The organism is Phormidium tenue FACHB-1050 (assembly GCF_014696925.1).
Taxonomy (GTDB): domain Bacteria; phylum Cyanobacteriota; class Cyanobacteriia; order Pseudanabaenales; family Pseudanabaenaceae; genus Pseudanabaena.
Genome location: NZ_JACJQY010000022.1, coordinates 1 through 57671 on the forward strand (window position 1 = coordinate 1; position 57671 = coordinate 57671).

Below are 57671 nucleotides of genomic sequence, written 5' to 3' on the forward strand. Positions count from 1 at the left end.
TCCTTGTTAGACTTGGATTCTACTTCGATTAAATCTCATCCTAGATTTCCAGACCTTTGTTCATACGGTGCTATTGCTTACTAATTTTGTCCGAAGTATTGTCCCATATTAACAAGATAAAATTTACACCTAAATTTTTTCGGATTGTTATAACTTCTCTGAAATATTGCAATGTAAGTTTTGCTTAGAACATAAAAACCATAAGTGGCGGCACTTCGCGTCGCCACTTATGGTTTTTGAAAAGCCAAGCAGAGCTTGGCTTTTTATAGCTGTCGCCATTCTTGTTAGGACATAAAACCCAAATAGTGTGGGGCGGCGCTTCGCGCCGCCTCACACTATTTGGGTTTTGATTTGTCCTGATACAGGTGGCTATAGCTATATTAATTAATTTTTTTCACGGGCGATCGCTACGCCATGAGACGTACCGATCCGAGTTGCGCCTGCATCGATTAAGGCGATCGCCTGCTCTCTGGAGCGAATTCCACCTGAAGCTTTAACGCCTACCTTGCCGCGTGAAATTTCCTTGAGAAATTTCACCATTTCCACCGTGGCAGCCCCAGCCCAGCCTGTGCCTGTTTTTAAAAAGGCAACACCTGCATCCATACACACCTCGGCTGCGAGTTCCTGCTCATCGGGGGTGAGTAAGCTAAGTTCTAAAATTGCCTTGACAGGCTTACCTGACTCCTCACAGATTTGAGCAATATCTTGGTGCAATAAATTAGTCTGTCCTGTTTTGAGCCAGCCAAAATTGATGACAACATCTAATTCCGTTGCGCCATTTTCCACAGCTTCCATTGCTTCATAAAGCTTAACGTTTGACGTAGTTGCTCCACTGGGAAATCCAATCACCGTGCAAATTTCCACCTTGGTTTTGAGCAGTCTTTCTGTCACGCGCTTGACGTTGCAAGGATAAACGCAGACGCTAGCAAAACCGAAGCGATCGGCTTCTTCACAAGCCCGATCCACCTGTTCATCACTAGCGGCGGGATCTAATAGGGCGTAATCAATATATGGGGCAGGATTGATATCGGTTTGGAGCATAAAACTATACACACTTAGGCAAGCAAGAGGTTACATTGGAGATTAGTGACGATAACTTCTTATAATTACTTATTCACGTCATTTCTCACGACTTATTCTCGACTTATTAAAATTAAGCAAATATAGGCAGATATTAAGTAAATATGCATATTTCTGAATTAGATGAATTGGAAGCTTCGGTTAGCGATTTGCTGACGATGGCAAAGGTGGAGTTAGAACAAAATCGTCTGCAACAGCAGCGCGATCGCCAAATCCAAGAAGCAGTAGCCCAAATTGAAGCAAGATTGAAACCTTTGCTGGCAAAAGTTGAGCAGATGCTGCAAGAATATAGCCGCGAAGGCACACATCAAGACAGCGAGACTAAGCAAAGGCTAGAAAAAAAGGCTGCCGATATCCGACAGGAAATTGCGGAAGCGCCTACCCTAGCGGCTCAACTTGCCGATCGCCAATTGATTTTGAGCGAAGAAAGACTACTAGATGAACGAATAACAGAACAAACGGCTCAATGGCGACTGGAATTAAAGGCTGATCTATTAGAAATGATCGAAGAACAACGTGATTTCTTTAGTGCTACTGATGCTTCGATCGCGGTGCGTGGATATGCCAATGACTTAAAAGCGATCGGCGCACTCGAAGAAGTGGTCGAAGCGCTGATCAATCAAATAAATTCCCACAGTGAAGAAGGTCCCGTTGCGCGTTTGCGTGGTAGCCATGACCAAACACTTACATTTATTTACAACAAAGCTCTTGAAAATCGTTCTCGTGTTGATCGCGCCCCTGATGTCCAACCGACCACAAGACATCGCAAGTCAGAAAAGCGACCTGCTTTGTACACCGACCTCAGTGGCAAAGTATTAGTATTTGGTGGACACGATCGCTTACAAACGGCTGTAAAAAATCGGTTGCGTGATTCGGCAATTAATTTAATGTGGTACACCGAGCAGGATGGCTTACAACTTGCAGCCCAAGGAGAGAGCCAAATCTCAGGTGGTGATTTAATTATTATCGTGACAGGTTATGCGAGCCACTCACTCACCGAAAGAGCGATCGAGGCTTGTCGTCGAGCTAATAAAACCTATGAAATTGTGAATACTACAGGTATGACCAGACTACTAGAAGTAATCGAATCGGGACTGAAAGCCAAGCAATTAGCACGTCATTGGAAGCAAAACTAAAACTATTGCCGCGCTTTGCGCGGCAATGACCGCATAAACAGATTAGTTGATTAGTTATTGATATGGATAAACTGATTTTAAAAACACTCACTACGGTTGATATAGATCGCATTGTAGAAATGGCATGGGAAGACCGCACTACTTTTGATACTATTCACGATCAATTTGGCATTTCCGAGGCAGAAGTGATTAAAATCATGCGGAAGTCAATGAAGAGATCGTCTTTTTTGATGTGGCGAGAAAGGGTAAGTGGGCGCAAAACTAAACATGCCATCAGCTCTGATGCTCAAAGATTTCGTTGTAGTCAACAAGAAAAGCCTAAATCTAAAAATAGTTAGGGCTTCGCCGTAAGATAAAGACCCAATTTTTGATGGCGCGGCGAAGCTGCGCCATCAAAAATTGGGTCTCTATTAAATCAGCAATTCTCATTATGAAACCGATTTTGGTGTTTCCAGCGCCTTCGGCGCTGGAAACACCAAAATCGGTTTTTTGAAAGCCCGCCAACGGCGGGCTTTCAAAAAACCGATTTTTATAATTAGGATTGCTGCTATTAAATGGTCAAATTATCGACTAAAGCAGATCCTGATCTATATATTTAATTTGCGATCCTCAAACAAAATTTATGAATAAATCTCAAAATCCTTGTCCCGATCCACCGTCTTACCAAGTACATTTTGCGGTAATTACTGTCAGCGATACCCGTACCCCAGAAACCGATAAAAGTGGTCACTTTATCAAACAGTCGATGACCAATGCAGGGCATCTGCTGGATTACTACACCCTAGTCAAGGATGAGCCTGACGAGATCCGCGCCCAAATGTATAAGTTAGCGGCGATCGCTGATCTTGACGCGATTATTCTCAATGGTGGAACAGGGATTGCGCCACGGGATACTACTTACGATGCGATCGCTGCGTTACTCGAAAAAACACTGCCAGGGTTTGGGGAGATGTTTCGTTATCTAAGTTGGCAAGAGGTTGGCTCAAGGGCGATCGCTTCGAGATCGGAGGCAGGCATTTATCAAGGTAAGTTGGTTTTTTCGCTTCCAGGATCGAGTAATGCCGTGAAATTGGCGATCGAGCAGCTAATTTTGCCAGAAATTATTCATCTTGTCCGCCAGTTAAAGGGATTGCATTAGATTGATAGTCAGCCAAAGGCTGACTATCAATTTCAAAGGTGGCACGTCCGCGTTACCTTTGAAATTGATAGCGTAAAAACAACTCTGATTCATGTTGGTATAGCGATCGCAATTGGAGACTAGGTAAATCATGACCACCCAAGCCATAGCCAGAGCCGCCAATAACGGTCATATTATCGACACCGCCGACTATATGGGGAGATACAGTCAAAAATAATTCATCAGCTAAGCCTTGAGAGATAAGTGAATAATTCAACGCTGGCCCCCCTTCGACTAACAGACGCTTGATCCCTAGCTTCTCAAATAGCATTGCTAATAATTGTCTTAAATCAATTTGATGATCCTTGGTTGGGAATCGAAAAATTTGGGCTTTCTGATCTAGCCATGACTCAACCGTAGTTTCTTCGCCAATCAAGGCTACTCGCAAATCTTTGCCAGCATCCCAAAACCGATGCTCACTAGGTAGCTTCCCTGAGTTGGTAATCACAATACCAAGGGGCTGAGGCTGCGAAAAGTTTTTTTTGCGCTCTGCTAACAATTCGGGAGGTACGGTGGGAATAAAGGCATCTTGCCGCAAGGTCGTACCGCCAGCCAGTACCGCATCAAATTGCGATCGCAAACGTTTCATTAACAGGCGATCGGGGCGCGATCCCAAACCCGTCAGTTTTCCCTCATAGGTTGTCGCTTTGCCATCAACACTAGAAACCATATTGAAAGCTATGTATGGTCTTCTAGCAAGACGATCGCCTAAGTCATCGTCTAATTTATTTAGCTTAAACTCTACGCCTTCAGTGGGAAAGTTTAGTTCTTCAAAGTTGTAAATGCGATCGTGAGATGAGTACAAACTTGTATACATAAGGGATTAGCCATAACTTTCAATAGCGCGGCGATGCCGCGCTATTGAAAAGTTGAGGTCTCTATTTATTGTTTAACCAATTTCACTGGCTGACCATCAGCTTGCAGTTCTTTGCCATCTGCGGACAAAGTGTAGGGCTGCTTAGGAGGAGCTTGCGCTGGTTTTTCCCCATTAACTGATTCGACTTGAGAGACAACTTTGCCATCTTCGATGGTAATTTTGCCAGCAGTCTTGATTTCTTGTACTTCATCCTTAGTAGAGACTGCTTTCAAGGTAGCTTCAAAAGTACCTTCAGGTTTAATCGTCCATTTACCTGTAACTGACTTAACACCTTCTTTTTCAGCCTCAGCTAAAACTTTAGGATCTAGAACAACTGTATATTCACCTGCGACTTTTTCAAGACTAGCGACACTGGTGCTAGTAGGGCTTTTTTCGGGAGTGGTTTCGGTAGTTGGGGCTGTAGGGCTTGGTGATGCTGTGGCTGTAGGACTTGGTGATGCTGTGGCTGTAGGACTTGGTGATGCTGTGGCTGTAGTTTCTGCTGGTGGTTGCTGACAAGCTGACATAACCACAACACAACTAACAGCGATCGTGCCGAGGATACTTTGCTTTAGGGAATAGTGGAGTGATTTTTTCACGATTAATTTTGAGAGGTAGTTGATGGTAAGTAACGGATGAAAATTAGTCTTGAGTCACTTGTCTAATTAAGATACGCTACGCATCATTTCTTAGCAAATCTTTTAAACCCAGCAATTCTCATCATATAAAGTTGTTTTTTTGAAAGCCCGTCGTTGGTGGGCTTTCAAAAAACCGATTTTGGCGTTTCCAGAGCCAAGGGCATTGGAAACGCCAAAATCGGTTTCGTAATGAGAATTTGCTTAGCCTTGTAGTTTACACATACTATGAGACTGCAAGCCGCTATATACTGTTCCTTTACACAGTAATTTTTCAATATTATTTCAACCGATGGTCACTACAAAATCTCAATCCAATGTTCTGCGATATGACATTGTCGGGTCACGGCGCTTTAGTAACTATTGCTTTGCGGTTATTGTTGCCATAGGTGCGTCGGGCTTCTTGCTAGCAGGGATATCCAGTTTCTTAAAGATTAATTTACTACCATTTGCTGATCCCCTTCAACTAGAATTTGTGCCTCAAGGTTTGGCGCTTTCCTTTTATGGAGTAGCTGGCACTTTGCTTGAGCTTTACCTAATCTATGTGATGGTGATCGATTACGGTAGTGGTTACAACGAGTTCGATCGCAATATTGGCAAAGTGAAGCTTTTTCGTCGTGGTCGCAGCAAAAGTAACAATATTGAATTAACTTACAATGTCGCTGATGTCCAAGCGGTACGAGTTGAAATCCGCAATGGTCTAAATCCCAAGAGAGCTTTATATTTGCGAGTCAAGGGCAAAGGTGATTTACCTCTATCGCAGGTGGGGCAGCCAATTGGTTTAACCGAACTCGAAGATCGGGCTGCGGAAATTGCTAAATTTTTGACAGTACCATTGGAAGGGCTATAACTAGAGATACAGCGCTTCACACGAATTACAAGAAATTTTTTGAAAGTGTTGCTTTGCAACACTTTCAAAAAATTTCTTGGTTTGGATTTGAGCGCTTTGCGCTGTATACAATTTGTCCAAGTTATCAAGAGTTAAACATGTTGCGTTGGATTATTAGTTGTTTTTTAGCAGTGAGTGTTTTACTCACTAGTTGCAGTAATGGCGGTAGTGTCTCTGCAAGTGCTTCACCCACAGCATCAGCTACTGCTAGCAGCAAACCTCCTACAGCGATCGCTTCTACCCCATCAGCATCGCCTAAGCCTAGTGCTAGTCCTGACAACTCCTTAGAGGCTGCCCTTGCTAAATTTGTGCAACTCAAAGGTAAAGCCACGGTGGAATTAAAACTAAAATCTGGCACGGTGAAGATTGATCTTGATGGTGAAAATGCTCCCGTTACCGCAGGAAATTTTGCTGATTTAGTCAAACGGGGACTGTATAACGGATTAACTTTTCATCGTGTGGTCAAGGAACCAACTCCCTTTGTGGCTCAAGGTGGCGATCCACTGGGTAATGGAACTGGTAATTTCACCGATCCCGCCACCTCACAACCCCGTTATATCCCTCTCGAAATTCTGCCCGATGGTGCAAAGCAACCTGTTTATGGCGAAATTTTACCACCAACTCAAAAGCCAAAGTTACGTCATAACAAAGGCGCGATCGCTATGGCGCGATCGCAGTTTCCTAACTCTGCATCCTGTCAGTTTTATCTTGCCCTTGACGATATCTACTTTCTGGATGGTTCCTATGCTGTATTTGGCTATGTAACAGAGGGGATGGATCTAGTCGAAAAAATTCAAATGGGCGATCGCATTGAATCGATCACGATTACCCAAGGCGAAGAAAATCTCAAACAACCTGTGTAAGACCCAAATAAAAAAGGCGGCGCTTCGCGCCGCCTTTTTTATTTGGAAGTAAAACTTTTAGCGAACACGGATATAACGTTTTTCGATGATATAGCGACTGCCATCAAGATCAACGTTATATGGGTTGTAGACTGATTGAGTACTAGTGGGATAGTTTCTAGGTATAGTTGAATAGTTCCAAGCCCTGCCATAGTTGGGGACTACCTCACGCACAATCACTCTAGATCTAGTATTTGGTCTATAGTAATCGCGATTGTAATAATTTTGATTGTAGGAATTGTGATAAACAGGCTGACGGACATTAGAACGATAAGAATCGTAAGTTCGATAGGTATTGACTGATGGACTCGAACCAAATCTAATGCTAATTGAGACATCAGCAAACGCCGATCCCCCAAATGTTGTCATCGATCCCAATGCGGCGATCGCTGTCATGATTACTTTCATTGGTTTATGCTCCTTAAAATTTTAGAATGCATTAGAACACAACATAGAGCCGTCTCGCTCTACTTTAGCTCAAGCAAAACATGACTGTTATTGCCATTGATTTTGGAACTAGTAATACCGCGATCGCAATTCTGGTCACAGAAGGAGAGGGAGATTTTGGGTTACCTAAGACTTTGCACTTTGGAGAGATCTCCCAAGGCTTTGAAACTTCGGAAGGAAAAGCTTGGCTAGTGCCAAGTTTAGTTTATGTACTTAATTCTAGTACTGATTATGGGGAATTTCTCTTTGGAGAACAGGCGCGATCGCAATATCAATTAGAAAACCAGACAAGTAATCAATCAAAACGATTATTTCAAGGGTTTAAGCGAGATATTGTTGCTAGTTTTCGATCGCCAGCCCGTGAGATTGATGGCAAGCTTTATGATGCCGAAGCGATATCGGAAATCTTCTTGACCGAACTCTGGCAGCGCTTAGCCCAGCAGGGGATACTACCTACGCAAGTAATTTTTACAGTTCCCGTTGGTGCATTTGAGGGTTATCTCAACTGGTTTAGTAACTTTGCCGAAAACCTACAAGTTACTAACTTCCAAATTATCGATGAATCTACAGCGGCAGCTTTGGGCTATGCGATTACTCGACCAAATGCGCTGGTATTGGTGATTGATTTTGGTGGTGGGACATTGGATTTGAGCTTGGTCAGGACTGCACCGATCGCCAATAACAGGACAATTCAGAACCAAGTTATTAAAGCTGAGGCGATCGCCAAATCTGACGCATATATTGGTGGCATTGACATTGATCGATGGATTGCTGAACATTTTTTGCGCCAATTAGGAACAACGCGATCGCAGATTGAGGAACATTACTGGCAAAAGATTTTAGCAATAGCAGAACAAATCAAAATCAAATTGTCACTTGTTCAGGAAGTACGGGAAGTTTGGATTGATCAGAATCAGGTTGCCCATGAACTCAAGCTGAGTCAGGGTGAACTAATGGAAATCCTAGAGCAGAACCAGATGCTTGAACAATTGCGCGAAGCAATTGATGAAGTGCTGACCATTGGGCTAAATCGGGGAATCAGTAAAGCAGCGATCGAACAAATTCTGTTAGTGGGAGGTAGTTGTCAGATTGTTGCTGTGCAGCAATTGGTTATTTCCTATTTCGGCAAATCCAAAGTCAAGTTGGGCAAACCCTTTGAAGCAGTTGCTCATGGGGCTTTAGCCCTAGGACAATCACTCAAGATTGAAGATTATCTACGACATAGCTATGCAATTCGACTTTGGGAACCCTATTTGCATCAATATTCTTTCTATACATTATTTGAGAAAGGGACAAAATATCCTTGCCAACTTGCTGAGCCATTAATTTTGCAAGCAGCGATCGCAGGGCAAACTGAAATCTGGCTGGATATTGGTGAAGTGGCAGATATCTCTCAAGCTGAAGTTACCTATGACAACTCTGGACGTATGACCAGCAGTCAATTGCTAAAACAATCAGATTTTCGATCGCTAGCTGCAAATAGTAAAAAATCAGAAGTCGATCAAGTTTGTATAGCGCGACTTGATCCTTCAGGACAGTTAGGAAGCGATCGCATTAGCGTTAATTTTGAAATCGATGATCGGCGCGTTTTAATTGCTACGGTTAGGGATTTACTCACCGATAAAGTGCTAATCGATCAACAGGCGATCGCCAAATTAGAATAAAAAGCACCGCTTTTCATGATGAAACTAATTTTGGTGATTCCAGCGCCTTGGGCGCTGGAATCACCAAAATCAGTTTTTTGAAAGCTTGCCGTAGGCAAGCTTTCAAAAAACTGATTTTTATAACGAGAACTAATGTATTTAACTTTAAGAAATAGGTTTAATCGTCTGAAATTTTGTAGAATCTAGGGAGATATATCTCTATATCCTGACTCAAACATTCCGTTGATAGCAGGTATCAGTTGTGGCTCACACCCGTTCAAAACATTCTCGACTGATGATTGCGGTCTTACCTGACGAATCTTCAGCTTTTGAAGCATATCGATTGCTTCAATGTCATGGCATCTCGCCAGAGCATCTCGCCCTAGTCGGCAAAGGTTATAGCAGTCCCGATAGTGTAGGTTTATTTAATCCTACCCACACGACATGGCGCTATGCCAAACGCGGAATGTTTTGGTTAGGCATAATTAGTACAGCAATGGGTATTATCTTGTACCTGATCTTCAGCATCAAGTTACCTAATCTTGACTGGTATCAAGCCTTGTTAACCATTGCTTCAACGTCTGGGTTAATTGGTATCGTCATTGGAGGGGTGATTGGTACTTTATATGGCTGGTTTTTTAAAAGCAGCTTGTCCATATCCTGTCGTAGTTGTCTGGATCGTGGACAATATTTGCTGATGCTAGAAGGATCTGAGACTCTCACTCGGCGGGGGAGAGAGATTCTGGATGACTATACAGTAAAGCCACATTAAGCGTATTAAGTCTTTTGCGCCAAAAATTCAGCACCAAAATCTTATATGAGTCAATTTTGATCAAGTCATGTCTACTGCTAAAACTATTTTGATTGTGGATGATTCTGAAAGCGATCGGTCATTGTTTCGTCACTATATCGAACGTGATCCTAACAATAACTATCGTATTTTAGAAGCTGAAACCATTAATCAAGGAGCAGAGCTGTGGCGATCGCAAAATCCTGATATGGCACTGGTTGATTTCAATTTGACTGATGGCAATGGACTAGTATTTCTGGAAACTATTCGAGAATATATACGGGGTAATAGTAGTGAGCAGGTACTAGATCTAAAACTGCCAGTAATCATTGTGGCGGGGAATGAGGATGCAAGGAATGCTACAAGTGCGATGCGGTTGGGAGCCTATGACTATCTGGTTAAGAATGACATTACCGAATTTTCTTTGCAACAGAGCATCTATAGTTTGCTAGAAAGGTTTGCATTAATTAAGCAATTAGAACAATCTTCCAGACGCGAAACCTTAGTCTCACAAATCGCTTTAAATATTCGGCAATTTATTGATTTAGAAGATATTTGTCAGATCGTAGTACAAGAGGTTTGCAAGTTTCTCAAGGTCGATCGCGCAGTTATTTACAAATTTCATGAAAATATGGAACGGCGAATTATTGCTGAGTCAGTAGTTCCACCTTGGCCGTCTTGTTTAAACTTTGTTACTGAAACTTGTTGCGTACAGCCTTCCAAAGAACAGGTAAAGGCGTATTTAAATGGACAAATTTCTACCAGTTCTGATATACGCAGCGCTAATTTTTCAGAATGTCATGTACAGATGTTGGAGGGTTTTCAAGTTCGAGCCAATGTGGTTGTGCCAATCCTCTTAACTCAGCCTCTAAGTAATCAAAATTCTAATAATCAAGCCAATAATCAAATTCTCTGGGGGCTGCTGATTGTACATCAATGTTCAACAAATCGTGATTGGGAAGAGGAGGAAGTTCACCTACTTCAACAAGTATCTGTACAATTAGCGATCGCCATTCAACAAACGGAGATTCATCAAAACCTCCAGAATCTTAATAACTCCCTAGAGCAACAAGTTCAACAACGAACCGCTGAACTTCAGTCTAGTAAACATAAGTTGAGTTCAATTATTAACGCGATTCCAGACATAATCAACTTGGTGACATCAGATGGTGTTTATCTAGAATCAAAATGTCCTAAAACCTTTCATGACCTGATCCCTAGTGATATTGATCCTATTGGCAAGAATATTGCAGAAATCTTATCAGCCGAATCGGAAATTGCCACAAATCAACTTCAAGCTATTCGACAAGCAATTTTTACTAGAGAGTTACAGACTATCGAACAAGTTTATGAAGTTGAGGACGAGCTACATTATGAAGAAGTGCGGGTCGTTCCACTACATGAAGATACTGCGGTCGTCGTTATCCGCGATATTAGCGATCGCCGCCGAGCGGAAGAAGCCCTACGATCAAGCGAGGAGAAACTGAAAAAAATCGCATTGTCATCGCCAGGAGTTATCCAAATTCTTGTGCAGAGACCCGATGGTTCTGCCTATTTTGAATATTTAAGTTCGGCTTTTGAGGATATCAATGAATTAAAAGTTGATCAAACCTTACAAAATCCTTATCTTTGTTTTGAGCAGGTTCATCCTGATGATATTGCAAATTTATGGGAGGCTGTTGGCTTGAGTCTAGAGACATTATCAACCTTGCGGCATGAATGGCGAATCATTACTCCGTCAAACAAAATTAAATGGCTACGATCTAATTTACGTCCAGAGCGTCGTGAAAATGGAGATACTGCTTGGTATGGAATTGTCTCAGATATCAGCGATCGCAAGCAAACTGAAGAGAACTTAAAACTGCAATATCAACGTACAGAGATACTTACAGAAGTCACGCTTAAAATCCGTCGATCATTACAAATAGAAGAAATCCTCAAAACAACCGTCACAGAAATTCAAAGAATTCTTCAAGCAAGTCGCGTATTGATCGTTCAACTTGAAGCTGATGGTTCAGGGAATGTGTTGCAGGAAGCTTTAACTGAGCCATTTCAGTCCGTTGGGTTACACATTGATACACCTTGTTTTCATGATGAATATTCTGAAAGCTATTACAGAGATAGATTTATTAAGATCGATAATACTGATGCCGCACATATTCCTGCTGATCATGCTGAATTCTTTCGTCAGTTTGATGTCAAAGCAAGCATACTTATACCAATCATTGAATCCGAACAGCTATGGGGATTGCTGGTCGTTGATCAATGCGATCGCCCGCGACAATGGACTGAGTTTGAAACCGAGCTATTGCAACAATTATCCAGTCAACTGGCGATCGCCATCACGCAAAGCCTACTGGTCGCCGCCTTACAAAAAAGTGAAGAAAAGCGCAGGTTAGCAATTGATCTCAATTATATTGGTTGTTGGGATTTTGACCTCGCAACAGGTAAAGCCAGATGGAATGACAATCACTTTAGATTGATGGGGCTAGAGCCAGATGATTCTCAAAGTAATTATTCAATATGGCGCGATCGTGTACATCCCGATGATATCGATTGGGTGAAGAATGCTTTTGACAGCGCATTAGAAAGTCAAACGAAATTAGAAATAGAATATCGCATTGTGCATCCATCAGGAAAAACTAATTGGGTTTTGACCAAAGGAAAAGGAATTTACGATAGCTCTGGTAAAGCGATACGCATGGTTGGGGTGATGTTAGATATCAGCGATCGCAAACAAGTAGAAATTGCTCTAGAGAAAGAGTTGATTCGCAATAAAATGCTTTTGGATGATTCTTTTGATGGAATTTTAATCTTAGATGATGTGGGGAATATTATTGAAGGAAACTTCAGCTTTGCAGAGATGATCGGTTGGACATTAGAAGAAATAACCAGCCTCACTATTTATGATATTGATCTGAGATGGTCACGAGAAGAATTAATGCAGGGAATACAAGAATTTAAGACGGGAAAAAGAGCGATGTTTGAAACCCGCTACCGTAAAAAAGATGGCTCATTTTGTAATGTGGAAGTTAGTGCCAACTCGGTTAAATACGATGGTAATATGATTCAATTTTGTATTTGCCGAGATATTACTCAACGCAAACTCGCTGAACAGTCATTGCGGGAGAGTATTCAGCGAGAGCAGATGCTTAACCAATTTATCCAAACAATTCGCAGTTCACTGGATTTAGACATCGTATTCAGTTCGGGAACCAGTGCGATCGTTAATTTATTAAATTTGGAGCAAGCAAGTATTTTTCAGTATATGGATGAGCAAGGATTTTGGAAATATATTGCCAGCTTTCGAGATCAAACAGAAGTTAGCGATAGTGTTGACTTGGAAATTCCTGATCAAGATAATCCTTTTGCGGAAAAACTTAAACAAAAAGAGATTGTCCAAATTAATGATACTGATACGATCGAAGATCCAATTAATCGTGAATTAGCGCAAAGAAACTCTGGGGCTTGGCTACTAGTCCCAATCATTGTCAATGAAAAAACATGGGGTAGCTTGAGCTTAAGCAGATATCAAAAAGGATCTCTGTGGCAAGATGATGAAATTGTCTTAGCACAGACGATCTCCAACCAACTAGCGATCGCCATCCAACAAGTAAGCCTCTATCAACAGCTCCAACTGGAATTAGCTGAACATCAACAAACAGAAATAGCCTTAGCCCATGCAAAGGAGCTAGCAGAAGCCGCCAGCAAAGCTAAGAGTGAATTCCTTGCCAACATGAGTCATGAAATCCGTACCCCCATGAATGGTGTCCTTGGCATGGCTCAATTACTATCTGCTACACCTTTAAAAGAGGAGCAAAAGAATTTTGTACAAATTATTATGGATAGTGGGGATGCGCTGTTAACGGTAATTAATGACATTCTAGACTTCTCAAAGATTGAATCTGGAAATCTCCAGCTAGAACAGAAAGAATTTAACTTTAAAGACACGATGAATTCTGTTTGTAAACTCTTAAGCAAACAGGCTTTTGACAAAAACATTAATCTACAATGTTATATCAATGGTAACGCTCCTACTACAGTTTTAGGTGATGGCTCAAGACTACGACAGATATTGATCAACCTTGTTGGTAATGCAATTAAATTTACAGAGCAGGGTTATGTTTCCGTCAGCTATAGTTGTAAGTTGATTACAGCAAATATCTATGAATTTAGATTCTCAATTACCGATACTGGTATTGGCATTGATAGCGATCGCATTGACAAGCTATTTCGACCCTTTACCCAAGCCGATGCTTCGATCAATCGTCAGTTTGGCGGTACTGGGTTAGGTTTAGCTATCTGTAAGCGACTTGTAGAGTTAATGGATGGCACAATCTGGGTAGAAAGTCGAGGTAATGTTGGTGGTAATCCTCCATCTGATTGGGGGACGGAATATTTTAACCACAATACCCAAGGTTCAGCATTCTACTTTACAGTCACCTTACCCATCGTTGAGCCAAGTCAGACTCAGACCCCAGTTAATAGGCTTGGTTCTTTGCTACCCAATCCGAAGAAACCTAGTTTTGAGCATTTCCCGATCAATATTTTGATAGTTGAAGATAATATCCTCAATCAAAAAATAGTTCTTCTCATGCTCAAAAAACTAGGGCTTCAAGCCAAGATGGTGAGTAATGGCAGCGAATGTTTGGAGATTGTTTGCAATCAAGAAACCAATGTAACTTTTGACTTTATATTTATGGATGTGCAGATGCCTGTCATGGACGGACTGACCGCAACTAAAATGATTCGTCAATCCTTATCTTCTGAGACACGCCCTTGGATTGTGGCTTTGACAGCCGACGCTCTACCAGAAGACTACAATACTTGTATCAACGTAGGAATGAATGACTACATCAGTAAGCCTATCAACATCGAACAGATCGAGCGATCGCTATTAAAATACGTTAAAGAAAATAACGTGCAACCCGTGATTTAGTCTTGATCAAATACCTTCCCCAGTGATGCAGGTGGTGTGGTTCTGACCGTATTTAATATGCCCTGTTTAAGCGATCGCGGCAATGCTGATATTAAAAGATCGAGCCATTTTCCTGAAGTCAGTGCCAACATTAAGATCATCATTACAAAGGGAGCCGTGTTAAATACTTGTGTCGGTACTTCAGGAATTGCGCTTTGAGCAACGCTAGCGAGAGATTGCAAAATTCCGAATAAATAGGCTCCTAAAGCAACCCGCAGAGGATTCCAACCACCAAAAATGACGATCGCTAAAGCGATCCAACCATAACCAGCCGTGTGGCGATGACTCCATCCTGCTTTAAAATCCAAAGAAAAAGCAGCTCCTGCGATGCCCATTAATGCGCCACCAAGGAGGGTATAGATGTAACGCATTTTGATTACATTAGTGCCTCTTGCAAAGGCAGCCGCAGGTTGTTCACCCACAGTTCGCAGGATTAATCCGCCTTGAGTCCGATAGAAATAGAACCATGAACCAAGAATTAAAACATAGCTGCTATAAACTAACAAATCACTCTGAAATAGCAATTTCCCTAAAATGGGAATATTCTCTAAAATAGGAATTCTGAAACTGGGAACCGTAATTCCCTCGACTCTCACAACGGGATTACCTAAAAAAGAAGATAAATCACTGCACATTAACGCTAGTACAAAACCGATTGATACTTGCGATTGCTTAAGGGTGATAGCGCCAACTGCAACGACTAACGCGATCGCTGCTCCCACCAGAGCCGCCGCCGCAAATCCTAAAAGCAAGCTATTAGAAAACTTGGCAACCGCAAAACCAGTCATCGCTGACATCAAGATTGTCCCTTCAGCAGATAGATTAATCACGCCAGCCCGTTCCGTAATCGTTTCACCAATACTGGCAAAAATCAAAGGTGTCGAAGTGGCGATCGCTGTGGCAAGAATTGTGATGATGTCCATAGTTGTATGTCCTGATTAGTTGAATAGAGTAGGTGCTTTGCACCTACTCTATTCTTTGGATAACTTAGCTAAACCTTCGCCAAGAATGGCAAACAAAAGCAATGCGCCCTGAATAATCCCAGAGAGTGAAGAATCTAAACTGAGGGATAGCGGTAATTCTAAACTGCCAACATTGAGAGAACTAAATAGAAAAGCGATCGGCAAAATCAAGAAGGGATTGTAATTAATCAGCATGACTACTAGCAGAGCCAAAAAACCTAAATTACTGGAAATATTGGGGATGAGGCGATGAAACACTGCCACCACTTGCAAAGATCCCGCAATACCTGCTAAAGCGCCACAGATCACAAAACTGCTCATCATTTGGGCGATCGCAGGAATACCCAACACATAGGCGGCTCGTAGATTATTGCCCACAGCCTTGAGCTTCAAACCAAAGTAAGTCGCCTTAATCATTACTGCGGTTACAATCAGAGCGATTATGGCGATCGCTAAGGCGATCGGGCTAAAGTCAGTATTACCAACGGAGGGCAGGGAGAAAGCATCACTAAATGGCTCTGTGCCACTCATTGAGGCAACGCCCGATCGCTTCCAAGGACCAAAAACTAGATATAGAGCTAATCCTTGAGCCGTAAAGTTCATGCCTAAACCAGCAAAAATCTCGCTGACCTTGCCATAGATATTCAACATTCCCGTCAGTAAGCCCCATATACCGCCACCGATAATCCCAGATAATATTGCTAACGTAATGGCGATCGCAGGTGGAAAACCTTCAGGAATTAGCCTTAACAAGAATGTAGAGGCGATCGCCCCCGCCGTAATTTGACCTTCGATCCCTAAGTTATACAAACCTGATGTGAAGGTAAAAATCAATCCACAGGCGGCAAGTAAAAGTGGACAAAGGGTGGAAATAACTCTCGCAAAGCGATCGCTGCTACCAAAAGCTCCATTCCACATTCCTGCTGCTACTTGTAACGGTGAGCCACTAGATAGCAAGATCACCCCAGAGATAAACAAGAGCGCAACCACAAAAGCCCCAATCCGAAAATAGGCGACCTTGGGTAATTTCTTGAGAATCTGCAAATTATTCACAATACTAATCAAACTTCCCTCCGATCGCTTGACCGAGCTTATCAACTGTTAAGGTTTTAGCATCGATTGGTTGAGAAACTTTACCGCCGCAAAATACGAGAATGCGATCGCTATATTGCAAAATCTCATCTAGATCAGAAGAGATAAACAAAATACTCATGCCTTGTTCGCAGCGTTCCATCATCTGTTTCCAAATCCAGAGAGTCGATTCGATATCTAGCCCTCTAGTCGGTTGTTCCATTAATAGTAAACTCAATTGATCTGGCAAGAGTGAGATTTGGGTGCGTTGTTGATTACCTCCCGATAATTTCTCCACTCGAGTCGATGGTTTACCGCGAATATTAAAAGTCTCAATTGCCTGATGTGTATATTTGCGAGTATCACTCCAATTAATCAAAAATCCAGCATTAGATTTTGGATTGGATTCTAGATTGAATTTCGCATTAGATTGGCGCAACATAAAATGCTCATGGATCGATAGACCCCGAATCAAACCATCTTGCAAGCGATCGGCTGGCAAATAGGCAATTCCTGCCTTGAAAAAATTACGATAGGCACGATTGGACATATCCAGATCATTGAGGCAAATCTTGCCAGATTTTGGCTTCAACAAGCCTGCACAAGCAAGCAGCAACAACTGCTGTCCATTGCCTTCTAACCCTGCTAATCCAATAATCTCACCAGACTGCACAGTTAATTTGTCAATATGCAAACTCAAGCGATCGCTATCAATTTGTAGATCCTGAATTACTAAAGCAGAGGCTGTCTGCTCTATGCTCGTTGCATGTTTAGCAGGTATGGCAAGATCATGTCCAAACATCATTTCCACTAAAGAAGCAGCTAACTCGGCAGAATCGCGTCCCTTCACTTCCGCTTCCCCAATCACCGAACCTTGACGCATTACCATCAGGCGATCGCACAGTTCTTCCACATCTTCTAATTTATGCGACACAAAAATAATTGATTTCCCCTCGGATGCCAATTGTTTGACCGCTGTAAATAGAGCCTTTTTTTGGGAAGCAGAAATACCCGTAGTTGGTTCGTCTAAAATTAATGTCTTGACACCAAGGGACAAAAGCCGCAATATCTCTAGCTGTTGGCGCTCTCCTACAGTGAGATTCGATAGGCGATCGCTAGGGTGCAAATCAAAGCCAAAAGCGGCGCATAGCTGTCGAAGTTCTTTAATCAGATCATGACGATTATTCGAGTTAACCCTCTTTCTCCCGATCTTTTTGCTTAAGGTACTTCTCCCAGCCATGAAATTATCTAAAACAGATAGCGAAGGAAAATCTAAGGGATCTTGATGTAACATCCCAATCCCAGCACAGATGGCATCAGCAGGAGTTTTAATGTCAACTTCAATTCCATCCAACAAAATCTTGCCAGAATCTTTAGTTATAAATCCACTCAGAACTTTAGACAAAGTACTTTTCCCAGCCCCATTTTCGCCCAAGATTCCATAGACACTTCCCGCCTCAACGGTCATTGAGATATCTTGATTCGCCTTGACATTGCCAAAGGATTTATAAATATGGTTGAGTTCAACTTTCATTTTTGTCCCATTATGCCAAGGTCTTGCTTAGCAAGACCTTGGCATACTTATTTATTTACTTGCGCCTTCAATACCTTGCAATAAGCTGGTAAAGTACCAAATCTGCTGAGGAGTTGCTGTCTCGCCTTCCTTAAGAAAAGGAGTGCCATCCTGATAGTTCAGAGGTCCTTTAAAAAGACTGATCTTGCCATCGCCTAAACCATTAATAAATTCTGTCAAGAACTTATCACTTTCGGGAGTCAAAGCTTTACCCTTCTCAAATCCCACTGCGGAAGTATCAGGATTATTTAAATCCTTCCAATTAGGTGGAGCCGAGATAAATTCTCCTGTAAACTTACCTTCCTTAGCCTTTTTAGTTTGCTCAAGATACGCAGGCCCCCAGTTGTAATAGGGAACGCCAATACAAATGTCAGGAGCAACATTGCAACCAGTTTTGAGTCCATAGTGCAGATATTTGACTTTCTTGCCAGCTTCAGCCGCTTTCTTGCCTTGGACTGCGACTTCAGGTGTATCGATGCCACTCATCACCACATCAAAGCCACTGTTGTAAAAGTCATCGGAGACTTTAGTAGGATCAAGGGTCTGTCCAGGAATATTGAACCAGAATCCAATCCAGACTACCTTAAACTTTAAATCTTCAGGATTCTTTTTGCGGTAGGTTTGCCAACAATACTTAGCTCCCAAATAAGTTGCTGAAACGAGTCTGCGGGTTTCATCATTGATTAGTGGTCCTACAAAACCAATTTTGCCCGTTTCCGAATTGAGAGCCGCCGCACATCCTGAAATCATGCGCCCATACTCCATTTCAGGCATGACGTTGGTAATATTTGGCTGGTTTTTGAAGTTCTTACCTTCCTTCCATGCATAGTCACCAGTGGCATGAATGATTGAGACATTAGGATGCTTCTTGGCGGTTTCTAAAGCATCATCCTTAAAGTCATCGGAATTGAAGAAGATTAATTTCGCACCCTTGGCAATGAGATCGTCAGCTACCTGTGAAGCTTTGACATTAGGGCGATCGCCTGGGTTGACTTTATCTACATAGTCAAACTGAATACCTGACTGCTTCTCCATTACATATTTTGAGGCTTCGTAATGACCTTGGTTCCAACCAGAATCATTTTTGGGCCCAACTAAAATCATTGCGGCTTTAAATTCTTTTGCATCTGGAGAAGCTGTGGTTGCAGCTGTAGTTGATGCTGGAGTGGTTGAGACTGGAGGTGTGGGAGTGCTATTACATGCTCCAGTAAGTATTGCTCCCAATGCTGCGACCCATAGATGCTTGCCAGAGACTATAGAAGAAACTCTATTAGTGATTATTCCCATGAATTAATGCAGTTATATTTAGATATTTTATGGCTTTTTACTACTGTATTTAAGGCGATCGCCTATTTGACAAAGGTATTACAAATTACAGTTTCTCGCGAACCACACAGGCTTTTTGAAAGTGTTGCAAATCAGCACTTTCAAAAAGCCTATGGTTTGGGTTGAGGCGAAAAGCTCAGTAGGATCGCTATAGCGATGCAGCGTAAATAATAAAATAGGCTAATCGTTTTTCTTCGCTAGGTTATGTATCTTCCCATTCTTTATTCTTTCAGGCGTTGTCCCTATGCAATTCGGGCAAGAATGGCTCTTGCCTATGCAGGTGTCAGATATGAACTGAGAGAAGTCTCCTTAAAGAATAAACCTAGAGAAATGCTCGATATTTCGCCTAAGGGAACAACGCCTGTAATGCAAGTCTTTACCGAAAAAGATTTTAGGGTTTTAGAAGAAAGTCTCGATATTATGCATTGGGCGTTGCAACAGAATGATCCTCTCAATTGGCAAGACTTACCCGAACATTCTGTAGCGATCGCGCAACAGCTTATCCATACCAATGACCATGAATTTAAACGCGCCCTCGATCGCTATAAATACCCAAACCGATTTCCTGAGAGATCGCAGGAAGACTATCGACAACAAGCGGAAGAGTTTCTCAAAGTTTTAGAACTTCAACTGCAAAAGCGATCGCCATCTGATACAACTCATAATTTTTTGATTAGCGATCGGCAAACCCTTGCTGATATTGCAATTTTTCCTTTTGTGAGACAGCTTGCCTATGTAGATATAGATTGGTTTCTCTCAAGTTCTTATCTGCATTTGCAGCAATGGCTGAAATGGCATGAAACTAGTGAGCTATTTGAATTGGTGATGCAGAAGTTTCCTGTGTGGACACCAGAACAAGCAGCGATCGTGATTACTTGAAAGTACCTGTGCAGAACAAATTACCAAAACCCGTAAGGTTGCGCCCCGCAGGGGCGCAACCTTACGGGTTTTGGTTTGAGCGCAAAGCGCTGTAACATGCGATAAAATGGCACAGGAAGTTTACAAGGCAAAGCTTTGCCAAACTCCCATCATGAATATGGAGCTAAATAGTATGAAACCCCTTGCCCTTTTGAGTGTTTCTGACAAAACAGGACTACTCGACCTTGCTCGCGAACTATCGACCACCTATAATTTTCAACTGATTAGTAGTGGTGGAACTGCCAAGGCACTCAAGGCGGCTGAGCTTGAAGTTACTAAGGTTTCTGACTATACAGGCGCACCTGAGATTTTAGGTGGACGAGTGAAAACCTTGCATCCACGGATTCATGGTGGCATTCTAGCCAGACTCGATCTACCAGAACATCAGCAAGACTTAGCTGATAACGAAATTCAACCAATTCGGATTGTGGTGGTTAACCTCTATCCATTTACCGAAACGATCGCTAAGCCGAATGTCACCCTTGAAGATGCGATCGAGAATATTGATATTGGGGGACCAACGCTGATTCGCGCCTCAGCAAAGAATTATAATCACGTTGCGGTATTGTCTAGCCCTAGCCAATATGCAGAGTTTCTAGCGGAGTTAAAAGCCAACAACGGCGAAACTACCCTAGAGTTTCGCAAGAAACTGGCGATCGCTGCTTTTCAACATACACAGTCCTACGACAAAGCGATCGCTGAGTATTTAGAAAATGGACAGAAAGTAGAACAAGAGCCAATCAACAAGCTCGCTTCTTCCTATACTTTGCTCTGCAATAATCCTAAGCCCCTACGTTATGGCGAAAATCCCCATCAACCTGCTACATGGTATCAAGTAGGTGCAACACCCAAAGGCTGGTCAGCCGCCCAACAACTGCAAGGCAAAGAACTCAGTTTTAATAACTTACTTGATCTCGAATCAGCCCGCAGTATCATTGCCGAATTTAGCGACGATCTGCCCTGTGCAGTGATCATTAAGCATAACAACCCCTGTGGAGTAGCGATCGCCTCCACCATTGCGGAAGCTTATCAAAAAGCCTTTGAAGCAGATGCTACTTCTGCATTTGGTGGTATCGTCGCTCTCAATCGTCCGATTGATGAAGAAACTGCCAATCTTTTGAACAAGACATTTTTAGAATGTGTAGTTGCTCCCGCCTGTGTTCCAAGTGTCGCCGCGATTCTGGGTAAAAAACAAAATTTGCGAGTTTTGGTTCTATCTGATCTGAAGCATGGTTCCCATGAAACCGTGAAGACGATCGCTGGGGGAATGTTAGTCCAGAAATCCGACGATGAAGCGGTCAATCCTGATACATGGAAAGTGGTTACCCAAAAGCAGCCAACTCCTGAGCAGTTGCAGGAACTAATTTTTGCTTGGAAAGTTAGTCGTCATGTCAAATCCAATGCGATCGCCATTACTAAAGACTGCACTACCATCGGCATTGGTGCTGGTCAAACCAACCGCATCGGCTCAGCCAAAATTGCCCTAGAGCAAGCAGGAGACAAAGCGCAGGGAGCATTCCTCGCGAGTGACGGCTTCTTCCCATTTGATGACTCTGTACGTACTGCTGCGGCAACAGGAATTGTGGCGATCGTCCAACCTGGGGGAAGTATGCGCGATGCCGATTCGATCAAGGCGGCTGATGAGCTTGGGTTAATTATGGTATTTACAGGGCTTCGTCATTTCTTACATTAGAGTTTGCGCTCTGTAGGCTGGACAAGCACCACTAATGTCAAAGAGGCGATCGCAAAGTACTAATGTGAAACAGTCGAGCATGGCTTATAGACTTGTGGATCTTTTTAAGTCATAACATCATTTCCACAAAAAACATTGCAAAATGAAATTTTCCATAACTTCTCAAACTTGTACACCTTCAAACTTTCCGATTGACCAGTTACCCGCATTAAGTACGGAAGACTGCCAAAATCTCAAAGACCATGGCATCACAACTACTCGCGTTTTGCTGCAAAAGGCAGGTCGTAACAAGGCCCAAAAGGAAGAATTAGCGATCGCTCTTGGTGTGAGATTTCAGCTATTAACAAAATGGATGGCTTTCGCAGATTTGGCACGTATCCCTGCGGTGGGTTGTCAACATTGCGGGGCGATCGTGCATAGTGGCATCGTTTCGGTAGAACAACTTGCCCAGACTCCTCTCGATAAACTCCACAAACAAATCATGCGTTTACAGGTACAAAATTTTAACCGTGCTGATTTATGTCCTGATATTGGGGAGATGTCAATTTGGATCAAGCAAGCTCAACAACTTATGGCTAAGAAAATTAGGACTGCGAACTAGATAAAGTTTTAGTCACTTGCATTAAGACCAATGCAACCCCAAAAAGCGAGTGGCGGCGCGAAGCGCCGCCACTCGCTTTTTGGGGTTTATGTTCTAATACCAAAACACAAAATGGCTACGCCATTTTGTGTTTTTAAAACCCTTACTGGGTTTGGTTTTCGATTCACAAAAGTGTTGCCACACTTTCGTGAATTGGTATAACAAGACTGACGATCTAGATATATAGACGGCGTGAACCGCCGCTTATATATCTATAGCTATAGCCACCTGTATCAGGACAAATCAAAACCCAAATAGTGGGAGGCGGCGCGAAGCGCCGCCTCCCACTATTTGGGTTTTATGTCCTAACAAGAATGGCGACAGCTATAGATCAAGTTTGTAGGTCACTTGGACTTAGCTTTTCGTATTTCTCAAAGGGTTGGTGAATCCAAGGATTGTCGTCTAAGAAGTCCACATAATAGTCAGGCGGTGCTACTGAGCAAGCCTTAAACCATAAAACCGCCGATCGCACTTCCGTGATCGCAAACTCTTCATGCTGCTGGAGCCATTCGAGAATCCGCATTAGGGTTACACCTGAATCCACCAAATCATCAACGAGCAAGATCCTTTTGCCAAGCGTCGCCGTAGTCATGGTGATATTGCTAGCAATCGTTAATTTTCCTCTTTCCTGAAAATCTTTGCCACCATAGGAAGAGGTCGAGAGAATCGCCAGAGGCTTGTTATAAATCCGCGAAAGCATGTCACCAATGCGTAATCCCCCCCTTGCAAGACAGAGAATTTGATCGAATTCCCATTGAGATTGATAGATTTGAACTGCCAATTTCTCGATATTGGCGTGATATTCTTCCCATGAAACGTAAAGGTCTGACATAGTGGGGGATTTAGGTGATAATCCAAAAATTGGGTAAAGTTGTTTAGGGTCGCACCTAATTTTTAGGTGTTAGATAAGCTCTTATAGTATCAATTAGTACATCTAATTGGACTTGTCGAAAAGTAAGCATTAGACTGGAGGTAGTTGAAAATCAGATAGAGAGACAAGATCGTGGTAGCAGCTATTGAGATTCCTTCTATTGTAAGTGTTGCTGAAAAGTCGATTGAACGCCGACTCACCATCCAAGTTGCTGAAATTGCGGCAGACACGACCACTATTCGATCGCTTGATTGGGATCGCGATCGCTTTGATATCGAGTTTGGTTTGCAAAATGGTACGACCTATAACTCCTATATCATTCGTGGCGAAAAACTAGCTCTAGTTGATACATCCCACGCCAAGTTTCGTGAGCTATATCTCAATACTCTCAAAGAGCAAGTCGATCCTGCTCAAATTGATTATTTAGTAATTAGTCATACCGAGCCAGACCATAGTGGCTTGGTTAAAGAAATATTAGAATTAGCCCCCAATGTCACGGTGGTGGCGACCAAGGTAGCTTTGCAATTTCTTGGTGAGTTAATTAATCAGCCATTTAAGCAGCAAGTAGTTAAAAATGGCGATCAAGTTGATTTAGGGAATGGTCACATTTTGCAGTTTGTGAATGCGCCGAATTTGCACTGGCCAGACACGATGATGACCTTTGATTTGGGGACATCGATTTTGTATACCTGCGATATTTTTGGAATGCACTATTGCAGTGATGCGATTTACGATGAAAATTTAAAAAGAATTGCACCCGATTATCGCTTTTATTACGAATGTTTGATGGCTCCTAATGCGCGATCGGTCATTTCGGCAATGAAGCGGATGAATGACTTGCCACAGGCGGAAATCGTGGCAAATGGACATGGTCCCTTACTGCGCTATAACGTCAAAGAACTAACGGAAAACTACCGCCAATGGAGCCAAGCGCAAACTAAAGGCGAAACTAATGTTGTGGTTTGCTATGTGTCCGACTATGGCTATTGCGATCGTCTCTCCCAAGCGATCGCACGCGGGATCGCGAAAACTGGTGTAGCTGTAGAAATGGCAGATCTTAAAGCGATCGATTTACAGGAATTACGCGAACTTGTCGCCCATGCATCAGGTTTAGTCGTCTGCACACCACCAGCATCGAATACCCATGTAGAAACAGCGATCGGTGCAATCCTTGCCGCAGCTAGCGAAAAGCAAGTAATTGGGCTATACGAACCGCACGGCGATCAAGATTCATCGATTGATTTGTTAAATAATAGGTTTAAAGATTTGGGTGTAGTCACCGCTTTCCCTGCCATCAAGGTACGCGAAAATCCTAGCGAAGCTACCTATCAAACCTGTGATGAAGCAGGTACTGACTTGGGACAATTACTAACTCGCAAGCAAAATATCAAACAACTCAAGGCGATCGATGCAGATCTTGATAAAGCTTTGGGACGTTTAGCAGGTGGTTTGTATATTATCTCGGCAGCCAAAGGCGGCGCACGCAGCGCCATGTTAGCTTCTTGGGTTGCCCAAGCTAGTTTTAAACCTTTGGGCTTTACAGTTGCCGTGGCAAAGGATCGGGCGATTGAGTCGTTTATGCAAGTAGGCGATCGCTTTGTTTTGAACGTGCTTGAAGATGGCAATTATTCCAAGTTGATGCAGCATTTCCTCAAGCGATTTGCACCAGGGGCTGATCGCTTTGAAGGTGTCAAAACTCAGTTATCAAGCTTTGGCGCACCAATTCTTACTGATGCTCTTGCCTTTATCGAGTGTGAAGTAATGAGTCGGATGGAATGTAGCGACCACTGGATTATCTATGCGATCGCTGAGGAAGGTCGAGTGTCGAAACCTGAATCTCTCACCGCCGCTCACCACCGCAAAGTTGGTAATCATTACTAAAAAAGAGGGCGCTTCGCGCCCTCTTTTTGCAAGGCGCTTTGCGCCCTTTGTTTCAATAGGAACTAAAGGCGCTTTGCGCCTTTAGTTTTTAGTTGGGGTAAAAATCTTGATTAAAAACTTGAGCGAAAGTATAAGGGCATTCTGACGGTAAATCATTTTTATCCAATGGGGTCTCTTTAACGACTAGTGCGATCGCTTGTTTATATGACTTAGCGATCGCTTCTTCTAGATATGGCTTAAGGCTAGGATTTTCGTGAATAAGTTCGAGTATTTCATCTCGTTGCAAATCAATAGTAATTCTCCAACTTTTACCCCGCAGAGATGGCTGATATTGCCACTTGAGCAAATGCCCAATTAAAACTCCAAACCGATTTCGCAATTCCTGTTTTTGCTGTTTACCCAAAGACTCTATTTCCTCCGCGAGATTTTCTAGATCTAGCCCTTCTAACTTGCCGAGTCTAAGTAATTGAGCTTGTTCCTGTGTCCATGCGTAGAAATCTTGCTCGTATTGATCTTTAGCTTGTCTAGTTAATGGATAAACATCATTTAACTTGCTTGTATTCAACATGTTTCTTCTCCCTTGGCAGGATATGTAGCGTAACGGGCTGCCTATGCTTACAATATAGCGTTTTTGATTTTTTAAACTTTACCAAAGCGCCGATCTCGTTCTTGATAATCAACCAGCGCTCGATGAAACTCATGGCGATCGAAATCTGGCCAAAGTGTATTGGTAAAATACATTTCCGTATAAGCCATTTGCCAAAGTAAGAAATTACTCAAGCGCATTTCACCACTAGTCCGAATTAACAGATCAGGATTATGGTTTCCTGCGGTATAGAGATGTTGCTCAAATACATTTTCATCAATATTTTCAGGCTGAATTTCCCCCGCTAAAGTTGCTTCAGCAATTTGACGGCAGACTCTGACGATTTCGCGACGACTACCATAGTTGATCGCGACGGTAAAATGAATAGCTTGATTATTAGCCGTTGCAGTTTGAGATCGCTCTATTTCATTACGCAAGGACTTAGACAAAGAATCAAGATCACCCACAAAGGAAATGCGTACTCCTTCACGGCACATTTCCTCCAATTCACGGCGCAACATTCGCTCAAATAAGACCATCAAGAAATCAACTTCTTGAGCAGGGCGGCTCCAATTTTCCGTAGAAAAAGCATAGACAGTCAGTGCGGCAATTCCCCAATCTTTGCAACAGCGCAATAAATCCTTCAAGGCATCCACACCCTGACGATGACCTGCAATTCTGGGCATTCCCTTTTGCTTTGCCCAGCGTCCGTTACCGTCCATAATTACGGCTACGTGTTTAGGCAATCTTTGACGATCTAGGTCTGGAGGCAAGGTTTGTAATAGCTTTGCTGTCATTTCTTTTCTGACGATTTTCGACTTACCATATTTTTGAGAATTGAGTTTGACCAGAGCCAATTAAAGCGTGGTACTGTTCTTCCTAAGGTCGTTGGACGATAATTACCTAGTTTAGTTTCTAATATTTCTCTTAGACGACTACTGGAAATCGGACGATCTAATATGCCATTTTCCGCGATCGCAATCGATCCTGTTTCTTCTGAAACAACTATACAAAAACAATTTCTAACGCGATCGGTGATGCCCATCGCCGCACGGTGTCTAGTACCAATTTCACGCGAGGCGGCTCGTTCAGAAATTGGCAAAATCACACCTGCGGCCAGAATGCGATCTTCTCGAATCAAGATGGCTCCATCATGCAAAAGCGTTGAAGTTTGAAAAATTGTATGTAATAGCTCTTTTGATAATAAAGCGTTAAGTCTCACCCCTGGCACTGAAAAATCACGATCATCAATCGGTTCACCCGTCTCAATAATCATCAATGCTCCTGTACGGTTTTGCGATAGCTCAATTACAGCATCATTAATTTCTTCAATTACTGAGTCAGTTTCGACAGGTGTGCGCCGATTGGTTGTCGGTTGAATTAACGATAGTAAATCGCCGCGTCCCAGACGTTCTAAAAATCGCCTTAGCTCTGGTTGCAAAATTACCGCCATCGCCACGGCTGCGCCAATCAATAGTTTATCGAGGACAAAATTGAGCAATCGCATACCAAGGCGATCGCTCAATACACTTGCAATTAGTAAAAAGATGATCCCCCTCACCATCAATAGGGTGCGGCGATCGTTGCTGAGGGACAGCATGAAATAGATCAATCCCAATACCGCAAGGATATCGATCGCTCTCATAATGAATGCAATTGAGTTGATATTAAACCACTGCATTCATCGTCCTCTCACTCACAACTCAACTCCAACTACTTGTAATACCAAAACATAAAGCGGCTTAGCCATTTTATGTTTTTAAAACCCTTACTGAGTTTGGGTTTTAACCAATAAGACTTACACAAAAGAACGAAATTAGGGGCAGTTCATGAATAGCCCCTACAGACAAATGAGGCTTTCAGAACATTTTTGCTTTAGCTAACCAAATCAAGAAATGGCGTAGCCCTTTCTTGATTTGGCATAAAAAAACTTACTGGGTTTGGTTTTTAATTCACAAAAGTGTCATCACACTTTTGTGAATTGGTGTAATCTCTCAGGTAGACAATCTTGACGCAATAAATCCTCACGGGTTTCTCGTTTGATGATCAAACTAGATTCACCACTCCCCACAACTACCGCCGCAGGCTTTGGCAATCGATTGTAGTTGGAAGCCATGCTGTAATTGTATGCGCCTGTACCAAATACAACGAGAATGTCACCAGCCTTAGTCTCAGGCAATTGAATATCTTTAATCAAAATATCACCTGATTCGCAATGCTTACCTGCGATCGTTACAGTTTGCGACAAGGATGCACTCATCTGATTTGCCACCACAGCCCGATATTTTGACTGATAGGTAATTGGACGAGGGTTGTCCGACATGCCACCATCTACAGTGATGTAGGTGCGGATATCAGGAACCGTTTTGCTTCCGCCAATTGTATAGGCAGTTACACAGGTCGCGCCAACAAGCGATCGACCTGGTTCACAGAGTAGTTTGGGTAGCGCTAATCCTGCGGTAACAAAAGCATCGGTTACACCCGCACTTACAGTTTTGATCCAGTCTTCGATGCTAGGAGGATCATCAGACTCTACATAGCGAATCCCCAGACCACCACCAATATTTAGCTCAGAAAATTTCAGCCCGTACTTGTCACCTGCAAGTTTAAACCACTGCACCATCACGCCACCAATATCTTGATGTGGCTGCAACTCAAAAATTTGCGAACCAATATGGGCGTGGATACCAATGCAGTTGAGACTAGACTCAGCAACAAAAGCAAATACCGCTTCTATTTCATTGGGATCAAAGCCAAATTTACTGTCAATATGTCCTGTCTGAATATATTCATGGGTATGGCATTCAATTCCAGGGGTTAACCGCAACATTATGCGTGGTGCGTTAAAGCCAACTTCAAGGGATTGCTCTTGAGCGAGAAGAGCCAAAGTTTTTAGCTCATGCCAGTTATCTACCACAATGGTGCAGCCTGACTCTAAGGCATAGCTCAGTTCATCGGCAGATTTATTATTGCCATGAAAATAAATCAAGCTCGGCGAAACACCAGCCCGTAAAGCGGTCAAGATTTCACCTGCCGAAACAACATCAATGCCTAGCCCTTCAGAACCTACGATCGCACAAACCGCTAGACAACTCCAAGCCTTAGAAGCATATAAAACCTGAGCCTGTCCTTGATAATGCTTTGCAAAGGCATCTCGATATTGCTGGCAGGCTGTTCTAAGACTGACTTCGTCCAAAATATAGAGCGGTGAACCATATTGGCTCACTAAGTCCACTACATCACAACCACCTATTTCAAGATGATCTTTAGAATTAACTATGGCAGTAAAGGGCAGAAGCTGCTGATTAGGAGAAAGACTATCTAAACTGGAAGTAGTATTTTTCAGTGAATTCGTCACAACAGTCTCTGATTTTTGACTGGTTAAAACAGTAGTCATGAAGTACCAATGATTTTTTGTAAAACTTTCTAATATCCATTATAAAAAATAGCGGCAATTTTATTTGGAAAGCAGCAATAAAGCTAACAATTTTAGTTCCTAAGTACTTGTCCAAAAAATTACCTAAACTTGTAAAACTTCGTTCCTGCGGGACGAAACTTTACAAGTTTTTGTTTGTGATGATTCACAAACAAAAACACACTTTTAAACGTCTATTTTTTCTAGCTTGAGCGATCGCTGTAACTCTTCGATCTCATCTTTATGGGCGCGTACTTTCAGTCTTGTCTCAGGTAAAAGTTGCAAACTAACTAAACGTTCGCGAGGAGTACCACGCCAATAAAACACACCCGCAATTGGAGAAAAGATCAGCAGCCATAACCACAGATTCTCTAAGTCAGGGATTAAAATACCCAACACTACACCCAGACAAATTAAGCCAACTGCTGCGAGTATTGTCATAAATATTGCCAAAAAAAGACTTGGCTTGACTTGCCCAGAGAGGGTCGCGACATCTCGCACAGGATCAATCTCAATGACTTTGTAAGCTCTCTGCTGAAAATGATCGCGCACTTGCTTCAATAGGTGATCGTCCGTAATTTCTTCTACAGTGAATAGTGCATCAGTTGTGCGATCGCGGATTGAGCCACGTAAAAAAGAAATTAATCCAAAAAACAACAGGATTGTTAGGAACAAGGTAGAGTATATTGTCGGAATAGTTGCAGGCATTCGGGCTGAGATGTTATGGGGTTTGGTTACAGTCTAATCAATCACTTATATTATAAGTATTATTAAGTAAGTAGACATACTTACAGTGCTTTGCGCTCAAACCCAACCCAAGGGATGTTTTGAAAGTGTTGCTTGGCAACACTTTCAAAACATCCCTTGAGGTTCGGCAAATGTAATAGACTTCGCTAAAAAGAATTGCTGATACTCAAATTATAAATTTGATATATCATCCTGATTTTGATATAAAGATTAACGATTAAACGATTAAGAGTTTAACGATTAAAGCTACTTAGGTAAAAACAACGATGACTGAATATCCTAAAGCTACCTATGTAGGCAAGTATGTTGATGATTCGTTTAAGCTTGCCAAATTTTTTAGAGTACTCCGCAAGCGTTGGATCGTCATCGTCGCTGTCTCGGTCACGGTGTTTGCTGGAAATACTTACTACACATTTACCAAAACTCCACAATATCGCTCAAGTGCTTCGCTTCTAGTTAACTCGACGATCGCAGTGTCAGATATTCAACTTCCGGGTTTATCCCCTAGCTCTCTGGTTAATCTTGGTACAGAAGTCGCCATCCTAGAGAGCCGCCCTCTAATTGAAATTGCTGTTTCAAAAATGCAGCAATCTCCTTCAGCGCTCTCCTTCAAAGACCTTGACCCTTTGACGATCATGAACGGATTAGATATCCGACCTGAAAAAGATACGATGGTTCTGCGTCTTACCTATACAGATAGCGATCCGAAGCGAGCGCGAGAAGTTTTAACAGCATTAACCCAAACTTACGTTGAATATAGCTTAAAAGATCGCCGTACTAAGTCCAGTACTGCGATTAAATTCATTCAAGACAAACTGCCACAGGTTAAGCAGCAACTTGATAAGTCGGCTCTAGCAGTTACCCAATTCCGTAAGACTTACAACATCGTTGATCCTGACACCTATGCCGCCTCCGTTTATAAAATGCGTGAGGCGCTCGAAAATCAAGCTCAAGATTTACAAATCAAAATTGCTCAAGTTCAACAACAGTATGAAGTTCTTAGTCGCCAAGTTGGTAAATCTCCAGAAGCAGCGCTCGGTAGTGCGATTTTGCAACAAGATACGCCTTATCAATCCTTAGTCAAACAATTTCAAGAAGTTGAGACTAACTACTTTTTAGAGCGAACTCGATTTCGTGAAGATCATCCTACTGTGATTGCACTTAAAGATCGTCGTGATGAACTCTATCGGTTGCTGGAGACTCGTGCTCAGTCGGTAGTTGGCGTACGCGGCAATACGACAAATATTACTAATGAACCCAATAGTGTAATTCAGCAAAACCTAGCTTCCCAGTTATTTGATGCTCAAACTAACCTTGCCGTAAGTCAAGCGCAACTAGAGAGCATTCGTAATGCCCAGTCTGAAGTTGCTAATGCTTTTTCTAAGATTCCCCAGATACAGCAAAGATATGTGGAAATTCAAAGACAACTTGCCCTTGATACCTCAACCTACAATAAGCTGAGTGAAAAACTAGAGGAATTAAGAATTGCTGAGGCTCAAGAAATTTCATCATGGAAAGTTTTAGAGCCGCCTCTTATTCCGATCAAACCCTCTTCTCCAGATATTGAGAGGAGTTTGATTACTGGAGCAATTTCTGGAATAGCATTAGGAATCTTATTTGCTCTATTACTCAATCGCTTAGATCAGCGCATTCGTGAAGTGGAAGAAGTAAGGGAAATGATTGATATTCCTCTACTTGCTTCCATTCCAATGACAGAAATATCCTCATTAATTCCAGCAAGTAGTCAAGGTATACTGCCCTCTAGTAGTTACTATGCTTTTAAAGAGGCGCTGGGTTCTCTGGCTTTAAATTTGCGTTACTTGGGGACTGACGACACGATGAAGGTGATCGCTTTCACTTCGTCTGTACCTTCTGAAGGTAAGAGTACTTTGACTTATAATCTTGCTAACATTCTAGCGGCTCTGGGACATAGAGTTCTCTTAATAGATGCCGATATGCGAAAGCCAACTATTCATAAGTTAGCGAGACTAAGTAATAAAGTGGGTTTGTCTACAGCTTTAGCTACACTTAGTCCATGGCAGGATCTGATTCAGGCAGGATCTGATCTTGGTAATTTGCATGTTTTAACGTCAGGTTCTCTCCCTCCAAACCCTATGTTATTGCTAGAGTCTAATAAGATGGCAACGCTATTTCAGGAATGGAGAGAAGAGTATGACTATGTATTAGTTGACACTCCACCCGTCATTGGTATAACTGATGCTCAATGTTTGACCTCAAAGGTTGATACATTTATTTTGGTAGCGGCGATTAATCGTTCAACTAGAAGTGGGATCTCCCGTGCATTAGAGATTTTATCGACAGCAAGAGCTAATGTTTCTGGTTTGTTGATTAATATGATTGGTTCCTCTGATAGTGAATATCACTATGGCTACTATAATCACTACTATCTGAATGCCTCAGAAGCGGAAGAAGAGGAATCTGATACGGAAGTAGAAGTCATCGAAAATTAAGCCTAAAGAGAATGTCTGCGGCGCTTTGCGCCGCAGACATTCTCTTAAAAATCTACACCACGTTTGAGGTCTACGCCTTTCTCGGCATAGTGCTTGTGGCAGACCATTTCAGAATGTACAGATGCAAGGTCAAAGTAAGCGGGTTGATTAAGACAACGCCCTGTAATGATCACTTCAGTGTCGCGGGATTTTTTGAGTAAAGCTTGGCAGATTGGCTCGACGGGTAGTAAATCCAGATCAACCGTGGGATTAAGTTCGTCAAGAATGATTGTTTTGTAAAGCCCTGAAGCGATCGCTGCTTGAGCAATTTCCCAACCACGTTGAGCTTCGATGCAATCCATTTCCTGCTGTTGACCGCGCCAAACGATCGCATCACGTCCACAGCGTTGATGATCGATCACATGGGGATAGCCACGTTTAAGGGCAGCGATCGCCGCATCTTCGGTATAGCCCGCACCGCCCTTGAGCCATTGCATAATCAAAACACGGTGCGATAAATCGCGGCTAATGCCTGTACCGATCGCCTTGAGTGACCTTCCTAATGCTGAAGTGCTTTTACCTTTACCAGCGCCTGTATAAATCTCGATCCCTGTCACATCATATTTTTCGGCATGGGCATCATCATGCGATCGCATTTCTGAATGCAGGTCGGCAATATCGATCAGCGATTGTGGTGCGCCGCGCCCTGTGCAGATTACTTCGAGATGAGGTGGTTTATGTTTTAAATCTTTAACGACACGATCAACGGGGATTAGTCCTAAATCGAGAACGGGATTAATTTCATCGAGAACTACTACCGAGTACAGTCCTGAAGCCATTGCCCCTTTAGCGATCGCCCAACCACGTTCGGCTTCTTGGCGATCGAAAGGTGTGACATGCTCGGCATCAAAAAACTCAGAGCGACCAGTCCGCACATGATCGATTAAGTGAGGAAATCCCTGTTGCAATGCGGAAATTGCGGCATCTTCCGAATATTCACGCTCGGAGCCTTTAAGAAAGCGCAATAACAAAATTCTTGTGCCGAAGGGTGATGAATCAGACATGCCTAAGCCAAGCGATCGCAACACTACGCCCAAGGCTGCCTGTGATTTACCTTTGCCTGTTCCGTCATAAACATGGATTTGTCCGATCTCACGTTCGGGACGCACCTGTGCGGTCATGATGCCTATCGCTGCCATGTCTTTATCTAAGCTCGTTCATTTCTCATTCATTGTGATTATATCGAAAACCAAAGGATCTAAAGATGTCACAAAGCTCCACCCTTGATCCTTTGGTACAGAATGCTAAAATCTACATCTTAGAACCAATATATTTGTGTCATGAGAAAATTTGCAACGCGATCGCTAATTACCCTTGCAGCTATGACCACCACAATGATAGCTGTAGCTACAGCAGTGCGATCGCAGCCTAAGACCAACACAACACCAAACCCAACAACTTCAGTCGAGATTACGCGACCAGAGAAACCAGCAATTCCTTCAGGCAAAAAAGCTAGTTTCGTCAAAATGTTTGAAGATATTGCGATCTCCCCGAAATTTACACCCAAGGAAATCGAACTGCGGGGCATCAGTGGTGGCGGAGTTGAAACTCAAAAAAAATCAGGGCGCAAAGTTACCGAGACAGGTGACTGCATTGGGTTTGTTGACGCAGAACCCGATCATAAAATCACCCTGACCAAGCCATTTCGCTCTCTAAAAATGCAAGTCAAAAGCTCTGGCGATACAATTCTGCTAGTGCGCGGACCTGGGGGCAGTTGGTGTAGTGACGATGTTAGCGATCGCAACCCAGAGATTGGCGGCGACTGGCTAGAGGGAACCTATGAAGTATGGGTTGGCTCCTACGAGGAAAACACCTCTTTTCCTTACTTACTGCAACTTACAGAGCAACCATAAAACAATTATGGGCGGCGCTTCGCGCTGCCCATAATTAAATTGGACAACCTAAAGTTTGGCGACTGTCATTTTTGGTGAATGGATGCGTACCACTCGCGATCGTACAAAGATATAGACGAGTGCGATCGTCCAAATTCCGAACACCCGTAAACTCTGTATCCGCACAGGTTCGCAAATTCTTGAAAATTGTACCCCGCAAATTTGTACCCCGTAGATTAGAACCCTTCATAATTGCGCCTGTAAAATCAGCCTCTATCAAATTTGCACCACTAAAATTAGTGACACTGAGATTAGCCCGAATAAATTTACTATTAGAAGAGTTTGACCAAGTTAAATTTGCCCAACTTAAATCTGCATCCGAAAAATTGGCTCCCCTGAGTAAAGCACCCCTCAAATTAGTCTCAATCAAATTCGCCCCTGTCAAATTTGCCTCAATTAAATTAGCGCTACTCAGATCAGCTTTATTTAAGGTCGAGCCACGCAAATCAATACCAATTAAGACAACACTGCGTAGTTGAGCGTTACTGAGATCTATGTTAGAAAAGTTACGTTGTCCCTGTCTATATAGTTCCAACAGTTGCGCGACTTCCAAAGCGGTTACTCCTAACAAAATGGTATTGCTTAATTATCTTGAGTTACTGCCAATAAAAATATAGCGATCGCCAGCAACTAGCAAATTTATTTGAAAATTTCGGTCTGGGCTAAAATTTTAGCTTACTTTAAGCTTTCATCTCAAGCCAAAATCATAAAAGCCGCTTATAACAACGTGATAAGGAATGAAAATTAATTAACTTGTGCAATTAAAACCAAAATTTGTTGGGGCGGGCTTCGCCCGCCCCAACAAATTTTGGTTTTAATTAATTTTCATTCCTAATAATTAGTGTCTACTAAATGCGATCGCTATTCCCAAAAATCAATCCCAAAAATCAACATTGAGCATTGTGTCGATATCGCGACCAAATTGCCATGTATCTGGGAATTGGTATTCAGGATATTCAATCTTGATCCGCTTTAAGGAAGTTTCAAAGCAATCATCAAACATTTTTAAGAAGTGACGCTTGAGGCTAGGTGACTGCCTTAGCAGCGTTTTTAGTTCATCGCGTTGCTCGAATATTGTTAACAACCAGCCTCGATAACAGTCAGGCATATCAACATAGCATCGTTTCAGAATATGTTCGATCAACCTTTTGAGCCTAGTTTCTACCTCACGCTTATTACTACCTGACAAACCCTCTAACTCCTCTATTAAATTTTCGACATCAAGATTGTGAAAGTCACCCGCCTTTAATTGGGCGATCGCAGTCTCTAGCCATAGATCAAGATCGCGATCGTACAAAGATAATGATGGTGCAATTGCTTGAGTCATATTGCCTCATTTGATTTTTGGTTATAAATTCTACATGAATAGCCTTAGGAAAAATTTAGCTACTCCCTTCCCAGTCTACAACTAGACCTTGGTGATGCGGCACTTCGCGCCGCATCACTAAGGTTCTAATGTCGCGTCTATGCAATACCATCAGGGGCTTTCCTATGGTCTGGAAAACACTATAAGATATAAGCTAAATATAAATTTTAATTACAGCGATTTCCGAGCAAACGAAGCAAGAGATTTTTAGAAAGTGATGCTTTGCAACACTTTCTAAAAATCCCTTGCTTCGGGTCTGAACGCAAAGCGTTGTAAGTTGCCCATTACTTTTGTCTAAATTTTCAGTAACCCGCTATGAGTACGACCGAGCTTCCCAAACAATATAATCCTCTCGAATCTGAAGCCAAGTGGCAAAAATATTGGGAGGAAAGTGGCGTATTTGTAGCAGCCAGCGAAAGCGAAAAAGAACCATACTGCATCATGATTCCACCACCCAATGTCACGGGCAGCTTACATATGGGTCATGCTTTTCAAGAGGTATTAATCGATATCCTGATTCGCTATCATCGGATGCGTGGGTTTAATGCCCTGTGGTTACCTGGTACAGATCACGCCAGCATTGCTGTACAGACGATTCTCGATAAACAGATCAAAGCTGAAGGCAAAACCAATCAAGAGATTGGACGCGAAAAGTTTTTAGAGAGAGCATGGCAATGGAAAGCGGAATCGGGCGGTACGATTGTTTCGCAGTTGCGGCGCTTAGGTGTATCCGCTGACTGGACTCGCGAACGCTTCACTATGGATGAAGGCTTATCAAATTCTGTCACCGAAGCCTTTGTCAAACTTTACGAGGCTGGCTTAATTTATCGGGGCGAATATCTAGTTAACTGGTGTCCCGAATCACAATCTGCTGTATCTGATCTAGAAGTTGATAGTAAAGAAGTAAATGGTCATCTCTGGCATTTTCGCTACCCATTAGCCGATCGCTCTGGACATCTAGTAGTGGCGACTACCCGACCAGAGACTATGTTGGGTGATACGGCTGTGGCTGTAAACCCTGAAGACGATCGCTACAAGCATCTAATTGGCAAGACGATCATGTTGCCGATCATGAATCGCGAGATTCCGATCATTGGCGATCAATATGTCGATAAAGCCTTTGGCAGTGGTTGCGTCAAAATTACACCTGCCCATGACCCTAATGACTTTGAGATGGGTAAACGTCATCAGCTTCCCTTGATCAATATTCTCAATAAAGATGGCTCGATCAATGAGAATGGAGGCGAGTTCCAAGGACAAGATCGCTTTGTAGCGCGTAAAAACGTCGTAGCAAAGCTTGATCAATTGGGCTTACTGGAAAAAATTGAAGACTATACTCATACTGTTCCCTATTCAGAGCGTGGCAAAGTACCTGTAGAACCATTGCTCTCAATTCAGTGGTTTGTGAATATTAAGCCCCTATCAGACTTTGCACTACAACAATTTGACAAGCAAAACTCGCCCACCTTCGTACCCGATCGCTGGGGGAAGGTTTACCGAGATTGGCTGATCCGCCTTAAGGATTGGTGTATTTCCCGTCAACTATGGTGGGGGCATCAGATTCCTGCTTGGTATGCACCCGATGGCACAATTTTTGTGGCGAGGACTGAGACTGAGGCATATACCCAAGCTAAGGCGAAATTTGGTGAAGATGTAACTTTAGAACGCGATCCAGATGTACTTGATACATGGTTCTCATCTGGTTTATGGCCATTCTCGACTTTGGGCTGGCCAGAGCAAACACAGGACTTTGAGACTTTTTATCCCACAAGTGTTCTAGTTACTGGGTTTGACATTATTTTCTTCTGGGTGGCACGGATGACGATGATGGCAGGCTATTTCACGGGCAAGATGCCTTTCCACACGGTCTATATTCATGGACTGGTACGCGATGAAAACAATCAGAAGATGTCCAAATCCAAGAATAATGGCATCGATCCGTTAGTTCTCATTAATAAATATGGAACTGATGCATTGCGCTATTCACTCGTTAAAGAAGTAACAGGCGCAGGACAAGATATCCGCCTTGACTACAATCGTAAAACTGACGAATCGACTACCGTAGAGACAGCCCGAAACTTTGCCAATAAGCTTTGGAATGCTTCACGATTTGTAATGATGAATCTCAACTTGGAGCGGGGCTCCGCCCCGCTCCAAGTTGAGAATTTAGAACTTGCCGATCGCTGGATTTTGTCGCGTTACTACCAGACAGTTTTGCAAGTGCGTGAACAACTTGATGCATATAGTATGGGCGAAGCAACCAAAAGCCTGTATGAGTTTTTCTGGGGTGATTTCTGTGATTGGTATATTGAGCTAGTTAAGTCACGTTTACAGGAAACTGCCGCCCCTACTTCTCGCGCCACCGTGCAGCAAACTCTTGCCTTTGTCCTCGATGGGATTTTGCGCTTATTACACCCATTCATGCCCCACGTCACTGAGGAAATCTGGCAACTACTTACCTACGGTACAAGTGAACCATCGAGCGATCGCCCAGTACTTGCGATTCAACCCTATCCCGAAGTTGACACCACCCACATTAATGAAGCATTAGAAGAACAGTTCAAGTTAATCATTGGCACAATCCGCACCATTCGAAATCTTCGCGCTGAAGCTGAGATTAAGCCTAGTCTGAAGGTGAAGGTGATTTTACAATCCGACAGCGATCGCGAAAGAGCATTACTAGAAGCAGGACAAAGCTATATTCTTGATCTGGCGAGGGTTGAGGATTTGGCAATTGTGGCAACAGTCGATGAATCCGTGACCGAAGAGGCGATCGCAGGTGTTGTTGGTACGGTACAGGCGATCGTGTCGTTAGTCGGTGTTGTAGATATTGCCCAACTGATTGCCAAGCTAGAGCGCAGTCTCAAGAAATTAGAAGGGGCGATCGCTTCTAGCCAAGGTCGTTTAAACAATGAAGGCTATGTCAAAAAAGCTCCCCCTGACGTGGTGGCAACTGCCCGTGCAGAATTGGAAGAATCCTTGAAACAACAAGAGATTCTGAAAGCGCGTTTAGCTCAGTTGCAAAAATAAATTAGTGATTCCCTAGATCTGCCTGCCCAGATCTCCGACTTTTTCTTTGCAGCCAAAGATTAATTGTGTTAGTCAAAGAAAAAGTCGGAGATCTCAATCTCTCAGCAACTGCAAGTAATAATTAATTTATTGAGATGTTAAACGCTACCCTATCCGACAAGCTCGATCGCTTACGTCAAATATTTAATGAGTCATCGCGAGTACTGGTAGCTTACTCAGGCGGTATTGATAGCACCCTTGTCGCCAAGGTTGCCTTTGATGTTTTAGGCGATCGCGCTTTAGCAATTACTGCTAATTCACCATCATTATTACCCGCCGATCTTGCTGCGGCTCAAGTACAAGCGGAATTTATGGGACTCAAACATCAAATCGTCCAAACCGACGAGATGAATAACCCCAACTACACCTCCAATCCAATTAACCGTTGCTATTTCTGCAAAAGTGAACTACACGACACCCTCAAGCCATTGGCGAAAACCATGGGCTATAGCTATGTTGTCGATGGCTTAAATGCTGATGATTTGCAAGATTATCGACCAGGAATTCAAGCGGCAAAAGAACGCGGCGTGCGATCGCCTCTTGCCGAAGTAGGTATTAGCAAAATCGAAGTCCGTATGTTATCGCAATATTTAGGAATGCCTTGGTGGGATAAGCCTTCGCAACCATGCCTCAGTTCGCGATTTCCCTATGGCGAAGAAATAACCATTGAGAAATTACGTCGCGTAGGCAATGCCGAACAGTATCTACGCGATCGCGGCTGGAAAGGTGATATCCGAGTGCGATCGATGGGTGATACGGCAAAAATCGAAGTGTCAAGCGATCGCCTGCTCGAATTTATGAACTTTATGGCGATCGCGGATCTGACTAAAACCTTTCGTGAATATGGATTCAGTCTAATTACTTTAGACTTAGAAGGATTTCGGAGCGGAAAGCTAAATGATGCGATCGCTTTTTAATTCGCAAAAGTGTCGTCACACTTTCGTGAATTGGTATAAATCAAAAAAAGAGTCTGCACTTTGGGCAGACTCTTTTTTGGTAAAACATCCTGATTTTTTGAAGATTTTTGAAAAAGTTTCTGTTGATTGATTAAAAATTCTTATACTTTATCTCTAAGTGTTTTGCTTAACTTCTTAGTTATTCTGAGTCAGTTACGATTTTTTTAACGCAAAAATCTAAATTTAGTTCAAATCGAACATATTTATCAAAATAATTCTAAACGGCTTCTGTAAATTTGTTTTTTGTATCTACCTTTAGATTGATTTATTGCAATTTCTGACACTTTATTTCTGAGATCACGTCTTCATAAGGTTTACATACGAACAAAACTCAAGAGGAATTGTCAACCAAACTGAAATTTTCTTGTATATTGAGTCGTTATGCATATAAAACTTATTTGACAGCAAAAATACCTACTTCTAAAGGCATACTTTTATGGATATTTTTTTGTAACTATTGGCACAAAGTTCCATTTTTATAAAGAATTCTAATGAGAAAGAAGCAAAATTTCAATTTTAAGTAAACAAGAAAGTCTGTAAGCTTTTCACAGCAAGGATTTGACAGGTAAATTATTGTCATTTTGAATAACCATGTTAATCTGAACAACATAAACAAATTTATTAATGTTTTCTCTGTAATTAGCGAAACTACTTATTAATAATTTTGTTTTTAACCCTTTAACAGTCAAGCTTTCATCAGTAATTTTTAGTCGTTTATCTTCTTTTCTGCTTTACCTATGCTTAATTGGAACTGGAGCTACACTCTCTCTACCTCAGTAGTAGCTCTTGCTATCGTCTCAAGTCTTGCTAGCCATAGCGCACAGGCTCAAACAGGATCTCAAACAGAAGTCACAGCTACTAATGTATCTACTTCTCTATCTAACTCTTCTAATTCTTTAAAGGTTGGCGAAACGCGATCGCAAGCATTAATTAGAACCAAAGATGATTCGATCGCTCGCATCCATACCCACAAATTAAATGGCAAAAATGCTGCCACAGTCTACGTCCGTGGTATTCCTGTAGTTACTTATATTGAATCTGAAGAATCTGCCAAATCAGTTTCAGAAAATAACTCCTCCGACACATCAAAAACTAAAAGCGAAATTAAGGGCGAAACTAAAAAGAACTCTGAATCCCTAAAGCTAACAACCAGTCCTACTAATCTAGCCCCTAGTAACTCAGATAGTCCCGCCAAATCCGCCGATGATAGCTCTGAAAATCTGCTAACTTCAGCAAACCCTGTCGAAAGAGCTACCGCTGCCGCCGCCCTGATTAATCAACTTAATCGTGATGGTCTCGACGCAAATAAAATTATCCCAGCTTGGAAAAATGGCAACTATGTGATCAAATTAGGCGATCGCGCCATGTTGAAATTTGATCAGCAAGCAGTTTTCCCAGAATCTCTGCAAAATCAAACACAGGATGTTTTAGAGTCAGCAAATTTGCTGCGCCGCCTCCTTGGAGGTGCTAATCCTGTACTAGAGGTTGTCAATGCTCCCAGACCTAAGGTTGCAGCTAGATCCGCCTCGACACCAGCATTAAACAATCGCATTGTTGGCGTAATGTCTGGCATGGCTTCATGGTACGGACCTGGTTTTGATGGAAACTACAGTGCTAGTGGAGAAATCTTTAATGCTAGTGAGTTAACCGCAGCTCATCCTAGTTTGCCCTTTGGTACTTTGGTAAGGGTGGTTAACATGGATAACAACCAGTCAGTAGTAGTGCGAATTAATGATCGTGGTCCCTATGCCCATGGTCGGGTGATTGATATCTCCACAGCAGCCGCTAATGTTATTGGTCTAATTTCTTCAGGAGTTGCTCCTGTCAGACTCGAAATATTGTCTAAATAATCATCAATCCTCACCATGAAACCGATATTGGTGTTTCTAGCACCAAGGCGGTTGAAACATCAATATCGGTTTTTTGAAAGCCTATTGAGGCTTTGAGTAGTACAGATAAATTTTGGGAAGCGTTGCTCCGCGCCGCTTCCCAAAATTTATCTGGGCTTTAATTAAGCGCAAAGCGCTGTAATAATCCCAATTCACGAAAGTGTTTCCACACTTTTGTGAATTAAAAACCAAACCCAGTAAGAGTTTTATAGCTGTCGCCATTCTTGTTAGGACATAAAACCCAAATAGTGTGAGGCGGCGCTTCGCGCCGCCTCACACTATTTGGGTTTTGATTTGTCCTGATACAGATGGCTATAGCTATAAAATCAGAAAATGGCTCCGCCGTTTTTTGTTTTGGTATAAAAATTGTGCTAAACAACAAAAAGAGAGTGCTTTGCATTTTCTTTTTGCATGATTCTTTATAAAAAGCATAGTCATCTCCTACCTGAGACGGCTATGCTTTTTATAGTAATTTCGTTGAGGTTGATTGCTTGACACAGCTATTTACTACGATCGCTTCTTTGCGTAATTACTTAAAGACCCAAAAAGCCCAACAGTCCGTAGGACAATTATCTATTGGGCTTGTACCGACTATGGGGGCTTTGCACATTGGGCATTTAAGCCTAATTGATCGGGCTAGAACTGAAAATGCTTGCCTAGTTGTCAGTATTTTTGTCAATCCTTTGCAATTCGGGGCGGGTGAAGATTTTGAGCAATATCCACGCACTTTAGAGCAAGATCTCCAACTTTGTGAAAATGCAGGAGTTGATGCAATTTTTGCGCCAGAGCCTCAAGAGTTGGGGCTAAATGACATTAGCAAAATAACCCAAGTTATCCCACCACCAGCAATGACCGAGATTTTGTGTGGGCGATCGCGGGTTGGGCATTTTCAAGGTGTAGCCACAATCGTGACCAAGCTCGTGAATGTAGTACAACCTGATCGCGCTTACTTGGGTAGCAAAGATGGGCAGCAACTAGCGATTATTCGGAAACTGGTGACTGATTTAAACTTGCCTGTGGAGATTATTGGCTGTCCGACAGTGCGAGAACCAAGCGGCTTAGCCTACAGTTCCCGTAATCAGTACTTGTCCAGCAAAGATCGGGTTTTAGCAGCCCATATTTATCAAAGTCTACGGCAGGCTCAGCAGCAATTTTTTCTTTGTTATGAACTTTGTTATCCAGACCAAATTATCGAAGCAGCACAAAATTATTTAGCGAAGCTCCCTGAAATTAATCTAGAGTATATTGAGTTAGTCGATGCCAAGACCTTGCAACCATGTACTCAAATTACTTCTGAAGCAGAGTTAATGCTCGCGATCGCGGCTCGAATTGAAAATACACGCTTGATCGATAATATTTTGCTGAGTCATACTATCACCCCTAGAAAACCGATCATTGCGATCGATGGGCCTGCAGGTGCGGGCAAATCCACGGTTACCAAACAAGTTGCCAATAAATTAGGTTTGTTGTTTTTAGATACGGGCGCTATGTATCGTAGTGTTACCCTTGCTGTGTTACGCGAAGGTATTGATTTACGAGAGCAAGACAAAGTACAAGAGATCGCCGCCAGCTCAAAAATTCAACTATTTGCTAATCCGATCGCAGGTAAGCCGATGCAGGTGCTGCTCAATGGCGAAGATATCACTACGGAGATTCGCACCCCTGAAGTTACCGCCAATGTTTCCGCGATCGCCGCCCAAGCCGCCGTCCGTGAAATTTTGGTAAGGCAGCAGCAACTGATCGGGCAGACAGGTGGTGTAGTGATGGAAGGGCGAGACATTGGAACCCATGTATTTCCTGATGCAGAAGTTAAAGTATTTTTGACTGCTTCGGCAGAAGAGCGAGCCAAACGTCGTCAAGCCGATCTGATTGCTCAAGGTCAGGTCGCCCCCGACCTCGCTACCCTTGAGCATGAAATCCAAGAACGCGATCGCAAAGACTCCACCCGCGACCATTCACCTCTAACTCAGGCTGAAGATGCAACTTTAGTCAATACGGATGGTCTAACTATAGAAGAAGTGGTCGCAGCCATTGTAAATTTGTATGAACAAAAGGTACAAAACCTATGAAGCCATTAAGCATGATTTACCAATCGCTGTTGCAAGGAAAAGGGAAAAAGGAAAAAGGAAAAAGTCATAATCAATCACCAATTACTAAATTGTTTTTAATTGCAATTCCAGTTTTGGCGATCGCCTCTAGCTCCTTACCATCAATCCAAGCCCAAACTAATACAGCCTTGACAATCCGTGCTGATGTCCAAGAAGCAAACTCAAACACGGGTGTGGTTACGGCAACTGGCAATGTCAAAATGAGCTATCCCGCCCGACAGATTGATGCGATCGCTGAGCAAGCACAATATTTTTCTAAGGAGCAGCGTGTAGTTTTAACAGGCAATGTGATTGTTACCCAAGAAGGTGTCAATAGCATCAAAGCTCAAACTGTCACCTATCTCGTCAGTGAAGGTAAATTTGTCGCGTCACCTCCTGCTAATCAACAGGTCGAAACTATCTATGTAGTACCAGATCGAGATGTTGCTAATACGCCTGCAACTTCAGCAACGCCCGTAACCCAGATCAAACCTGCCTTTAAAAAACAGCAAGTCAGTCCACCCACGGCGACCAATTCTCCTCAAAAGTTACAATCAAAACCACAGGAAATTATTCTTGATGGTAAGTAGGATCAATTACGAATTACAAATTACGAATTAATAATTCGTAATTTGTAATTCGTAATTAATTAATTATTAATTACCACCAACTATCAACTAAGTAATGCAAATCTCCCTTGATAACGTTAGTAAAAACTACAGTGGTCGGCAGGTGGTTCAGCAAGTGAGCCTCACCGTTAAGCAGGGGGAAATTGTTGGACTGCTGGGACCAAATGGTGCGGGAAAAACTACATCGTTTTACATGGCAACAGGGTTAATTCAGCCCGATAGCGGCAGTATCTGGCTCGATCAACAAGATATTACCCGTTTACCAATTCACAAAAGGGCGCGGATGGGCATGGCTTACCTCGCCCAAGAAGCTACCATCTTTAGACAATTATCGGTGCGTGATAATTTGCTACTGGTGATGCAGCAAACCAACGTCCCCAAGAAATTACAAGTGCATCGACTGCGTACCTTGTTAGAAGAGTTTCGTCTGACCAAAATTGCTGATACGATGGGAATTCAAGTGTCGGGGGGAGAGCGTCGGCGTACTGAAATTGCGAGAGCGTTGGCGGTTGGGCAAGAAGGGCCCAAGTTTATCTTGCTAGATGAACCCTTTGCGGGTATCGATCCCATCGCTGTTAGTGAAATTCAGACAATCATCAGCAACTTGCGCGATCGCAATATGGGCGTGTTAATTACGGATCATAATGTTCGCGAGACTTTAACAATTACCGATCGCGCTTATATCATGCGTGAAGGCGAAGTTTTTGCTGACGGCTCTAGTCGAGAATTAGCGGATGATCCTGATGTCCGCAAATATTATCTCGGTGATAAGTTTCATTTTTAATTATTTTTGCAACACCTACGGTATTGCAAAAATAATTAACCCAAAAACCTGTAATCTCGATAAAGGAAATGGCAACCTTACAAACGACTCAACCAAGGAAAAAAGTTACAAACGTGTCGCTAGGATGGCTACCGAGATTGTCGATCATGGATCGCTATTTATTCACGCAGATGCTAACCCCATTTTTGTTTGGGGTGGGTGCATTTTCCTCCGTGATTCTAGCGATCGGCTCTCTATTTGAACTGATTCGCCTAATTACTGATGCAGGATTAAGCGTATTAACAGCGTTTCAGATTTTTGGTTACCAAATCCCAGGCTTCATGGTGTACTCATTCCCGATGTCGATGTTGTTAGCAACATTGCTCTCCTATAGCCGCATGTCGGGTGATGGGGAGACAACGGCTTTACGCAGTTGTGGGGTAAGCGCTTACCGTTTAGTTGCACCTGCATTGGTGTTAAGCCTATTTGTCACAGGCATGACCTATGTATTTAATGAGGCGATCGTTCCTGCGGCAAACTGGCAATCACGCAGTACATTACGAGCGGCTCTAAATCAAGAGAATGTGCAGTTTAAAAGCCAAGATATCTTTTATCAACAATATGGAGAAGTGCCGCAGGAAGATGGCACAACAAAGCAGGGCTTAGTGCGAAGTTTTTATGCACGTAGCTTTGATGGTAAAGAGATGCGTGGCTTAACGGTTTTAGATTTTTCGCAAGGACAGCTTCAACAAATTCTTGCCGCTGAGTCTGCGGTTTGGATTCCTGAGCAAAATGTTTGGAGATTTAGCAAAGGCACAACCTATCTGGTGGGGCCAGATGGTAATTACCGCAGTATCCTCCGCTTTGATGATCAAAATCTGCAATTACCTCGCGCCCCGCTTGACGTAGCACAAGAGCAGCGTAGTGCTGAAGAAATGAATATTGCTGATATTCGCCGTAATATCGATTTGCTCAAGCAATCTGGCAATACTAAGGAAATCCGTAAGCTAGAAGTCAGACTTGAACAGAAGTATGCTCTGCCGTTTATCTGTGTGGTCTTTGCCATCGTTGGTGCATCTCTAGGAATGCGTCCTCAGCGCACTGGTGCGGCGATCGGATTTGGACTGAGTGTGTTAATTATTTTTGGCTATTATCTCTTGCTATTTATCTGTGGCGCTCTCGGTCAAGTGGAATTTCTCTCACCGATCGCAGCTGCATGGATGCCTAATTTAATTGGGATCACGGCTGGCTTGATTATTCTCGCTCGTGTTACATAAGAATAAAGATGATGCAAAGCGCCACCTTTATTCTATTTTTTGCTCAAATTGAATTTGTTGATATAGATCGCTAACGGCTATTTCAACGTTTACAGATTTGAGAAATAGGAAATCGCCCAAACCATATTCAAAAAGCACCCATTGCCCTTGCTCATTACGCTGAAATACTTCCACCATTGGTTGCTCAACTTGCACTAATACATATTCTTGCAAAGTCTCAAACTGGCGGTATTGCGAAAACTTGAATCCACGATCATAGGCTTCGGTTGATGCTGAGAGGACTTCGATAATCAGACAAGGAAATGAGACGACCAAACTATCAGTGCGATCGCGTTCATCGCAGGTAACCACCACGTCTGGATAAAAATATTTGCGTTTGGGTTTTACCTGTACTTTGACATCAGCGATATAGACTTCGCAGAGACGATCAGTGAGGGCGTTATCCAATGTTTTAAGAAAATTAACTGAAACTCGATTGTGGTCACGAGTGCCGCCAGCCATAGCGATCACTTCACCATCACAAAACTCATGGCGCATTTCTTGGGTTGATTCCCAAGCTATATATTCTTCGTAAGTCATCAATAAGCGATCGGGTAAAGCAACCATAATTTCCAGCAGTAGGTAGTGGTTATAGATTTAATTTTAACTTCACCGAAAACGCAAAAAGGCAACGCGAAGCGTTGCCTTTTTGCGTTATTTCTTTTTGGTAGATTTGCTCACAGGAACTTCAACAATCGCATCCTCAATTTCCGTTACAGTTTCTTCCTCATCAGCATTCTCTGCAACTGCAACAGGTTCGGGATCAGCAGTAAAGTCCCCAGAAGTCGTCTCTACAGCTACACTTTCGACAGGAGCTTTAACTTCTGCATTAGGAGACTTAAGGGCTTCATCAAGGATTTGACGCGCATTTTCAGCTTGCGATCGCGCATCCAGAAATTTCATATTAAGCTGAGCAAAACTTTTGAGGGTTTTAAAACCTTCCTTAAGACTATTGATTTGCTCCTCAGTGACAATCTCATCGCTAAATAAAATATCGATTTGCGATCGCACTTGCATCGCATCAGAACGCAGTTCTTGCACTTTGATTTTGAGCGTTGCCAAGTTGTTTAGGACTTGCACCGCTTGAGTAATAGGATCTTCACGATCTTCAGACATGGAAAGTTCTCTCACTTCGATAAATTGGTCGGGACTAAAGCCATCGGCAAGATCAGTATCAAGTTTGCCTGAGTCCATCAGTTCCATTAGCTCTGCCATCGCCTTTTCACGCGCTTTTGGCGAATCTTTGCCAGCAACGGTTAAGACAACTTCGGGACTCTGGGCAAGGGTATAGCGTGCCATATTTTTTAACTTACATTAGTTTATAAATAAATAAGCGGTAAACCTATGCAAATCAAGGCTTTTCCAAACTATTTATTGTTTTTAATTGTTGAATTACGATCTTAACTTGTTTTTAGCAAGAGAGTTCGCATAGCGAACTCTCTTGCTAAAAACAAAAGTTAAGCCCAAAGTTACGCTTTGTGTCTCATGCGATCGCCAAATCAAGTCCGCTAAGATTCATGGTCTAGATAGAATTACGCCAAAACACAAAACGGCTAAGCTGTTTTGTGTTTTAAAACCCTTACGGGGTTTAATTTTTATTTTCTATCTGAGTAACGCTAGAACATATTCGGGGATAGTCGTTCTTACCCATGGATTCTACCCTCTTAGATCAAATCCGCCACCTATGCCGCGATCGCGCCGCCTATGAACACCTCAAAGCCATCTTGGTGCAGCAGGAGCGCGTCCATCAACTTAGCTGGGAAGAGCGTTATGAGAAGCTGATCTCAGCTCAGTCCACCGATGCTCCAGCCTCGGATATTTTTAGAAATATCATTGCTAGGGAAAAGGCGCTTGCCCAACTTGCCGATGCTATTCAGCGATCGCCATCCTTAGATCTAGTTTTACAAATAGCTGTCCAAGTCGCCCAAAAACTATTGCAGGTAGATCGGGTCGCAATTTTTCGTTGTCATCCTGATGGTAGGGGTGAGTTTGTGACTGATGCGATCGCTACAGGGCTAATATCTTTGGCTGCTATGCCCGAAAGACAGCTTTCATTGGCTCGTCACATGATCGAGTCCACTAATACAGAAAATTCAACTCAGACGATTGATAGCATTCGTACTTCTAGCTTGTCGTCTCATATCGTGACATTGCTGGAACAGATCGGAATTTCATTCTATGCCGCCAATAAGATCTATGCAGGGCAAGAAGTTTGGGGAACTCTAGTGGCTTTTCATGGTAGCGCTTATCACAGTTGGTCAGATAGCGATCGCACTTCTCTATCATTAATTGCGGCTCAAATTGGAATTGCCATTTCCTTAACTAATTTGCGTCAACAGTCTCAAGAGCTAACCGATGATTTACAAACTTTACAGGTTGAATTAGACAATTTACAGCAAACAGTTGCAGAGATAGCGGAGAGTGCGACTCATGCAACTATTACGCCAGATATTGCATCAGACAGCGTCCCAAGTAATGCGGAAAACGCGGAGACAAATACTCAAGAAGTTGGGGAAAAACCACAGAATGATCATTCTATAGATAACAATTCAGAACCTGAAGATTTAGAGTTAAAGGTCAGTCAAATCGATCATAATTTAGAAGATCAAGAAAATGAACTAGAAGAAAGTGAATCAGAAGAAATAGATAATAATCTAGAAGAAATTGCAGGTTTTGAATACAAACAAATTTCTCGAAACGGTTTGCCACCTCTCTTCTTAATTCCAGACTCTACTCTATCTCTATCTGAGGTTGAAGATGAGGATGATGCACCAGTTCCACCAGCGATCGCTTCTAATCAAGATGATATCTCTGCTGATATTACGCCGTTGGAACCCTTGATTGAGTTCGAGAAAGATGATGATATTACCCCATTTGAGCCACTGATTGATTTTGAGAAAGTTGTTATTCCTGAAAATATTACGCCAGTTGAACCAGCAATCAAGTTTGAGAAAGCTGATATCTCCTATGTAATTATGCCTGATAATCTTAAAGTGATTTCAGTCAACGAATCAGAAGAAGTTGAACCTACAGAAACTGAATTAGATGAAACTTCTGTTATGACGGATAGTTTCCTGACAGAGAATCCCAATCCAGACTCTAGTCTAGATTCAGATAAGATCGACGAATTAGAAGCAAGTCAGTTAGCAGTGAATGAGACAGAAGTCACTTCACCTGAAGCAAACACTCTAGAAAACGCTGAAACTGAAATTGCAGATTCACAACTCTCTCAATCTGAAAATCTCGAATCTGAAAATCTAGATCGAGAAAATCCAGAACCAGAAGCGATCGCACCAGAAGCAGCGGAATTAGAGACGATGGGAGCAGTGGAGTTAATTGCGTCTCAGCCAGTAGAACCAGAAACAATTGCCCCACCGCCTATTCAACCAGAAGAGCAACAAGAAACTCAACAGATTGATGTAGATATAACTTTAGGATTTGATAGGGATCATGATGATGATGATGAGCCTGCCATCGAGCCACAGTTTATGGAGACGATTTTAGAGATCGCGGGTAATGATCTTAAAGCAAAAGATTTCTTATTGAATGTGATTGACTCATATTTAGAAGATACACCTCAACTCATCCAAGCGATCGACAAGGCTCTTGCCGTGAATGATCAGACCCGCCTATTACAATCTTTAAATGCCTTGCGCTCAAGTAGTGACTATATCGGTGCATTGACGCTTTCACATCAATGTCGTCAACTCGAATCAGCAGTAAGAGCAAATTATGTAGTGCTGATTTATGCTTGCTTATCACGGGTAGCGATCGAGGCTCAGAGAGCAACTGATGCATTACGCATAGCGCGATCGCACTATAAGTTATAAAGTAGAGGAGCGCGTCACGCCCCTTCTACTTTAATTGGTTTACCTGCACATGATTGGCAAAGTGATTAGTGGCAGATATCAAATCATCCAAAGCCTTGGAGGAGGAGGATTTGGACAGACATTTTTAGCTGAAGATTTGCAGTTGCCCGACCATCATAAATGTGTAGTCAAGAGACTACAGCCGACCTCTAACGAAAATTTTATATGGGAGATTGCTAGTCGTTTATTTGAGACTGAGGCAAGGGTTTTACATAAACTTGGTAGTCACGATCGCATTCCGCGTTTGCTAGCTCATTTTGCAGAGGCGCATGAGTTTTATTTGGTGCAAGAGTTGGTCGATGGCTATGACCTCAGCAATGAAATTACTTCGATTGAGCGATCTGCTGATGGCTATCCAGTGGGGCGGATGAATGAAGCACAGGCGATCGCCTTTTTAATTGATGTACTGGAGATTCTCACATTTGTCCATCAGCAGGGGGCAATCCATCGCGATATTAAACCCGCTAACCTCATGCGTCGGCGCACCGATGGCAGGTTGGTATTAATTGATTTTGGTGCAGTTAAGCAAGTGGGAACGGCGATCGCAGCCTCTGCGGTTGGCTCTACGGTTGCCATCGGCACGGATGGTTATATGCCTAACGAGCAGGCGAGCGGCAAGCCTAGACCCTGTAGTGATCTTTATGCAGTTGGAGCGATCGCCATCCAAGGACTGACGGGAGTTGCCCCTAATTTATTATCTGAAGATTTAGAAACGGGCGAATTAGCTTGGCGACATTCTCCTGACCATGCGGCTTTAAAATATCGCGCTCAGGTCAGTGATGAATTGGCGAAGATCATCGATAAGTTAGTTAAATATGACTTTCGCGATCGCTATCAGTCTGCCGAATCTGTATTAATCGATGTACAAAAATTAAAAATACCGATCGCCCCAACGCTTTTATCTACGACTGTGCAGACTGGTTTTCCAGGATTAACATCGGCTTTCAACCCCAATGATGATGTCGCTACAAAATTTTCGCCCATAGCTTCGCCTAGCGATCGCGTGCAATTTGCTTATAAAAATCGCTTAGTGATCATCGCCGTAGGAATTGTATCGGCAATTAGCGTTATGGGTGCGGTGGTGTTTCTCCGCGCATCACCCTCGATCAAAAACGATGTAAAGATTACCGCTACCTCCCCTAGTCCCACACCCACATATTTATTTCTGTCAGAACGTCCAATCAGCGATCAAGACTTGGTGGGTAAGAGCGCTCTTGAGGTAGATATCATGCGAAATGAAGTATTTGCCCGTTATGGTCGCCGTTTTCAAGATCCTGAATTGCAGTCATATTTCAGTAGCCTGCCTTGGTATAACCCCCTCTATGCTCCTGATCAGTTCCCTGAGGGGCTACTAACACCCATAGAAATGCAAAATGTTACCTATATTCGAGAGTTTCAAAATCGCACCAACCCTCAATATAGCTCCTCTCAAAATGCTGTCAACAATTTGCAAAATCCTCAATGCGACTACACCAGACGTTTAGTCTCCGATCCTCAGCCACCGATCAATGTGCGTCAGGGGGCAGGAGTGGATTTTGCGATCGTGGGCAAGTTAGACAATGGCACACAAATTACCGTGCAGAGCGAAAAGCAAGGCTGGCTCCAAATTGCTGCCCCGATCGCTGGTTGGGTTGCGGCTAACCGCACTAAACCCATATGTTTATAAAAAATGAGATGCGCCGCATCTCATTTTTTATAAACATATGGGTAATCGCTGATGTTACGTTTCAAAAACCCAAATAAATGAAGGCGACGCGAAGCGTCGCCTTCATTTATTTGGGTTTATTGATAAATCGCTGTAAAATTCATTCATGATCGCGCAACGCGACATCATCCAAATTCCACCTATTAGATTGATGCTGTGACAGAAATTTCTGATTGGAGCGATGTAGAAGCTCAACTCAAAGAAACTAGACAACTCTTAGAAGAAATCGAACAGCGTTTTCTACAGGTTCATCGTGACTCGATTAGACAGCAGGAACTGCTAACCCAGCAAGAAGACATCAGAGCGCAAATTCAAGAAACTTCAAGCGATCGCCCTGAGCATAATAGCAACTCAAAAATTCGCCGCAAGCCTAGTTCTCTCAATGGGCGAGCAACTCCTACCCCTCATAAAGAAGAGTTAGTCAAACAATTGCAAGAAGTAGGCGAGCAACTTGAACAAATCGAAGCCAATCTCGAAAGTCGTTTACTTTCTTGGAGTAGTCTGCGTGAACCATTTTGGCAGATCGTTCGTTTTGTGGGGATAGGTATAATTATCGGCGTAATTTTGAGAGGTTGTGCCAGTTAAAAAATTAAATTTGAGCGCAGCCCAAATTTAATTTTTTAACTTTGAACCTTTTGATCGTGGTGCTTGTCAAAACACTCGTACAGATAATTAAGCCTTCTCACAAAGGGGAAAATCAAATGTTTCGTAATATCAAAAGCTTGTTGGCGATCGCTTGTGTAACCGTAGCCGTGGGAGCCGTAGCAGTTCCAAATCTCGTTGCTGCACAAAATACTACTCAAAATAGCACCGAAAAACGCAAGCCCCGTCAAGGTGAAGGCTGGAAGCAGTTGAACTTGACTGAAGCCCAAAAGGCACAAATGAAGTCTATTCGAGAAAGTGCCAAAGCTCGTCATCAAAGTGTCTTGACTGCTGAACAACGCGCAATTATGGAACAAGCTCGTCAATCTGGCGATCGCAAGGGTGTACGGAAGTCTCTCAATTTGACCGATGCTCAAAAGCAACAGATGAAAGCGATCGCTGAAGATACCAAGGCGCAAATGAAGAACGTCTTGACTCCTGCTCAACAACAACAACTTGAGCAAATGAAACAACAACGCCAATCAAATCGCGGCATGATGCGTTAAGGAGCTACTCACTATTCCTTCGCTATAAAAAGGAGCGCAAAGCGCTCCTTTTTTATTCTGCTTGGGGAACTTCTTTCCATAATGTCGAAACTTCACGAATACTGGAAAAGGTTCCATTTCCTAAAATTAAGTGATCTAAGAGAGGAATACTGAGCATTCTTGCAGCTTCAAGCAACTGACGAGTGAGCGTAATATCTTCTGGGCTAGGTGTTGTGTTACCCGATGGATGATTGTGCGCCACGATCAAACGTACTGCACCACTTTTGAGAACTTCGCGGAAAATATCACGGGGATGAGCAAGGGTTTCTGTGGCTGTGCCGATGGTGATAATGCGCTGGGCAATAATCCGATTTTTATTATCGAGCATCACTACGGCTAGACGTTCTTGCGGTTGCCACATTAGGTCTTGACTGAGTGCAGCGGCAGCTACCGATGGATCAGTAACTTCGGTCAAGTCTGGAGGCTTAGCATAGAGCGCTCTCTTACCTAGCTCGATCGCTGCTAAGATGGCGGTTGCTTTTGCGGGGCCCACGCCTTCTATTTGCATGAGTTCTTGCGGTGAGACGGTTTGCAAAGCCGCTACAGGATCACTAGTACGATCTTTGCCAATCGTTTGCAAGATTAGCTGTCCTAAACCAACGGCTGAGAGTTTACCTGCACCCTGCCCTGTCCCTAACAAAATTGCGATTAATTCTGCATTGGATAAACTGCGAACTCCTTGGCTGAGTAACCTTTCGCGGGGGCGATCGCTTTCAGCCATATCCACAATTCGCAGAGAATAGGTCATTTAAATGCGTACCGAGTATTGCAAGAATATTTTCTGCATTTTATCGCGATTGTTAGTAAAAATATCAATTGCGAATGGGGGGAGAATTACGAATTACGAATTGAGAGGAAATCATGAATTGTCAATTATAGCTATAGCCACCTGTATCAGGACAAATCAAAACCCCAATAGTGTGAGGCAGCGCGAAGCGCTGCCTCACACTATTGGGGTTTTATGTTCTAACAAGAATGGCGACAGCTATAGTAACTATAGCCATAAGTACATTAACGTCTATCTTTTGGGTTTTAGCTTGTTCTCAAGCTTGTTGGCTGTCCCCAGATAATTTTTTCGTGGGTATAAACGACCATCCCTGGTTTTGCACCTTTAGGCTTAAACACATATTTAGGAATCGTGCAGACCACAGGAACTTGATCGCTTTGTCGAGCGCGGCTGTAATAGGCGGCATAGTTAGCGGCGGTTTGCAGATCTTGATCATCGGCGATCGCGCCCGCAGGTAAGCGCAGCAATACATGACTGCCAGAAATTTCTTGAGCATGGAGCCAAAGATCATATTCCCCTGCAATACGGAAAGAAATCAGATCATTTTGATAGTTGTTTCGACCTACCCAAACTTCAAATCCATTGGGAGTAGTAAAGCGATGACAATCAGGAATTTCTTCTTGCTTGGTGCGATTGCTTTTATTTTTGCCACCTTTACTATTACTTTTCGTGCGTGGTGCATATTCGGCAGTGACTTTGAGATAGCCCTGCTGAGCTAGTTCCGCACGAATTTCTTGTAAAGCGGCAAGTTCACTCTGCTCTAATAGACTAACGGCGGTAGAAACTTGCTCAAGATAAGCGATTTCCTGTTGAACTGCTTCTAATAAAGGGGAGATCGCAAGGGCAGCCCGCTTTTGCTTTTGATGTTTCTTATAAAAAGATTGAGCATTCTGTTGGGCATTTAGTGTTGGATCAAGGGGAATTACCACAGATTTTTCTGAATGAAAATCAGTAAGTTGAATCTCTTTCATCCCAATTTCCCAGAGATGCAAATGTGCCATTAGCAAATCAGCCTTATCTTTGAAATCATCAGCTTGAGTCGAGAGTTGCAGCCGTTCTAGAAATTCATTTTCTTTAATCGTTAACTTCGCTAACTGATTTTGAATCGCTTGGCTAATTTGTTGATGTAATTGCTGAAAGGCGACTTGTCCCGTTTGTTGAGAATAGTAGCGATCGCAGAAGTCATTAACTGATAGCAAGGGGTTGCCCTCATCCCCCAGCCCCTTCTCCCATGAGGGGAGAAGGGGAGCAAGAAGAAAATCTTTTTGATTCCCCTCTACCCCTTTGGGAGAGGGGCTAGAGGTGAGGGCATATCCTTTGCCTTCTAAATGTGGATAAAACTGCTTTTGCTCAATAGAAGTTAGCCACATTTGCCAAGCTTGATATAGTGCTTCCCATTCAGAAAGCTTTAAATCAGCAACATTTTGATCGCCATTGATATTAGATATTGCCAATAGCGATCGCACTAGCGATGAACTAACTCCACGATAATTACTGAGTAAATTGCGCTTAATCTCCTTAGGAATCAAAATCAAGCGATCGCGCCATGCGTCAAAGGATTCACTCAAACTGGGAATGGCTTCGAGTAATGCTGGTGGTAATTCGTAGCGATCGCCTGTTTGGATTGGACGAACTCGCGACTGCTTATTACTAACTTGGTGGGCGGCCGTGACGATTTCGCCATTGGCATTCACTAAAATCGCGTTGCTATATTTGCCCATTACTTCTAGATATAGATGCCATTGCACCTCGTCATCGGGTCGCTTAGCAAATTGCAGATCGACGACGCGCTCCCAAGGACTAGTTAATTGCACAGAAACAAGAGCAAATCCTGCGACTTGATGCAAAATTTGTTGACTAAAGGTGAAAGTATCAGGCTGCTTTGGTGGTGGCGCACTGAGATGTAATCTGGCTGCTTGCGGATGCCAAGATAGCAATAGCCATTGTTTTTTTTCTAAAGTTCGTAATTGTAAATGAATCGTGTGGCGATCGCTTTGATGCACCTGCTCTAGTCTTGCAGGCACACAAGCTTTATTTAGCTCATGGGTCAAAGCTACAAGGGTGGTTAGGTCAGCAGGTTGCATTGTCTTAAGCTCATATTTATACCAATTCACAAACGTGTGACGACACTTTTGTGAATTAAAAAACATACCCAGTAAGGGTTTTCAAAACACAAAATGGCTACGCCATTTTGTGTTTTGGTATTATAGCTGTCACCATTCTTATATAGTGTGAGGCGGCGCGAAGCGCCGCCTCACACTATTTGGGTTTTCATAAAATTAGAGTGGACGCAAAGCGCCCACTCTATGACAGAACAAAGGGGCGATTCAAGCCACCTCAGTTGATTAATCAGTCGATTGATTATTTGTCAGGATCGGTGCGGGGGCGGATTTGTTCGGCTTCAGGACAATCATCAGAAACAGGGATATCGTTGGACGACATTCCCGTTTTGGTAAACGAAGATAATCTTTGTGTCACAGCACCAATACTCTCTAACCTGACCATTTCTTCCCAAGAGCAAACCTCGTCTTCATCCTCAGTCTCGTAACGAATCGTTACCACGTCACCTTCAATATCCAATATCTTGGCTCTTTCTAGCCAACGTCCCTGATCCCTCAGGTAAATCCAAACATCGCTCTTGGCTTCACAAAGTTGATATATTTTGCGATGTAGCATTCGCTTATGTCCTCAGGGTTACATAATTTTTAAGGTTAGAGCATACCTCAATAAGGTAAAAAACTAACCATTATCATTGTAAACGACTACACAAGCATTTGAAATTTTTTAAACTTTAGTTATGAATAAAAATTTAGTTAAGCTCAGCAAATTTGTGAGCCTTGTCTTGCGACATCAACCAGAGGTAATAGGTTTAAAGTTAGACGAAAATGGCTGGGCAGAGGTTGATCGCTTCATTGAGCTAGCAAAACAGAATGGCAAAAATATCTCAATAAGTATTCTTGAGGAAATAGTTGAGACAAATAATAAAAAGCGATTTGCGTTTAATGAGGACAAGTCTAAAATTCGAGCTAATCAAGGACATTCCATTGAAGTGAATTTAGATTTACCACCCCAACAACCTCCTGATCAGCTATTTCACGGGACAGCAACGAAATTTATTGAGTCCATTCGTCACCAAGGATTAATCGCTGGCAACCGACAACATGTGCATATGTCAAGCGATGAAACTACTGCGATTAAAGTTGGACAGAGACATGGTAAGCCAGTAGTTTTAAAAATTAAGTCAGTAGCCATGCATCAAGATAGTTTTTTATTCTTTTGCTCAGAGAATTCAGTATGGTTAACCGATTTTGTCCCGCCACAATATCTGGAATTTCCCACTGAATAATTAGTGGTACGCCACTAAGCTATAAAACCCAAAAGAGGATTGCGGCGCTTCGCGCCGCAATCCTCTTTTGGGTTAGTGGTCAGA

At 42.7% G+C, this 57671-nt stretch carries 50 protein-coding genes; 28 read left to right on the forward strand and 22 right to left on the reverse strand.

Going from position 1 to position 57671, the window contains the following annotated elements:
- Positions 1 to 384: 384 nt before the first annotated feature.
- Positions 385 to 1041, reverse strand: a complete 657-nt coding sequence (gene deoC / locus H6G05_RS14020; protein ID WP_190578764.1) for a deoxyribose-phosphate aldolase — start codon at positions 1039 to 1041, stop codon at positions 385 to 387.
- 143 nt (positions 1042 to 1184) lie between these two features.
- Here deoC and H6G05_RS14025 point away from each other — a divergent pair, with 143 nt between their 5' ends.
- The 3 genes from H6G05_RS14025 to H6G05_RS14035 all read left to right on the forward strand — a co-directional run bounded on the left by H6G05_RS14025 (position 1185) and on the right by H6G05_RS14035 (position 3354).
- Positions 1185 to 2216, forward strand: a complete 1032-nt coding sequence (locus H6G05_RS14025; protein WP_190578765.1) for a DUF2325 domain-containing protein — start codon at positions 1185 to 1187, stop codon at positions 2214 to 2216.
- Between the two features lie 62 nt (positions 2217 to 2278).
- Entirely contained in the window at positions 2279 to 2554 is a 276-nt protein-coding gene (locus tag H6G05_RS14030) for a TIGR03643 family protein (RefSeq protein WP_190578766.1), read from the forward strand.
- 284 nt (positions 2555 to 2838) lie between these two features.
- Positions 2839 to 3354 carry a MogA/MoaB family molybdenum cofactor biosynthesis protein gene (locus H6G05_RS14035; RefSeq protein WP_190578767.1) on the forward strand — a complete coding sequence of 172 codons (516 nt, stop codon included), beginning with the start codon at positions 2839 to 2841 and terminating at the stop codon, positions 3352 to 3354.
- A gap of 52 nt (positions 3355 to 3406) precedes the next feature.
- Here the strand turns inward: H6G05_RS14035 and H6G05_RS14040 are convergent, their stop codons facing one another.
- Together H6G05_RS14040 and H6G05_RS14045 are read right to left on the reverse strand one after the other, a co-directional pair.
- A complete protein-coding gene (locus H6G05_RS14040) occupies positions 3407 to 4210 on the reverse strand; it encodes a RibD family protein (protein ID WP_190578768.1) in 804 nt (267 codons plus the stop codon).
- Between the two features lie 65 nt (positions 4211 to 4275).
- Positions 4276 to 4848, reverse strand: coding sequence for a hypothetical protein (locus tag H6G05_RS14045; protein WP_190578769.1), 573 nt, complete (start codon positions 4846 to 4848; stop codon positions 4276 to 4278).
- 328 nt (positions 4849 to 5176) lie between these two features.
- Between H6G05_RS14045 and H6G05_RS14050 the strand changes: the two genes are divergently transcribed.
- Positions 5177 to 5734 carry a photosystem I assembly protein Ycf4 gene (locus tag H6G05_RS14050; protein ID WP_190578770.1) on the forward strand — a complete coding sequence of 186 codons (558 nt, stop codon included), beginning with the start codon at positions 5177 to 5179 and terminating at the stop codon, positions 5732 to 5734.
- 137 nt (positions 5735 to 5871) lie between these two features.
- Positions 5872 to 6636: a peptidylprolyl isomerase gene (locus H6G05_RS14055; RefSeq protein WP_190578771.1), complete on the forward strand. Its 765-nt coding sequence runs from the start codon at positions 5872 to 5874 to the stop codon at positions 6634 to 6636.
- Between the two features lie 57 nt (positions 6637 to 6693).
- Here the strand turns inward: H6G05_RS14055 and H6G05_RS14060 are convergent, their stop codons facing one another.
- Positions 6694 to 7083: a hypothetical protein gene (locus tag H6G05_RS14060; protein WP_190578772.1), complete on the reverse strand. Its 390-nt coding sequence runs from the start codon at positions 7081 to 7083 to the stop codon at positions 6694 to 6696.
- 80 nt (positions 7084 to 7163) lie between these two features.
- Between H6G05_RS14060 and H6G05_RS14065 the strand changes: the two genes are divergently transcribed.
- The 3 genes from H6G05_RS14065 (at position 7164) to H6G05_RS14075 (ending at position 14494) form a co-directional block, all read left to right on the forward strand.
- The gene (locus H6G05_RS14065; protein WP_190578773.1) at positions 7164 to 8786 is read left to right on the forward strand and encodes an Hsp70 family protein; all 1623 of its coding nucleotides are present in this window, start codon (positions 7164 to 7166) and stop codon (positions 8784 to 8786) included.
- Positions 8787 to 9027: 241 nt separating this feature from the next.
- Positions 9028 to 9537 carry a hypothetical protein gene (locus H6G05_RS14070; RefSeq protein ID WP_322096368.1) on the forward strand — a complete coding sequence of 170 codons (510 nt, stop codon included), beginning with the start codon at positions 9028 to 9030 and terminating at the stop codon, positions 9535 to 9537.
- A 67-nt stretch (positions 9538 to 9604) separates the two neighbouring features.
- Entirely contained in the window at positions 9605 to 14494 is a 4890-nt protein-coding gene (locus tag H6G05_RS14075) for a GAF domain-containing protein (protein ID WP_190578774.1), read from the forward strand.
- On the opposite strand, the gene H6G05_RS14080 is transcribed toward H6G05_RS14075, so the two are convergent.
- From H6G05_RS14080 to H6G05_RS14095, 4 genes are read right to left on the reverse strand one after another with little or no spacing between them, the layout of a single operon-like run.
- Positions 14491 to 15456, reverse strand: coding sequence for an ABC transporter permease (locus H6G05_RS14080; protein ID WP_190578775.1), 966 nt, complete (start codon positions 15454 to 15456; stop codon positions 14491 to 14493). The two genes, H6G05_RS14075 and H6G05_RS14080, sit on opposite strands and share 4 nt — an antisense overlap.
- A gap of 48 nt (positions 15457 to 15504) precedes the next feature.
- Entirely contained in the window at positions 15505 to 16548 is a 1044-nt protein-coding gene (locus tag H6G05_RS14085) for an ABC transporter permease (RefSeq protein WP_322096369.1), read from the reverse strand.
- 4 nt (positions 16549 to 16552) lie between these two features.
- A complete protein-coding gene (locus H6G05_RS14090; RefSeq protein WP_190578776.1) occupies positions 16553 to 18100 on the reverse strand; it encodes an ABC transporter ATP-binding protein in 1548 nt (515 codons plus the stop codon).
- 51 nt (positions 18101 to 18151) lie between these two features.
- Positions 18152 to 19243 (reverse strand): BMP family lipoprotein, encoded by a 1092-nt coding sequence (locus tag H6G05_RS14095; RefSeq protein ID WP_242025507.1) that lies wholly within the window; start codon positions 19241 to 19243, stop codon positions 18152 to 18154.
- Between the two features lie 34 nt (positions 19244 to 19277).
- Here H6G05_RS14095 and H6G05_RS25380 point away from each other — a divergent pair, with 34 nt between their 5' ends.
- From H6G05_RS25380 to H6G05_RS14115, 5 genes are all read left to right on the forward strand, one after another.
- Positions 19278 to 19433 (forward strand): hypothetical protein, encoded by a 156-nt coding sequence (locus H6G05_RS25380; protein ID WP_242025508.1) that lies wholly within the window; start codon positions 19278 to 19280, stop codon positions 19431 to 19433.
- Positions 19433 to 19591: a hypothetical protein gene (locus H6G05_RS14100; protein ID WP_190578778.1), complete on the forward strand. Its 159-nt coding sequence runs from the start codon at positions 19433 to 19435 to the stop codon at positions 19589 to 19591. The genes H6G05_RS25380 and H6G05_RS14100 overlap by 1 nt, the downstream gene beginning before the upstream one ends.
- Positions 19592 to 19669: 78 nt before the next feature.
- Positions 19670 to 20344: a glutathione S-transferase gene (locus H6G05_RS14105; RefSeq protein ID WP_190578779.1), complete on the forward strand. Its 675-nt coding sequence runs from the start codon at positions 19670 to 19672 to the stop codon at positions 20342 to 20344.
- Positions 20345 to 20516: 172 nt separating this feature from the next.
- Complete coding sequence (gene purH, locus H6G05_RS14110; RefSeq protein WP_190578832.1) at positions 20517 to 22076, forward strand: bifunctional phosphoribosylaminoimidazolecarboxamide formyltransferase/IMP cyclohydrolase; 1560 nt, start codon at positions 20517 to 20519, stop codon at positions 22074 to 22076.
- A 142-nt stretch (positions 22077 to 22218) separates the two neighbouring features.
- Positions 22219 to 22677, forward strand: coding sequence for a DUF4332 domain-containing protein (locus tag H6G05_RS14115; RefSeq protein WP_190578780.1), 459 nt, complete (start codon positions 22219 to 22221; stop codon positions 22675 to 22677).
- Positions 22678 to 23047: 370 nt separating this feature from the next.
- On the opposite strand, the gene H6G05_RS14120 is transcribed toward H6G05_RS14115, so the two are convergent.
- A complete protein-coding gene (locus H6G05_RS14120; protein ID WP_190578781.1) occupies positions 23048 to 23548 on the reverse strand; it encodes a phosphoribosyltransferase in 501 nt (166 codons plus the stop codon).
- 198 nt (positions 23549 to 23746) lie between these two features.
- Here H6G05_RS14120 and H6G05_RS14125 point away from each other — a divergent pair, with 198 nt between their 5' ends.
- Complete coding sequence (locus tag H6G05_RS14125; protein ID WP_190578833.1) at positions 23747 to 25468, forward strand: diflavin flavoprotein; 1722 nt, start codon at positions 23747 to 23749, stop codon at positions 25466 to 25468.
- An 88-nt stretch (positions 25469 to 25556) separates the two neighbouring features.
- Here H6G05_RS14125 and H6G05_RS14130 read toward each other — a convergent pair whose 3' ends face one another.
- The 5 genes from H6G05_RS14130 to H6G05_RS14150 all read right to left on the reverse strand — a co-directional run bounded on the left by H6G05_RS14130 (position 25557) and on the right by H6G05_RS14150 (position 30177).
- Complete coding sequence (locus tag H6G05_RS14130) at positions 25557 to 26036, reverse strand: DUF29 domain-containing protein (RefSeq protein ID WP_190578782.1); 480 nt, start codon at positions 26034 to 26036, stop codon at positions 25557 to 25559.
- Between the two features lie 71 nt (positions 26037 to 26107).
- Complete coding sequence (uppS, locus tag H6G05_RS14135; protein WP_190578783.1) at positions 26108 to 26851, reverse strand: polyprenyl diphosphate synthase; 744 nt, start codon at positions 26849 to 26851, stop codon at positions 26108 to 26110.
- A complete protein-coding gene (gene cdaA / locus H6G05_RS14140) occupies positions 26848 to 27735 on the reverse strand; it encodes a diadenylate cyclase CdaA (RefSeq protein ID WP_190578784.1) in 888 nt (295 codons plus the stop codon). The genes uppS and cdaA overlap by 4 nt, the downstream gene beginning before the upstream one ends.
- A gap of 285 nt (positions 27736 to 28020) precedes the next feature.
- Complete coding sequence (gene lysA, locus H6G05_RS14145; RefSeq protein ID WP_190578785.1) at positions 28021 to 29451, reverse strand: diaminopimelate decarboxylase; 1431 nt, start codon at positions 29449 to 29451, stop codon at positions 28021 to 28023.
- A gap of 204 nt (positions 29452 to 29655) precedes the next feature.
- Positions 29656 to 30177 carry a cofactor assembly of complex C subunit B gene (locus H6G05_RS14150; RefSeq protein ID WP_190578786.1) on the reverse strand — a complete coding sequence of 174 codons (522 nt, stop codon included), beginning with the start codon at positions 30175 to 30177 and terminating at the stop codon, positions 29656 to 29658.
- A gap of 305 nt (positions 30178 to 30482) precedes the next feature.
- On the opposite strand from H6G05_RS14150, the gene H6G05_RS14155 reads away from it, so the two are divergent.
- Positions 30483 to 32687, forward strand: coding sequence for a GumC family protein (locus H6G05_RS14155; protein ID WP_190578787.1), 2205 nt, complete (start codon positions 30483 to 30485; stop codon positions 32685 to 32687).
- A 44-nt stretch (positions 32688 to 32731) separates the two neighbouring features.
- Here H6G05_RS14155 and H6G05_RS14160 read toward each other — a convergent pair whose 3' ends face one another.
- Positions 32732 to 33865, reverse strand: coding sequence for a cob(I)yrinic acid a,c-diamide adenosyltransferase (locus H6G05_RS14160; RefSeq protein WP_190578788.1), 1134 nt, complete (start codon positions 33863 to 33865; stop codon positions 32732 to 32734).
- Between the two features lie 141 nt (positions 33866 to 34006).
- On the opposite strand from H6G05_RS14160, the gene H6G05_RS14165 reads away from it, so the two are divergent.
- Positions 34007 to 34579 (forward strand): hypothetical protein, encoded by a 573-nt coding sequence (locus tag H6G05_RS14165; protein WP_190578789.1) that lies wholly within the window; start codon positions 34007 to 34009, stop codon positions 34577 to 34579.
- Positions 34580 to 34613: 34 nt separating this feature from the next.
- Here H6G05_RS14165 and H6G05_RS14170 read toward each other — a convergent pair whose 3' ends face one another.
- Both H6G05_RS14170 and H6G05_RS14175 read right to left on the reverse strand, forming a co-directional pair.
- A complete protein-coding gene (locus H6G05_RS14170) occupies positions 34614 to 35171 on the reverse strand; it encodes a pentapeptide repeat-containing protein (RefSeq protein ID WP_242025511.1) in 558 nt (185 codons plus the stop codon).
- A 321-nt stretch (positions 35172 to 35492) separates the two neighbouring features.
- Positions 35493 to 35945 (reverse strand): DUF29 domain-containing protein, encoded by a 453-nt coding sequence (locus H6G05_RS14175; RefSeq protein ID WP_190578790.1) that lies wholly within the window; start codon positions 35943 to 35945, stop codon positions 35493 to 35495.
- Between the two features lie 354 nt (positions 35946 to 36299).
- Here H6G05_RS14175 and H6G05_RS14180 point away from each other — a divergent pair, with 354 nt between their 5' ends.
- The 7 genes from H6G05_RS14180 (at position 36300) to H6G05_RS14210 (ending at position 46654) form a co-directional block, all read left to right on the forward strand.
- Positions 36300 to 39014 carry a valine--tRNA ligase gene (locus H6G05_RS14180; RefSeq protein ID WP_190578791.1) on the forward strand — a complete coding sequence of 905 codons (2715 nt, stop codon included), beginning with the start codon at positions 36300 to 36302 and terminating at the stop codon, positions 39012 to 39014.
- A 134-nt stretch (positions 39015 to 39148) separates the two neighbouring features.
- On the forward strand, positions 39149 to 39970 hold the full coding sequence (gene larE / locus H6G05_RS14185; RefSeq protein WP_190578792.1) for an ATP-dependent sacrificial sulfur transferase LarE: 822 nt from the start codon (positions 39149 to 39151) through the stop codon (positions 39968 to 39970).
- Positions 39971 to 40746: 776 nt separating this feature from the next.
- A complete protein-coding gene (locus tag H6G05_RS25385; protein WP_190578793.1) occupies positions 40747 to 41859 on the forward strand; it encodes a septal ring lytic transglycosylase RlpA family protein in 1113 nt (370 codons plus the stop codon).
- 530 nt (positions 41860 to 42389) lie between these two features.
- Positions 42390 to 43967, forward strand: a complete 1578-nt coding sequence (locus H6G05_RS14195) for a bifunctional pantoate--beta-alanine ligase/(d)CMP kinase (RefSeq protein ID WP_190578794.1) — start codon at positions 42390 to 42392, stop codon at positions 43965 to 43967.
- A gap of 11 nt (positions 43968 to 43978) precedes the next feature.
- Positions 43979 to 44575: an LptA/OstA family protein gene (locus tag H6G05_RS14200; RefSeq protein ID WP_190578795.1), complete on the forward strand. Its 597-nt coding sequence runs from the start codon at positions 43979 to 43981 to the stop codon at positions 44573 to 44575.
- 94 nt (positions 44576 to 44669) lie between these two features.
- Positions 44670 to 45398, forward strand: coding sequence for an LPS export ABC transporter ATP-binding protein (lptB, locus tag H6G05_RS14205; protein WP_190578796.1), 729 nt, complete (start codon positions 44670 to 44672; stop codon positions 45396 to 45398).
- A 68-nt stretch (positions 45399 to 45466) separates the two neighbouring features.
- Positions 45467 to 46654 (forward strand): LptF/LptG family permease, encoded by a 1188-nt coding sequence (locus H6G05_RS14210; RefSeq protein ID WP_190578797.1) that lies wholly within the window; start codon positions 45467 to 45469, stop codon positions 46652 to 46654.
- Between the two features lie 27 nt (positions 46655 to 46681).
- Here the strand turns inward: H6G05_RS14210 and H6G05_RS14215 are convergent, their stop codons facing one another.
- Positions 46682 to 47260, reverse strand: coding sequence for a Uma2 family endonuclease (locus tag H6G05_RS14215; RefSeq protein ID WP_190578798.1), 579 nt, complete (start codon positions 47258 to 47260; stop codon positions 46682 to 46684).
- A gap of 87 nt (positions 47261 to 47347) precedes the next feature.
- The gene (locus H6G05_RS14220) at positions 47348 to 47992 is read right to left on the reverse strand and encodes a hypothetical protein (protein ID WP_190578799.1); all 645 of its coding nucleotides are present in this window, start codon (positions 47990 to 47992) and stop codon (positions 47348 to 47350) included.
- Positions 47993 to 48342: 350 nt separating this feature from the next.
- Between H6G05_RS14220 and H6G05_RS14225 the strand changes: the two genes are divergently transcribed.
- The 4 genes from H6G05_RS14225 (at position 48343) to H6G05_RS14240 (ending at position 53415) form a co-directional block, all read left to right on the forward strand.
- Positions 48343 to 50523 carry a GAF domain-containing protein gene (locus tag H6G05_RS14225; RefSeq protein ID WP_190578800.1) on the forward strand — a complete coding sequence of 727 codons (2181 nt, stop codon included), beginning with the start codon at positions 48343 to 48345 and terminating at the stop codon, positions 50521 to 50523.
- Between the two features lie 49 nt (positions 50524 to 50572).
- Positions 50573 to 52228 carry a protein kinase domain-containing protein gene (locus tag H6G05_RS14230; protein WP_190578801.1) on the forward strand — a complete coding sequence of 552 codons (1656 nt, stop codon included), beginning with the start codon at positions 50573 to 50575 and terminating at the stop codon, positions 52226 to 52228.
- Between the two features lie 195 nt (positions 52229 to 52423).
- Positions 52424 to 52852 carry a hypothetical protein gene (locus H6G05_RS14235; protein WP_190578802.1) on the forward strand — a complete coding sequence of 143 codons (429 nt, stop codon included), beginning with the start codon at positions 52424 to 52426 and terminating at the stop codon, positions 52850 to 52852.
- 116 nt (positions 52853 to 52968) lie between these two features.
- On the forward strand, positions 52969 to 53415 hold the full coding sequence (locus H6G05_RS14240; RefSeq protein WP_190578803.1) for a Spy/CpxP family protein refolding chaperone: 447 nt from the start codon (positions 52969 to 52971) through the stop codon (positions 53413 to 53415).
- Positions 53416 to 53467: 52 nt separating this feature from the next.
- Here the strand turns inward: H6G05_RS14240 and radC are convergent, their stop codons facing one another.
- The 3 genes from radC to H6G05_RS14255 form a co-directional block, all read right to left on the reverse strand.
- On the reverse strand, positions 53468 to 54202 hold the full coding sequence (radC, locus tag H6G05_RS14245; protein WP_190578804.1) for a RadC family protein: 735 nt from the start codon (positions 54200 to 54202) through the stop codon (positions 53468 to 53470).
- A gap of 284 nt (positions 54203 to 54486) precedes the next feature.
- Positions 54487 to 56325, reverse strand: coding sequence for an Rqc2 family fibronectin-binding protein (locus tag H6G05_RS14250; protein ID WP_190578805.1), 1839 nt, complete (start codon positions 56323 to 56325; stop codon positions 54487 to 54489).
- Positions 56326 to 56602: 277 nt separating this feature from the next.
- A complete protein-coding gene (locus tag H6G05_RS14255) occupies positions 56603 to 56917 on the reverse strand; it encodes a DUF6679 family protein (RefSeq protein ID WP_094528404.1) in 315 nt (104 codons plus the stop codon).
- 121 nt (positions 56918 to 57038) lie between these two features.
- Here H6G05_RS14255 and H6G05_RS14260 point away from each other — a divergent pair, with 121 nt between their 5' ends.
- Positions 57039 to 57587 carry an RNA 2'-phosphotransferase gene (locus H6G05_RS14260; RefSeq protein ID WP_190578806.1) on the forward strand — a complete coding sequence of 183 codons (549 nt, stop codon included), beginning with the start codon at positions 57039 to 57041 and terminating at the stop codon, positions 57585 to 57587.
- Positions 57588 to 57671 lie beyond the last annotated feature (84 nt).

Coding starts and splice junctions, on each gene's coding strand:
- deoC (WP_190578764.1), bottom strand. CDS start 1,041: ATGCTCCAAACCGATATCAATCCTGCCCCATATATTGATTACGCCCTA.
- H6G05_RS14025 (WP_190578765.1), top strand. CDS start 1,185: ATGCATATTTCTGAATTAGATGAATTGGAAGCTTCGGTTAGCGATTTG.
- H6G05_RS14030 (WP_190578766.1), top strand. CDS start 2,279: ATGGATAAACTGATTTTAAAAACACTCACTACGGTTGATATAGATCGC.
- H6G05_RS14035 (WP_190578767.1), top strand. CDS start 2,839: ATGAATAAATCTCAAAATCCTTGTCCCGATCCACCGTCTTACCAAGTA.
- H6G05_RS14040 (WP_190578768.1), bottom strand. CDS start 4,210: ATGTATACAAGTTTGTACTCATCTCACGATCGCATTTACAACTTTGAA.
- H6G05_RS14050 (WP_190578770.1), top strand. CDS start 5,177: ATGGTCACTACAAAATCTCAATCCAATGTTCTGCGATATGACATTGTC.
- H6G05_RS14055 (WP_190578771.1), top strand. CDS start 5,872: ATGTTGCGTTGGATTATTAGTTGTTTTTTAGCAGTGAGTGTTTTACTC.
- H6G05_RS14060 (WP_190578772.1), bottom strand. CDS start 7,083: ATGAAAGTAATCATGACAGCGATCGCCGCATTGGGATCGATGACAACA.
- H6G05_RS14065 (WP_190578773.1), top strand. CDS start 7,164: ATGACTGTTATTGCCATTGATTTTGGAACTAGTAATACCGCGATCGCA.
- H6G05_RS14075 (WP_190578774.1), top strand. CDS start 9,605: ATGTCTACTGCTAAAACTATTTTGATTGTGGATGATTCTGAAAGCGAT.
- H6G05_RS14080 (WP_190578775.1), bottom strand. CDS start 15,456: ATGGACATCATCACAATTCTTGCCACAGCGATCGCCACTTCGACACCT.
- H6G05_RS14090 (WP_190578776.1), bottom strand. CDS start 18,100: ATGAAAGTTGAACTCAACCATATTTATAAATCCTTTGGCAATGTCAAG.
- H6G05_RS14095 (WP_242025507.1), bottom strand. CDS start 19,243: ATGATTTTAGTTGGGCCCAAAAATGATTCTGGTTGGAACCAAGGTCAT.
- H6G05_RS14100 (WP_190578778.1), top strand. CDS start 19,433: ATGCAGTTATATTTAGATATTTTATGGCTTTTTACTACTGTATTTAAG.
- H6G05_RS14105 (WP_190578779.1), top strand. CDS start 19,670: ATGTATCTTCCCATTCTTTATTCTTTCAGGCGTTGTCCCTATGCAATT.
- purH (WP_190578832.1), top strand. CDS start 20,517: ATGAAACCCCTTGCCCTTTTGAGTGTTTCTGACAAAACAGGACTACTC.
- H6G05_RS14115 (WP_190578780.1), top strand. CDS start 22,219: ATGAAATTTTCCATAACTTCTCAAACTTGTACACCTTCAAACTTTCCG.
- H6G05_RS14120 (WP_190578781.1), bottom strand. CDS start 23,548: ATGTCAGACCTTTACGTTTCATGGGAAGAATATCACGCCAATATCGAG.
- H6G05_RS14130 (WP_190578782.1), bottom strand. CDS start 26,036: ATGTTGAATACAAGCAAGTTAAATGATGTTTATCCATTAACTAGACAA.
- uppS (WP_190578783.1), bottom strand. CDS start 26,851: ATGACAGCAAAGCTATTACAAACCTTGCCTCCAGACCTAGATCGTCAA.
- cdaA (WP_190578784.1), bottom strand. CDS start 27,735: ATGCAGTGGTTTAATATCAACTCAATTGCATTCATTATGAGAGCGATC.
- lysA (WP_190578785.1), bottom strand. CDS start 29,451: ATGACTACTGTTTTAACCAGTCAAAAATCAGAGACTGTTGTGACGAAT.
- H6G05_RS14150 (WP_190578786.1), bottom strand. CDS start 30,177: ATGCCTGCAACTATTCCGACAATATACTCTACCTTGTTCCTAACAATC.
- H6G05_RS14155 (WP_190578787.1), top strand. CDS start 30,483: ATGACTGAATATCCTAAAGCTACCTATGTAGGCAAGTATGTTGATGAT.
- H6G05_RS14160 (WP_190578788.1), bottom strand. CDS start 33,865: ATGGCAGCGATAGGCATCATGACCGCACAGGTGCGTCCCGAACGTGAG.
- H6G05_RS14165 (WP_190578789.1), top strand. CDS start 34,007: ATGAGAAAATTTGCAACGCGATCGCTAATTACCCTTGCAGCTATGACC.
- H6G05_RS14175 (WP_190578790.1), bottom strand. CDS start 35,945: ATGACTCAAGCAATTGCACCATCATTATCTTTGTACGATCGCGATCTT.
- H6G05_RS14180 (WP_190578791.1), top strand. CDS start 36,300: ATGAGTACGACCGAGCTTCCCAAACAATATAATCCTCTCGAATCTGAA.
- larE (WP_190578792.1), top strand. CDS start 39,149: ATGTTAAACGCTACCCTATCCGACAAGCTCGATCGCTTACGTCAAATA.
- H6G05_RS25385 (WP_190578793.1), top strand. CDS start 40,747: ATGCTTAATTGGAACTGGAGCTACACTCTCTCTACCTCAGTAGTAGCT.
- H6G05_RS14200 (WP_190578795.1), top strand. CDS start 43,979: ATGATTTACCAATCGCTGTTGCAAGGAAAAGGGAAAAAGGAAAAAGGA.
- lptB (WP_190578796.1), top strand. CDS start 44,670: ATGCAAATCTCCCTTGATAACGTTAGTAAAAACTACAGTGGTCGGCAG.
- H6G05_RS14210 (WP_190578797.1), top strand. CDS start 45,467: ATGGCAACCTTACAAACGACTCAACCAAGGAAAAAAGTTACAAACGTG.
- H6G05_RS14215 (WP_190578798.1), bottom strand. CDS start 47,260: ATGGTTGCTTTACCCGATCGCTTATTGATGACTTACGAAGAATATATA.
- H6G05_RS14220 (WP_190578799.1), bottom strand. CDS start 47,992: ATGGCACGCTATACCCTTGCCCAGAGTCCCGAAGTTGTCTTAACCGTT.
- H6G05_RS14225 (WP_190578800.1), top strand. CDS start 48,343: ATGGATTCTACCCTCTTAGATCAAATCCGCCACCTATGCCGCGATCGC.
- H6G05_RS14230 (WP_190578801.1), top strand. CDS start 50,573: ATGATTGGCAAAGTGATTAGTGGCAGATATCAAATCATCCAAAGCCTT.
- H6G05_RS14240 (WP_190578803.1), top strand. CDS start 52,969: ATGTTTCGTAATATCAAAAGCTTGTTGGCGATCGCTTGTGTAACCGTA.
- radC (WP_190578804.1), bottom strand. CDS start 54,202: ATGACCTATTCTCTGCGAATTGTGGATATGGCTGAAAGCGATCGCCCC.
- H6G05_RS14250 (WP_190578805.1), bottom strand. CDS start 56,325: ATGCAACCTGCTGACCTAACCACCCTTGTAGCTTTGACCCATGAGCTA.
- H6G05_RS14255 (WP_094528404.1), bottom strand. CDS start 56,917: ATGCTACATCGCAAAATATATCAACTTTGTGAAGCCAAGAGCGATGTT.
- H6G05_RS14260 (WP_190578806.1), top strand. CDS start 57,039: ATGAATAAAAATTTAGTTAAGCTCAGCAAATTTGTGAGCCTTGTCTTG.